This is a genomic window from Streptomyces sp. MA5143a (assembly GCF_900290235.1).
GTDB lineage: Bacteria > Actinomycetota > Actinomycetes > Streptomycetales > Streptomycetaceae > Streptomyces.
On the sequence record NZ_OLMK01000043.1, the window covers coordinates 1 to 55135 of the forward strand.

General features: G+C 71.6%; 55 protein-coding genes and 2 tRNA genes (1 of these 57 cut by a window edge). 34 read left to right on the forward strand and 23 right to left on the reverse strand.

Annotation, left to right across the window (positions count from 1 at the left end):
- Positions 1-55: 55 nt before the first annotated feature.
- Together SMA5143A_RS19920 and SMA5143A_RS19925 are read left to right on the forward strand one after the other, a co-directional pair.
- A complete protein-coding gene (locus SMA5143A_RS19920; protein ID WP_107464261.1) occupies positions 56-2389 on the forward strand; it encodes a xanthine dehydrogenase family protein molybdopterin-binding subunit in 2334 nt (777 codons plus the stop codon).
- Positions 2390-2648: 259 nt separating this feature from the next.
- Positions 2649-3212, forward strand: a complete 564-nt coding sequence (locus SMA5143A_RS19925) for an SUKH-4 family immunity protein (RefSeq protein WP_258193630.1) — start codon at positions 2649-2651, stop codon at positions 3210-3212.
- A gap of 79 nt (positions 3213-3291) precedes the next feature.
- On the opposite strand, the gene SMA5143A_RS19930 is transcribed toward SMA5143A_RS19925, so the two are convergent.
- Positions 3292-3363 (reverse strand) — tRNA-Cys (locus SMA5143A_RS19930).
- Positions 3364-3618: 255 nt separating this feature from the next.
- Here SMA5143A_RS19930 and SMA5143A_RS19935 point away from each other — a divergent pair.
- The 5 genes from SMA5143A_RS19935 (at position 3619) to SMA5143A_RS19950 (ending at position 9033) form a co-directional block, all read left to right on the forward strand.
- Positions 3619-5289, forward strand: a complete 1671-nt coding sequence (locus SMA5143A_RS19935) for an MFS transporter (protein WP_107464262.1) — start codon at positions 3619-3621, stop codon at positions 5287-5289.
- A 132-nt stretch (positions 5290-5421) separates the two neighbouring features.
- Positions 5422-5622, forward strand: a complete 201-nt coding sequence (locus SMA5143A_RS42595) for a hypothetical protein (protein WP_146193920.1) — start codon at positions 5422-5424, stop codon at positions 5620-5622.
- Positions 5619-5993, forward strand: a complete 375-nt coding sequence (locus SMA5143A_RS19940) for a type II toxin-antitoxin system death-on-curing family toxin (protein WP_107464263.1) — start codon at positions 5619-5621, stop codon at positions 5991-5993. Before SMA5143A_RS42595 ends, SMA5143A_RS19940 begins: the two co-directional genes overlap by 4 nt.
- Before the next feature lie 232 nt (positions 5994-6225).
- Entirely contained in the window at positions 6226-8010 is a 1785-nt protein-coding gene (locus SMA5143A_RS19945) for a DEAD/DEAH box helicase (RefSeq protein WP_055538603.1), read from the forward strand.
- Between the two features lie 381 nt (positions 8011-8391).
- Positions 8392-9033, forward strand: coding sequence for an IclR family transcriptional regulator (locus tag SMA5143A_RS19950; protein ID WP_055715537.1), 642 nt, complete (start codon positions 8392-8394; stop codon positions 9031-9033).
- Positions 9034-9209: 176 nt separating this feature from the next.
- On the opposite strand, the gene SMA5143A_RS19955 is transcribed toward SMA5143A_RS19950, so the two are convergent.
- A complete protein-coding gene (locus SMA5143A_RS19955) occupies positions 9210-10064 on the reverse strand; it encodes an alpha/beta fold hydrolase (RefSeq protein WP_107464264.1) in 855 nt (284 codons plus the stop codon).
- 57 nt (positions 10065-10121) lie between these two features.
- On the opposite strand from SMA5143A_RS19955, the gene SMA5143A_RS19960 reads away from it, so the two are divergent.
- Positions 10122-10640 (forward strand): MarR family winged helix-turn-helix transcriptional regulator, encoded by a 519-nt coding sequence (locus tag SMA5143A_RS19960; RefSeq protein ID WP_258193631.1) that lies wholly within the window; start codon positions 10122-10124, stop codon positions 10638-10640.
- 72 nt (positions 10641-10712) lie between these two features.
- Complete coding sequence (locus SMA5143A_RS19965; protein WP_107464266.1) at positions 10713-11513, forward strand: S16 family serine protease; 801 nt, start codon at positions 10713-10715, stop codon at positions 11511-11513.
- A 17-nt stretch (positions 11514-11530) separates the two neighbouring features.
- Here SMA5143A_RS19965 and SMA5143A_RS19970 read toward each other — a convergent pair whose 3' ends face one another.
- The 3 genes from SMA5143A_RS19970 to SMA5143A_RS19980 form a co-directional block, all read right to left on the reverse strand.
- Positions 11531-12670 (reverse strand): DUF4185 domain-containing protein, encoded by a 1140-nt coding sequence (locus tag SMA5143A_RS19970; RefSeq protein ID WP_107464267.1) that lies wholly within the window; start codon positions 12668-12670, stop codon positions 11531-11533.
- 105 nt (positions 12671-12775) lie between these two features.
- Complete coding sequence (locus SMA5143A_RS19975; RefSeq protein WP_107464268.1) at positions 12776-13687, reverse strand: hypothetical protein; 912 nt, start codon at positions 13685-13687, stop codon at positions 12776-12778.
- A 289-nt stretch (positions 13688-13976) separates the two neighbouring features.
- The gene (locus SMA5143A_RS19980) at positions 13977-14354 is read right to left on the reverse strand and encodes a peptidase inhibitor family I36 protein (RefSeq protein ID WP_181361940.1); all 378 of its coding nucleotides are present in this window, start codon (positions 14352-14354) and stop codon (positions 13977-13979) included.
- A 231-nt stretch (positions 14355-14585) separates the two neighbouring features.
- Between SMA5143A_RS19980 and SMA5143A_RS19985 the strand changes: the two genes are divergently transcribed.
- Complete coding sequence (locus SMA5143A_RS19985; RefSeq protein ID WP_107464270.1) at positions 14586-17531, forward strand: nSTAND1 domain-containing NTPase; 2946 nt, start codon at positions 14586-14588, stop codon at positions 17529-17531.
- On the opposite strand, the gene SMA5143A_RS19990 is transcribed toward SMA5143A_RS19985, so the two are convergent.
- Genes SMA5143A_RS19990 through SMA5143A_RS20010 form a run of 5 tightly spaced genes read right to left on the reverse strand, consistent with a single transcriptional unit; the run spans position 17461 to position 21976 of the window.
- Positions 17461-18498 carry a glycine betaine ABC transporter substrate-binding protein gene (locus tag SMA5143A_RS19990; protein ID WP_107464271.1) on the reverse strand — a complete coding sequence of 346 codons (1038 nt, stop codon included), beginning with the start codon at positions 18496-18498 and terminating at the stop codon, positions 17461-17463. The two genes, SMA5143A_RS19985 and SMA5143A_RS19990, sit on opposite strands and share 71 nt — an antisense overlap.
- The gene (locus SMA5143A_RS19995; protein WP_107464272.1) at positions 18495-19388 is read right to left on the reverse strand and encodes an ABC transporter permease; all 894 of its coding nucleotides are present in this window, start codon (positions 19386-19388) and stop codon (positions 18495-18497) included. Before SMA5143A_RS19995 ends, SMA5143A_RS19990 begins: the two co-directional genes overlap by 4 nt.
- The gene (locus tag SMA5143A_RS20000) at positions 19385-20833 is read right to left on the reverse strand and encodes an ABC transporter ATP-binding protein (RefSeq protein WP_107464273.1); all 1449 of its coding nucleotides are present in this window, start codon (positions 20831-20833) and stop codon (positions 19385-19387) included. The genes SMA5143A_RS19995 and SMA5143A_RS20000 overlap by 4 nt, the downstream gene beginning before the upstream one ends.
- Positions 20826-21473, reverse strand: coding sequence for an ABC transporter permease (locus SMA5143A_RS20005; RefSeq protein ID WP_107464427.1), 648 nt, complete (start codon positions 21471-21473; stop codon positions 20826-20828). Before SMA5143A_RS20005 ends, SMA5143A_RS20000 begins: the two co-directional genes overlap by 8 nt.
- A 20-nt stretch (positions 21474-21493) precedes the next feature.
- Positions 21494-21976: an Lrp/AsnC family transcriptional regulator gene (locus SMA5143A_RS20010; RefSeq protein WP_055520818.1), complete on the reverse strand. Its 483-nt coding sequence runs from the start codon at positions 21974-21976 to the stop codon at positions 21494-21496.
- Between the two features lie 123 nt (positions 21977-22099).
- Between SMA5143A_RS20010 and hppD the strand changes: the two genes are divergently transcribed.
- Positions 22100-23254, forward strand: coding sequence for a 4-hydroxyphenylpyruvate dioxygenase (gene hppD / locus SMA5143A_RS20015; RefSeq protein ID WP_107464274.1), 1155 nt, complete (start codon positions 22100-22102; stop codon positions 23252-23254).
- Positions 23255-23420: 166 nt separating this feature from the next.
- On the opposite strand, the gene SMA5143A_RS20025 is transcribed toward hppD, so the two are convergent.
- Complete coding sequence (locus tag SMA5143A_RS20025) at positions 23421-25016, reverse strand: tetratricopeptide repeat protein (RefSeq protein WP_107464428.1); 1596 nt, start codon at positions 25014-25016, stop codon at positions 23421-23423.
- A gap of 91 nt (positions 25017-25107) precedes the next feature.
- On the opposite strand from SMA5143A_RS20025, the gene SMA5143A_RS20030 reads away from it, so the two are divergent.
- On the forward strand, positions 25108-26514 hold the full coding sequence (locus SMA5143A_RS20030) for an FAD-binding oxidoreductase (RefSeq protein WP_107464275.1): 1407 nt from the start codon (positions 25108-25110) through the stop codon (positions 26512-26514).
- Between the two features lie 10 nt (positions 26515-26524).
- On the opposite strand, the gene SMA5143A_RS20035 is transcribed toward SMA5143A_RS20030, so the two are convergent.
- Complete coding sequence (locus SMA5143A_RS20035) at positions 26525-26938, reverse strand: SsgA family sporulation/cell division regulator (RefSeq protein ID WP_107464276.1); 414 nt, start codon at positions 26936-26938, stop codon at positions 26525-26527.
- A 279-nt stretch (positions 26939-27217) separates the two neighbouring features.
- On the opposite strand from SMA5143A_RS20035, the gene SMA5143A_RS20040 reads away from it, so the two are divergent.
- Positions 27218-28852 (forward strand): RDD family protein, encoded by a 1635-nt coding sequence (locus SMA5143A_RS20040; protein ID WP_107464277.1) that lies wholly within the window; start codon positions 27218-27220, stop codon positions 28850-28852.
- Positions 28853-28913: 61 nt separating this feature from the next.
- On the forward strand, positions 28914-29597 hold the full coding sequence (locus SMA5143A_RS20045; RefSeq protein WP_107464278.1) for an RDD family protein: 684 nt from the start codon (positions 28914-28916) through the stop codon (positions 29595-29597).
- Between the two features lie 88 nt (positions 29598-29685).
- On the opposite strand, the gene SMA5143A_RS20050 is transcribed toward SMA5143A_RS20045, so the two are convergent.
- Positions 29686-29985: a hypothetical protein gene (locus tag SMA5143A_RS20050; RefSeq protein ID WP_107464279.1), complete on the reverse strand. Its 300-nt coding sequence runs from the start codon at positions 29983-29985 to the stop codon at positions 29686-29688.
- Positions 29986-30437: 452 nt separating this feature from the next.
- On the opposite strand from SMA5143A_RS20050, the gene SMA5143A_RS20055 reads away from it, so the two are divergent.
- Together SMA5143A_RS20055 and SMA5143A_RS20060 are read left to right on the forward strand one after the other, a co-directional pair.
- Positions 30438-32792, forward strand: a complete 2355-nt coding sequence (locus SMA5143A_RS20055) for an immune inhibitor A domain-containing protein (protein ID WP_107464280.1) — start codon at positions 30438-30440, stop codon at positions 32790-32792.
- Between the two features lie 123 nt (positions 32793-32915).
- Positions 32916-33341, forward strand: a complete 426-nt coding sequence (locus SMA5143A_RS20060) for a hypothetical protein (protein WP_107464281.1) — start codon at positions 32916-32918, stop codon at positions 33339-33341.
- A gap of 5 nt (positions 33342-33346) precedes the next feature.
- Here the strand turns inward: SMA5143A_RS20060 and SMA5143A_RS20065 are convergent, their stop codons facing one another.
- The gene (locus tag SMA5143A_RS20065) at positions 33347-33934 is read right to left on the reverse strand and encodes an isochorismatase family protein (RefSeq protein ID WP_107464282.1); all 588 of its coding nucleotides are present in this window, start codon (positions 33932-33934) and stop codon (positions 33347-33349) included.
- A gap of 357 nt (positions 33935-34291) precedes the next feature.
- Positions 34292-35620 (reverse strand): nicotinate phosphoribosyltransferase, encoded by a 1329-nt coding sequence (locus SMA5143A_RS20070; protein ID WP_107464283.1) that lies wholly within the window; start codon positions 35618-35620, stop codon positions 34292-34294.
- A 112-nt stretch (positions 35621-35732) separates the two neighbouring features.
- Between SMA5143A_RS20070 and clpS the strand changes: the two genes are divergently transcribed.
- The 7 genes from clpS (at position 35733) to SMA5143A_RS20105 (ending at position 40702) form a co-directional block, all read left to right on the forward strand.
- Positions 35733-36050 carry an ATP-dependent Clp protease adapter ClpS gene (clpS, locus tag SMA5143A_RS20075; RefSeq protein ID WP_055520955.1) on the forward strand — a complete coding sequence of 106 codons (318 nt, stop codon included), beginning with the start codon at positions 35733-35735 and terminating at the stop codon, positions 36048-36050.
- A 69-nt stretch (positions 36051-36119) separates the two neighbouring features.
- Positions 36120-36722, forward strand: a complete 603-nt coding sequence (locus SMA5143A_RS20080; RefSeq protein WP_107464284.1) for a DUF2017 domain-containing protein — start codon at positions 36120-36122, stop codon at positions 36720-36722.
- 390 nt (positions 36723-37112) lie between these two features.
- A complete protein-coding gene (locus tag SMA5143A_RS20085) occupies positions 37113-38558 on the forward strand; it encodes an amino acid permease (protein ID WP_107464285.1) in 1446 nt (481 codons plus the stop codon).
- A 95-nt stretch (positions 38559-38653) separates the two neighbouring features.
- On the forward strand, positions 38654-39076 hold the full coding sequence (locus SMA5143A_RS20090) for a Mov34/MPN/PAD-1 family protein (protein WP_107464286.1): 423 nt from the start codon (positions 38654-38656) through the stop codon (positions 39074-39076).
- Between the two features lie 168 nt (positions 39077-39244).
- On the forward strand, positions 39245-39340 hold the full coding sequence (locus tag SMA5143A_RS44780) for a putative leader peptide (protein WP_309474684.1): 96 nt from the start codon (positions 39245-39247) through the stop codon (positions 39338-39340).
- Positions 39341-39456: 116 nt separating this feature from the next.
- Positions 39457-39735, forward strand: coding sequence for a MoaD/ThiS family protein (locus SMA5143A_RS20100; protein WP_055516984.1), 279 nt, complete (start codon positions 39457-39459; stop codon positions 39733-39735).
- A 16-nt stretch (positions 39736-39751) separates the two neighbouring features.
- Entirely contained in the window at positions 39752-40702 is a 951-nt protein-coding gene (locus SMA5143A_RS20105; RefSeq protein WP_055714573.1) for a PLP-dependent cysteine synthase family protein, read from the forward strand.
- Positions 40703-40805: 103 nt separating this feature from the next.
- On the opposite strand, the gene SMA5143A_RS20110 is transcribed toward SMA5143A_RS20105, so the two are convergent.
- The gene (locus SMA5143A_RS20110; RefSeq protein ID WP_107464287.1) at positions 40806-41291 is read right to left on the reverse strand and encodes a type II toxin-antitoxin system PemK/MazF family toxin; all 486 of its coding nucleotides are present in this window, start codon (positions 41289-41291) and stop codon (positions 40806-40808) included.
- Between the two features lie 350 nt (positions 41292-41641).
- Here SMA5143A_RS20110 and SMA5143A_RS20115 point away from each other — a divergent pair, with 350 nt between their 5' ends.
- Positions 41642-42394, forward strand: coding sequence for an MBL fold metallo-hydrolase (locus SMA5143A_RS20115; protein ID WP_099964788.1), 753 nt, complete (start codon positions 41642-41644; stop codon positions 42392-42394).
- Between the two features lie 83 nt (positions 42395-42477).
- Here the strand turns inward: SMA5143A_RS20115 and SMA5143A_RS20120 are convergent, their stop codons facing one another.
- Both SMA5143A_RS20120 and SMA5143A_RS42600 read right to left on the reverse strand, forming a co-directional pair.
- A complete protein-coding gene (locus tag SMA5143A_RS20120) occupies positions 42478-43755 on the reverse strand; it encodes a PTS transporter subunit EIIC (RefSeq protein WP_107464288.1) in 1278 nt (425 codons plus the stop codon).
- Positions 43756-43908: 153 nt separating this feature from the next.
- Positions 43909-44205 (reverse strand): hypothetical protein, encoded by a 297-nt coding sequence (locus SMA5143A_RS42600; RefSeq protein WP_146193921.1) that lies wholly within the window; start codon positions 44203-44205, stop codon positions 43909-43911.
- Here SMA5143A_RS42600 and SMA5143A_RS20125 point away from each other — a divergent pair.
- The 4 genes from SMA5143A_RS20125 (at position 44204) to rdgB (ending at position 46526) form a co-directional block, all read left to right on the forward strand.
- Complete coding sequence (locus tag SMA5143A_RS20125) at positions 44204-44437, forward strand: glucose PTS transporter subunit EIIB (protein WP_055521371.1); 234 nt, start codon at positions 44204-44206, stop codon at positions 44435-44437. The genes SMA5143A_RS42600 and SMA5143A_RS20125 overlap by 2 nt on opposite strands.
- A gap of 104 nt (positions 44438-44541) precedes the next feature.
- A complete protein-coding gene (rph, locus tag SMA5143A_RS20130; RefSeq protein ID WP_107464289.1) occupies positions 44542-45279 on the forward strand; it encodes a ribonuclease PH in 738 nt (245 codons plus the stop codon).
- Between the two features lie 169 nt (positions 45280-45448).
- Complete coding sequence (locus SMA5143A_RS20135; protein ID WP_107464290.1) at positions 45449-45847, forward strand: hypothetical protein; 399 nt, start codon at positions 45449-45451, stop codon at positions 45845-45847.
- Positions 45848-45923: 76 nt separating this feature from the next.
- The gene (rdgB, locus tag SMA5143A_RS20140) at positions 45924-46526 is read left to right on the forward strand and encodes an RdgB/HAM1 family non-canonical purine NTP pyrophosphatase (RefSeq protein WP_107464291.1); all 603 of its coding nucleotides are present in this window, start codon (positions 45924-45926) and stop codon (positions 46524-46526) included.
- Positions 46527-46582: 56 nt separating this feature from the next.
- On the opposite strand, the gene SMA5143A_RS20145 is transcribed toward rdgB, so the two are convergent.
- The 4 genes from SMA5143A_RS20145 to bcp form a co-directional block, all read right to left on the reverse strand.
- Positions 46583-46655: transfer RNA gene (locus SMA5143A_RS20145), tRNA-Leu, on the reverse strand.
- A gap of 25 nt (positions 46656-46680) precedes the next feature.
- Complete coding sequence (locus SMA5143A_RS20150; RefSeq protein WP_107464292.1) at positions 46681-47349, reverse strand: HNH endonuclease; 669 nt, start codon at positions 47347-47349, stop codon at positions 46681-46683.
- Entirely contained in the window at positions 47346-47987 is a 642-nt protein-coding gene (locus tag SMA5143A_RS20155; RefSeq protein WP_107464293.1) for an HNH endonuclease signature motif containing protein, read from the reverse strand. Before SMA5143A_RS20155 ends, SMA5143A_RS20150 begins: the two co-directional genes overlap by 4 nt.
- A gap of 171 nt (positions 47988-48158) precedes the next feature.
- Positions 48159-48626 (reverse strand): thioredoxin-dependent thiol peroxidase, encoded by a 468-nt coding sequence (gene bcp / locus SMA5143A_RS20160; RefSeq protein ID WP_055513298.1) that lies wholly within the window; start codon positions 48624-48626, stop codon positions 48159-48161.
- 96 nt (positions 48627-48722) lie between these two features.
- On the opposite strand from bcp, the gene SMA5143A_RS20165 reads away from it, so the two are divergent.
- Complete coding sequence (locus SMA5143A_RS20165; RefSeq protein ID WP_107464294.1) at positions 48723-49052, forward strand: DUF3618 domain-containing protein; 330 nt, start codon at positions 48723-48725, stop codon at positions 49050-49052.
- A 62-nt stretch (positions 49053-49114) separates the two neighbouring features.
- Entirely contained in the window at positions 49115-49417 is a 303-nt protein-coding gene (locus SMA5143A_RS20170; RefSeq protein WP_055513294.1) for a GroES family chaperonin, read from the forward strand.
- A gap of 99 nt (positions 49418-49516) precedes the next feature.
- On the opposite strand, the gene SMA5143A_RS20175 is transcribed toward SMA5143A_RS20170, so the two are convergent.
- Positions 49517-52189, reverse strand: a complete 2673-nt coding sequence (locus SMA5143A_RS20175) for a transglycosylase domain-containing protein (protein WP_375136524.1) — start codon at positions 52187-52189, stop codon at positions 49517-49519.
- Between SMA5143A_RS20175 and SMA5143A_RS43065 the strand changes: the two genes are divergently transcribed.
- From SMA5143A_RS43065 to SMA5143A_RS20190, 4 genes are all read left to right on the forward strand, one after another.
- Positions 52182-52451 (forward strand): hypothetical protein, encoded by a 270-nt coding sequence (locus SMA5143A_RS43065; protein WP_181361941.1) that lies wholly within the window; start codon positions 52182-52184, stop codon positions 52449-52451. The genes SMA5143A_RS20175 and SMA5143A_RS43065 overlap by 8 nt on opposite strands.
- Positions 52452-53399: 948 nt before the next feature.
- Positions 53400-54200 (forward strand): ABC transporter permease, encoded by an 801-nt coding sequence (locus tag SMA5143A_RS20180; protein WP_107464295.1) that lies wholly within the window; start codon positions 53400-53402, stop codon positions 54198-54200.
- Positions 54201-54216: 16 nt separating this feature from the next.
- The gene (locus tag SMA5143A_RS20185; RefSeq protein ID WP_258193646.1) at positions 54217-55071 is read left to right on the forward strand and encodes an ABC transporter permease; all 855 of its coding nucleotides are present in this window, start codon (positions 54217-54219) and stop codon (positions 55069-55071) included.
- Positions 55072-55077: 6 nt separating this feature from the next.
- On the forward strand, positions 55078-55135 hold the start of the coding sequence (locus tag SMA5143A_RS20190; protein ID WP_055711468.1) for an ABC transporter ATP-binding protein. The gene runs 935 nt beyond the window's last position; the window shows 58 of its 993 coding nt (coding positions 1-58); it begins with the start codon at positions 55078-55080; the stop codon falls past the right edge of the window.

The window sequence follows — 55135 nt, forward strand, 5'->3', positions numbered from 1 at the left end:
AGGGCCGGAACTTCGGCGATCACGACCAGTCGTTCGGCCAGGACGGAGGCCAGACGTGAGCAACGACGCAGCCACCGCGACGCCCGCGATCACCGGCACCGCCGGCACCGCCGGGGACGCCGCGCCCGCACCGGAGGCACCGCCGCACGGGCTCGGCGTGTCCCTGCCGTCCGCCGACGCCCGCGCCAAGTCCGAGGGCACCTTCCCGTACGCGGCCGACCTGTGGGCCGAGGGCCTGCTGTGGGCGGCCGTCCTGCGCTCACCGCACCCGCACGCGCGCATCGTGTCCATCGACACGTCCCACGCGCGCGAGATGCCCGGCGTCCGGGCCGTCGTCACCCACGAGGACGTGCCGGGCACCCCGCTGCACGGCCGCGGCAAGATCGACCGGCCGGTCTTCGCCTCCGAGGTCGTGCGCCACCACGGCGAGCCCATCGCGGCCGTCGCCGCCGACCACCCGGACACCGCGCGGATGGCCGCCGCCGCCGTCATCGTCGAGTACGAGGTGCTCGACCCGGTGATCGACCCCGAGCAGGCCTTCGAGGCCGAACCCCTGCACCCCGACGGGAACCTGATCCGTCACATCCCGCTGCGCCACGGCGACCCCGACGCCGCCGGCGAGATCGTCGTCGAGGGGCAGTACCGCATCGGCCGCCAGGACCCGGCCCCCATCGGCGCCGAGGCCGGCCTCGCCGTGCCCCGCCCCGACGGCGGTGTCGAGCTGTACCTCGGCTCCACCGACCCGCACACCGACCGCGACACCGCCGCCGCCGTGTACGGCCTGGCCCCCGACCGCGTGAAGATCGTCGTCACCGGGGTACCCGGCGCCACCGCCGACCGCGAGGACCAGGGCTTCCAGCTCCCCCTCGGGCTGCTGGCGCTGAAGACCGGCTGCCCGGTCAAACTGACCGCCACGCGCGAGGAGTCCTTCCTCGGCCACGCGCACCGGCACCCGACGCTCCTGCGCTACCGCCACCACGCGGACGCCGAGGGCAGACTCGTCAAGGTCGAGGCCCAGATCCTGCTGGACGCGGGCGCGTACGCCGACACCTCGTCCGAGGCCCTGGCGGCGGCCGTGTCGTTCGCCTGCGGCCCGTACATCGTCCCCAACGCCTTCATCGAGGGCTGGGTGGTCCGCACCAACAACCCGCCCTCCGGCCATGTCCGCGGCGAGGGCGCCATGCAGGTGTGCGCAGCGTACGAGGCGCAGATGGACAAGCTCGCCAAGAGACTGGGCCTCGACCCGGCCGAGCTGCGCATGCGCAACGTGATGTCCACGGGAGACGTGCTGCCGACCGGGCAGTCCGTCACCTGCCCGGCCCCGGTCGCCGAACTCCTCGAAGCGGTCCGGGAGTTCCCGCTCCCTGCGCTGCCGAAGGACACCCCCGAGGAGGAGTGGCTGCTGCCGGGCGGCCCCGAGGGCGCGGGCGAGCCGGGGGCGGTCCGGCGCGGCGTCGGCTACGGCCTCGGCATGGTCCACATGCTCGGCGCGGAGGGCGCCGACGAGGTCTCCACGGCCACCGTGAAGGTCCACGACGGCATCGCCACCGTGCTGTGCGCGGCCGTCGACACCGGCCAGGGCTTCTCCACCCTCGCCCGGCAGATCGTCCAGGAGACCCTCGGCATCGACGAGGTCCACATCGCCCAGGTCGACACCGACCAGCCCCCCGCGGGCGCCGGCTGCCGCGGCCGCCACACCTGGGTGTCGGGCGGAGCGGTGGAACGCGCGGCGAAGATGGTCCGCACCCAGCTGCTCCAGCCCCTGGCCCACAAGTTCGGCATGTCCACGGAGCTGCTCCAGATCACCGACGGCAAGATCACGTCATACGACGGTGTCCTGTCGACGACGGTCGCGGAGGCGCTCGACGGCAAGGAGCTGTGGGCCACCGCGCAGTGCCGCCCGCACCCCACCGAGCCGCTGGACGGCGCGGGCCAGGGCGACGCGTTCGTGGGCATGGCCTTCTGCGCGATCCGCGCGGTCGTGGACGTCGACATCGAACTCGGCTCCGTACGGGTCGTGGAGCTGGCGGTCGCCCAGGACGTGGGCCGGATCCTCAACCCCGCGCAGCTCGACGCCCGGATCGAGGCGGGTGTCACCCAGGGTGTCGGCATCGCGCTGACGGAGAATTTGCGCACCCCGCGCGGTCTGATCCGCCACCCCGACCTGACCGGCTACTCCCTGCCGACCGCGCTCGACGCCCCCGACATCCAGATCGTCAAGCTGGTGGAGGAGCGGGACGTGGTGGCCCCCTTCGGCGCGAAGGCGGCCAGCGCGGTGCCGGTGGTCACCTCACCGGCGGCCATCGCCTCCGCGGTCCGGGCCGCGACGGGCCGTCCCGTGAACCGCCTCCCGATCCGGCCGCAGGCGGCGGTGGTGACGGGGTCCTGACGGGTCCTGAGGGGTGCGTGGCCGGTCGGCGCGGACGAGATGCCGGCCGGTTGTGACAGGTGGCCTGCCGGTCCTGCCCCTTCCCGAGCGGCACCCGGCGAGAGCTCGTTGGCCGGTGTTCGCGTGTGCGGCGGGCGTTGTCAGTGGGGCGGCGTAAGGTTCTGGGAGTGGGACGACAACGGCCGCTGGGCGGCGCGGTGTTGTCCCCTGCCGGGGGGTAGCGCGCCGCGCACCATGTGCTGGGGGAGCCGAGAGCACGATGACGATGGGGACCATGGGCCTGACGGACCTGAACGACCTGACGGACCTGACCGTGACCGCCGGACCGGCGACACTGTCGGGACTGGCACTGGACCTGCCCGCCCTGCTGCTGGACGAGGAGTTCGGCCAGAGCAGGGTGTGGCGCTTCGAGGACTTCGACTTCCCGGCGACGCTCACGCACGAGCCGACCCGCCGCTTCCTGCGCGACATGGGTCTGCCCGAGGAGCACGCGCTCTTCCAGCTCGACACGGACATCCCGCTGCCGACCCTCGCCGAGTACTACGCGCACGAACGCCCCGGGTTCCCCGCCGAGCGACTTCCCGCCGAGGCGACCCGACTGATCAGACTCGGCCACTTCGTCGAGGGCAACAGCGTCGTCCTCGACGGCACGACGGGCGCCGCCCTCAACTGGAGCGAGCCCGAGTCCACGCTCTGCCCCCTCAACGCCGACATCTCCACCTTCGCCTTCACCCTCTGGCTCCTCCAGCGGGAGAAGCGTGAGAAGACGGCGACGGGCTGCTGGGTGGAAACCCTCCGCAACGAGGCCTGCGCGGACGGCTGAACGCTCCACTGCCCCGCCCTGCCGGGGGGAACACGACAACGGCCGACCGCTTCTCAGCGGTCGGCCGTCCCTCCTGCGGAGGCCGTGGCGGGATTCGAACCCACGTAACTCGCTTTGCAGGCGAGCCCCTGAACCACTCGGGCACACGGCCGGGTTGGGGCAATCATGGCGCTTCGGGTGATTGCTCCGTACTCGATGTGTAGACCGTAGGCGGGGGGAGGGGCGGGGCTCAAGGGATGGGTGGGGGCTGCAACGGGACTGCCATACGCCGTTCATGAAAGGGCGTGGCGTGTGGGGGTGCCCGGGGCTCGTGGGGGAGTAGGGGCTGGGACGTACGACCAAGGTCGCACGGGGGCGGGACTCCGGACAGGGGTCAATGTCGGGCATGCCCCTTACGCTGGCGGGCATGGGTGCTCTGAGGCCGCGTGGCACGGGCGTTGCGCGGGACGCTGATCCGGTTGTTGTCGGCGAGTGTACGGAGGGGGTGCTGGGGCGCTCCTACCGGGCGCTCAGCGTCGGCATCGTCTCCGTCGTGCTGCTGATCGCCTTCGAGGCGATGGCGGTCGGGACGGCCATGCCGGTCGCCGCACGGGAGTTGGACGGGGTCTCGGCGTACGGCTTCGTGTTCTCGGCGTACTTCACCACCAGCCTGTTCGGCATGGTGCTGTCCGGGCAGTGGTCGGACCTGCGGGGGCCGCTCGGGCCGCTGACCACGGGCATCGCCGCGTTCGCCGCCGGACTGCTCCTTTGCGGCACCGCCGGCGCGATGTGGCTGTTCATCCTCGGCCGGGCCGTCCAGGGACTCGGCGGCGGCCTGGTCATCGTCGCACTGTACGTGGTGGTCGGGCGGGCCTACCCGGAGCGGCTGCGGCCGTCCATCATGGCGGGGTTCGCCGCGAGCTGGGTCATCCCCTCCGTCGTCGGCCCCCTCGCCGCGGGCGCCGTCACCGAACAACTGGGCTGGCGCTGGGTCTTCGTGGGCATCCCGGTCCTGGTCGTGCTGCCGCTGGCGCTGGCCCTGCCCCAGATACGGCGCCGGGCGTCGGGACCGGTCGGAGGCGGCCCGGGGTCCGGCCCCGACACCCGGGCCGACGTCCCCTCTGCGGCGCCCCCCTCCGCGTCGTCGCCGTCCACAGCGTCCCTCTCCGCGTCGTCGCCCTCCACGGCGTCCCCTTCCGCGGACGGCGCCCCTTCCGGGGCCCACCCCGCCGCGTCGCCCCCCTCTCCTGCTTCTGCCTCAGCGCCGGCTCCTGTCCCTTCGTCGGCTGCCCCTTCCCCCTCTCCGTCCCCCTCCTTCGACCGCCGCCGTATCCGGCTCGCCCTCGGTATCTCGGTGGGGGCCGGGCTCCTGCAGTACGCGGCCCAGGATCTGCGGTGGCTGTCGGTCGTGCCGGCGGCCGTCGGGGTGGCGCTGCTGGTGCCGGCCGTGCTGGGGCTGTTGCCGAGGGGGGCGTACCGGGCGGTGCGGGGGCTGCCCTCCGTGGTGCTGCTGCGCGGGGTGGCGGCGGGGTCGTTCATCTCGGCCGAGTCGTTCGTGCCGCTGATGCTGGTCACCCAGCGGGGACTGTCACCGACGCTCGCCGGGTTCTCGCTCGCGGCGGGCGGCGGGGCCTGGGCGCTGGGGTCGTGGGTGCAGGCGCGGGCGCGTGTGGAGCCGTACCGGGAGCGGTTGATGACGACCGGCATGGTGGTGGTCGCGGCGGCGATCGTCACCGTGCCGAGCGTGCTGATCGAGACGGTGCCGGTGTGGACCGTGGCCGTCGCGTGGGCCTTCGGGTGCTTCGGGATGGGCCTCGTCATCTCCTCCACCAGCGTCCTACTGCTCAAGCTCTCCGCCCCGGAGGAGGCAGGCACCAACTCCGCCGCGCTCCAGATCTCCGACGGCCTCTCCAACGCGCTGCTGCTCGCGGCGGGCGGCGCCGCCTTCGCCGCGCTCGGCGGCGGCGCGGCCGGCCACACGGCCACCACGGCCTCCGGCAGCGGCTCCCACCCGGCCGCGTTCGTCGCCGTGTTCCTGCCGATGGCGGCGGTGGCGCTCCTGGGGGCCTGGGTGACGACACGGCTACGGGAGCGGTGAGGGGCGGAGCTTCGGCTCGGACGCGCGTGCGGGCGGCGGCGGTCTCCCCCATCGTTCCGTACGCGTCGTCCAGCGGGCCCAGCCCGCGTAAACCGGTGGGGCCACCGCCCGCTTCCCCTCTAACCTCGCCCCATGACCGAGATCACCCACCGCCTCGACCCCGCACTCCATCGGGCCCTCGCCGACCTCGCCGACGCGCAGGGGCGGGGGCCGGACGAGGTCGTGGGGGAGGCACTGGAGGCGTACGTGCGGGCGCAGGGGGCGCTCGTGCGGGAGCAGGCCGAGCGGCTCGCCTCGGCGCACGCCGAGCTGTTGCGGAGGTTGGGGGAGTGAGCCGTCATCTGACCGTCGCCGAGGTCACCGCCCTCGCCGAGGCCGCCTTCGGCGGGCGGGCGCCCGAGCAGCGGGAGCCCGGACTGCTGGAGTCGGCCGTGCACCGGCCGCGCGCCCGTATGTTCGGCACCGCCGCCTACCCGGACCTCCACGACCAGGCGGCCGCACTGCTGCACGCCCTCGCCACGAACCACCCGCTCGTCGACGGCAACAAGCGCACGGCCTGGCTCGCGGCGGCCACGTTCCTCGCCGTCAACGGGGTCGACCTCGCGGACGTGGACCAGGACCGGGCGTACGACCTGGTCATCGATGTCGCCTCCGGGGACGAGGGCGACGTCGCGGTGATCGCGGGGCGGCTGAGGTCGTTGTGAGGTGGATCCCATCGCCGGGGGGACGGGTGTCGTACGCGCGTTGACCCGGTCGCGCCGCCGGTAGGGTGGCCCGGTTGTCATACGTAGCCGAGCCGGCCGAGCCGCTGTGGCAGGGCCGCTCGCCGCTACCCCACCGAGCCGCCCGACCACAGATCACAGACCGGAGACCGTGACTACCTCCCGCCCGTCGCCCACCGCCACCCTCAACGGAGGGCCCTCCGGGCCCGCGCCCATGACCGCTTCCTCGAACCACCACCTCTCACCCGCCTTCCCCGGCCGCGCCCCCTGGGGTACCGCCAGCAAGCTGCGTGCCTGGCAGCAAGGGGCGATGGAGAAGTACATCCAGGAGCAGCCGCGGGACTTCCTCGCGGTCGCGACGCCCGGCGCCGGTAAGACCACCTTCGCGCTGACGCTCGCGTCCTGGCTGCTGCACCACCACGTCGTGCAGCAGGTGACCGTCGTGGCGCCGACCGAGCACCTGAAGAAGCAGTGGGCGGAGGCGGCGGCGAGGATAGGGATCAAGCTGGACCCCGAGTACAGCGCGGGGCCGCTCGGCCGCGAGTACGACGGGGTCGCCGTCACCTACGCCGGTGTCGGCGTGCGCCCCATGCTGCACCGCAACCGCAGCGAACAGCGCAAGACCCTCGTCATCCTCGACGAGATCCACCACGCCGGCGACAGCAAGTCCTGGGGCGAGGCCTGCCTGGAGGCGTTCGAACCGGCCACCCGGCGACTCGCCCTCACCGGTACGCCCTTCCGGTCCGACACCAACCCCATCCCGTTCGTGACGTACGAGGAGGGGCAGGACGGCATCCGGCGGTCCTCCGCCGACTACACCTACGGCTACGGCAACGCGCTCGCCGACAACGTCGTGCGGCCCGTCATCTTCCTCTCCTACAGCGGCAACATGCGCTGGCGTACCAAGGCCGGGGACGAGATCGCCGCGCGGCTCGGCGAGCCCATGACCAAGGACGCCATCAGCCAGGCCTGGCGTACCGCGCTCGATCCGCGCGGCGAGTGGATGCCGAGCGTGCTGCGCGCCGCCGACCAGCGGCTCACCGAGGTCAGGAAGGCCATCCCGGACGCGGGCGCCCTCGTCATCGCCTCCGACCAGGAGTCGGCGCGCGCCTACGCCAAGCTCATCCGGGAGATCACCGGCCACGGGGCGACCCTCGTCCTGTCCGACGACTCCGGCGCCTCCGACCGCATCGACGAGTTCAGCCACAACACCGACCGGTGGATGGTCGCGGTGCGGATGGTGTCCGAGGGCGTCGACGTGCCGCGGCTCGCGGTGGGGGTGTACGCCACCACCATCTCCACCCCTCTCTTCTTCGCGCAGGCCGTCGGGCGTTTCGTGCGGTCCCGGCGGCGCGGCGAGACCGCGTCCGTGTTCCTGCCCACGGTGCCCGACCTCCTCGGCTTCGCCAATGAGATGGAGCGCGAACGCGACCACGTCCTCGACAAGCCCAAGAAGGGCGGCGAGGAGGACCCGTACGCCGAGGAGGAGAAGCTCCTCGCGGAGGCGGAGCGGCAGCAGGACGAGGACACCGGCGAGCAGGACATGCTGCCGTTCGAGGCGCTGGAGTCCGACGCGGTCTTCGACCGGGTCATGTACAACGGCGCCGAGTTCGGTATGCAGGCCCACCCGGGAAGCGAGGAGGAGCAGGACTACCTAGGGATCCCGGGGCTCCTCGAACCCGACCAGGTGCAGCTGCTGCTCCAGAAGCGGCAGGCCCGGCAGATCGCGCACAGCCGCCGCAAACCGGACGCGGAGGCCGACCTCGTCGAGCTCCCCGCCGACCGCCGGCCCGTCGTCACCCACAAGGAACTCCTCGAACTGCGCAAGCAGCTCAACAGCATGGTCGGCGCCTACTCCCACCAGAGCGGCAAACCGCACGGCGTCATCCACACCGAGGTACGGCGGGTGTGCGGCGGACCGCCGAGCGCCGAGGCCACCGCGGGCCAACTGCGGCAGCGCATCGCCAAGGTGCAGGAGTGGGCCACCCGCATGAAGTGACAGCGACGCCTGGCGGGGCGTCGGTCGCGCGGGCGGATGACGGCTGATCGCACGGCGCGTGGGGAGGCCCGCGCGCCGTGCGGCGCGCTGTGTGTGCCCTGTGAGCCGCGCCTCTACATTTCGCGACAAACCCAAGTAGTCCGTACCGCTCCTTGACCGGATTCTGGACGGAGTCTTCCGCTCAGCGAACCGGCTCGTCTACTGTCCCGCTACGCAAACGCCCCGTGGCAGCGCCGCCGCGGAGCGCAGCCGTGAAGCGACTCCGCCCGGAAGCCAACCGGGTCCAGCCGATCGGCGGCCTCTGTAGCGCGTCGTCGACGGGACCGGTGACGCATCCCTCGCGAAGGGGGCCGCCGCCCTCACCACGAAGGAGTGGGCGTCGTGACCGCGGAGACCTCTCAGACGCTGGATCGGGGACTGCGTGTCCTCAAACTTCTCGCCGACACCGACCACGGGCTGACCGTCACCGAGCTGTCCAACAAGCTCGGGGTCAACCGGACCGTTGTGTACCGTCTGCTCGCCACGCTGGAGCAGCACTCCCTCGTACGACGTGACCTGGGCGGACGTGCCCGGGTCGGGCTCGGTGTGCTCCGCCTGGGCCGCCAGGTGCATCCGCTGGTACGGGAGGCCGCGCTGCCGGCGCTGCGGTCCTTGGCGGAGGACATAGGTGCCACCGCGCACCTCACCCTCGTCGACGGCACCGAAGCGTTGGCCGTGGCTGTCGTCGAGCCGACGTGGACGGATTATCACGTCGCCTACCGGGCCGGATTCCGTCATGCGCTGGACCGGGGGGCCGCCGGACGCGCGATCCTGTCGGCCCGCCAGCAGCCGGGGGACTGGCCCGGGTACGCGCTCACGCACGGTGAACTGGAGGCCGGGGCGAGCGGTGCCGCGGCGCCGCTGCTCGGTGTGACCGGTGTCGAGGGCAGCGTCGGTGTCGTCATGCTGGCGGACGCGGTGCCGGAGCGGGTGGGGCCGCGCGTGATGGACGCGGCCCGGGAGGTGGCCGACGCGCTCCGCTGACCCGGGCGGCGGACCGAGCCGAGGCACCCCCGTGACCCCGGCTCCCCGTAACCCCGGCTCCCCGTAACCCCGGCTCCCCGTAACCCCGGCTCCCCGTGACCCGGAGATCCGTGCCCCCTCCCGTGATCCGGTCTCCGCCCGCCGGTTCTGTGGCCGCCGGTCTCCGCGCACCTGCCCTACGGCCTGCGCGCGTCCTGCGGCGCGTCCAGGGTGTCCAGGGTCTTCAGCCACTCCAGGACCAGCTTCGCGAAGGTCTCCGGCTGTTCCATGTTGGCGTAGTGGCCCGTGCCCTCGATGGACACGGCGCGTCCGGGGCCCGCGACCGTGGTGGTGAGGCGTTCGGCCATGGCGATGAGGTCGGGGGCGTCGAGGGCGCCGTTGACCGCGAGGACCGGGACCTTGATGGTGGCGGCCCGCGCCCAGGTGTCCGTCACCGGCACGTGCCAGTCCGTCTCGCCGAGGGTGTGTTTGGAGACGGTGTCGCGGTTCATCTCCCGCACGCGGCGCACGAGCTCGGCGTCCACGTCGTCCGCCGTGCGGTACGGGCCGACGACCGCCTCGGCGGCGACGTCGAGCCAAGTCTCGATGTCCCCGGCCATCAGCGCGCCGTAGTAGCGGGCGACCGAGTCCTTCGTCCACGGCTCCGTGAACTCGGGCTCGCTGGTGCCGACGTTGCTGACGACGAGGCCCCGTACGAGATCCGGGTACTCCAGCGCGGTGTCGACCGCGATGCCCCCGCCCATCGACATGCCGATCAGCACGGCCGGACCGGCGTCGAGATGCCGCAGCAGCGCGGCCAGGTCGTCGGCGAACCGGAACGGCTTGCTCGCGTTGGCCGAGGCGCCGTGGCCGCGCGCGTCCGGTGTGATCACCCGGTGGTGGGCCGAGAGCGGCGGGACGAGATCGCGCCACATCCGGCGATCGGTGAAGCCGCCGTGCAGCAGGACCAGAGGGAGGCCCGTGCCGGTGTCGCCGTAGGCGAGCGGGCCGTCGTCGGATGCGAACGTGAACACCTGAGAGGCATCAGTCATGACAACTAAGGTGTCATCTTGCGGATGGAATGGCAACCCAGGTGTCACCCTGGTCGGGTGACGCAGAACGACAGCGACAACGAGACCGGTCGAGCCGCCCACGACACCGACGGGGACCTGCCGCTCCCGCCCGAGGTCCTCGCCGGACGGCTGTACGAGGTGTTCGCCGTCCTCGGCCCCCTGTACCGCCGGGTCACCAAGGCCGTGGAGCTGAAGGCGCCGATCGTCGGGCTCTCCATCGGCGTACGGGCCGTACTGGAGCTGCTGCGGGCCAGGGGCCCGCTGACCGTGCCGCAGATGGGGCGGGCCCTGGCGGTGAGCCGGCAGTTCGTGCAGCGGATGGTCAACGAGGCGGCGGACGGCGACCTCGTCGAGGCCGTCCCCAACCCGGCCCACCAGCGGTCGTCCCTGATCCGGCTGACGGACGCCGGGCGCACCGCCATCGACGACCTCATCGCCCGTGAGAGCCGGCTGATGGAACAGGTCGGGGGCGACATCACCGGCGCGGACATCGACACCTGTGTGCATGTGCTCACCCAGCTGCTCGCGGTCTTCGAGGACGCCGACGGGAAGTGAGTTCCGGCACCCTGGCCGGGCCCGCGCCCACCGCCCCCTGGCCGGAACCGCGCGTCGCGTTAGATTGACTCCGTGCTCTCTCGCCTCTCCCGTCTTTCGCGTCCCGCCGCCGTAGCCGTCTGTGCCGTGCCCGTCGTGGGGCTGCTCGCGACGGTCGCGTTCGCACCGTTGCCGTTCACCATCGCGCAGCCCGGTATGACGGCGAACGTCCTCGGCGAGAACAAGGGCGAGCCGGTGATCACCATCTCCGGTGCGCAGACCCGGCGGACCACCGGCGAACTGCGTATGACGACCATCGTGGCGACGGGCCCCGACGCCGACGTCGACCTCGGAGACGTGCTCGACAACTGGTTCCGCACCGACCGGGCCGTCATGCCGCGCGACGCGGTCTACCCCAGCGGCGACTCCGTGAAGGAGATCGAGGAGCACAACGCGGCCGAGATGAAGGAGTCCCAGGACACGGCCACCGAGGCGGCCCTCGCGTACCTCGGTGAGGACGCCGACGACGTCAAGGTCACCCTGCGGCTCGCCGACGTCGGCGGCCCCAGCGCCGGCCTGCTGTTCTCCCTCGGCATCGTCGACAAGCTCGACGGCGACGGCAGCGGCGGCGACCTCACCGGCGGCCGGGTCATCGCCGGTACGGGGACCATCGACGGCTCCGGCAAGGTCGGCGCCGTCGGCGGGGTGCCCCTCAAGACCCAGGCCGCCCGCCGTGACGGCGCCACGATCTTCCTGGTCCCCAAGGCCGAGTGCGCCGACGCGAAGGCCGAGCTGCCGAAGGGGCTCAGGCTCATCCCGGTGACCACGCTGAAGAACGCGGTCAGCTCCCTGGTGGCCCTGGAGACGGGCAAGGGGTCCGTCCCGAGCTGCTGACCCCGGCCGCCCGCCGTTCATGAGGCGAGGCCGCGCACCCGGAACTGCATGACGCGGTACGGCCAGCCCGCCTCGGTGTTCCACTGGCTCACCGACAGGTGCAGGTCGTCGAGTGTCGACCCGGGAATGACGTAGCCGCCGTACAGCTGCGCCACATGGCCGTCGTCCTCGCTGCCCCAGGCGGTGCCCCGCAGCAGGGTGCGACGGTGGGCGGTGCGCAGGTCCGCCGTGGGGTGGGCCGCGACCAGGCCCTCGATCCGGTAGTCGCCCTGGTTGAACCAGGTCAGCAGCCACCGGCCGTCGACCATCCGCAGGCACAGCTCGCCGAACGTGCCGTCCAGGACGGGAGTGGGCCGGTTTCCCCAGGCCCAGCGGCCGTCGGGGGCCCGTCCCCACGGCTCGTAGGCGCCGGGGTCCGTCAGCTGGTCGGGCCGCACCCGGTGCAGGATGACCGGCTTGTCCCGCTGGAAGCCGGTGGACAGGACGTAGACGTGGCCGTCGTCTCCGAGGGCCCAGGTGAGCAGCTGGAACATGCCGTCGTGCAGGTCCGGGGCGAACACGGCACCGGTGGGGACCCAGGTCATGCCCGAGTCGTCCGACCGCCGGATCTCGGTGCGCACCACGTTGCCGAGCCCCTTGTTCACCATGACGTGCAGATACATGGTGTCGCCGAGGGTGATCACGTCTGACGGCAGCACGGTGGAGTACTCCGGGTTGTCATGGCCGTACGGCCACAGCTGCCGGGCGTGCCGGCCGCCCACCGCGCCGGTCCAGACGACCGGCCGGTTGGGCCCGCCGAAGCGCCCGTACAGCGCCACGGGTGAACGCCACCAGCCGCCGCCGACCCTGGCCTCCTCGAAGGTGTCGCCGAAGACGAACAGCAGCCGGCCGTCCGGCGTCCGCACCGGCACGCCCAGGTCGGTGGCCTCCATCCGGAAGCGGGTGGTGAGACCGGGGCCGGTGAGGTCGGCGACCTTGGACACCCGCAGGGGCCCGACCGCCGCGTGGGCCGGGCCGCGAAGCAGCGAACCGCCTGTCAGGGCCGCCGCGGCGGTCGCCCGAAGGAACCCGGCCCGACTGAGGTGGACCGGGCGGACGGGGGCCCGGGGCGGACGTGGGGCGCTGCCGGGGGTGCCGGCGGGGGCGCTGTCGTGCATGAACGCTCCTTGGTGCAGGTGGAGTGGGACGAGGGGGCATCGGGGACGGGGGTGGCGGTGTGCCCCGCTCTCCGGTGGGGCACACACTGCCGCTCGGCCGCGGGTTCAGTTGCCGTACTGGAGGGGGCGGTAGGCCTTGTACTCGCTGCCGGCCGCCAGCCCGTAGGTCACGGAGCGGTAGCTGGTGCCGTAGGTGCCGCGCTGTTCGTAGGCCGTGTAGGAGCGGTGGGCGTCGTCGTTCCACTTCTCGAAGATGACCACGTGGCGGGTGTTCCTGTCGCCGAGGGCGTCGATGACGAGGTCACCGGGCTGGAGCTCGCTCATGGGGATGGGGCGGGTGACCCTCCCGCCGGCCAGCCCCACGGTGGTCAGGCCGGGCGCGGGCAGGCCGAGTGCCATGGAGGTGTAGCCGGAGCAGTCCTGCCGGTAACCGTCCCGCCAGTGGGAGACCTGGCTGTAGGGCACCGGGCGTCCGTTGTTCGCGGTGAGCCAGACCGCGGCCCGCTGGAGGGTCCCCTGCCGTGAGCCGGGCTGAGGACCGGGCGGCGGGGTCGGGCCGGGCCGCACCGGGACGCCCGGCAGCCGGTCCTCGGGAATGTCCACCGCGACCACGGTCAGGAAGCCGGTGACGGGCTGCGTGATGTGGGCCATGAAGGTGGAGCAGGCGCTGCCCTCGCACACCCTGCGGCCGGTGTCGACCTGGTAGTCGGCCGTGATGCGGTCCTGTCCGGGGGAGGTCCGGTTGATCATGCCCACGGAGGGTGAGCCGATGTCCGGCGTGGCATGGACGACCCAGCGTGTTCCCCAGGTGGGGAAGGAAGCGGCGGCCTGCCGGGCGGCGGTCTCCAGGGCCACGGTGCCGGGGGCGGGAGCCGCAGCGCCGGTCGTGCCGTGGGCCGGTACGGCGACGCCGCCTGCGGCCAGGCAGGTCAAGGCGAGCGCCGGCAGGAAACGGCGCACGCCGCCGGGGTGCCGGGCGGGGAGCGGACGGGTGCCGTGACGGCGGGTGGTGGACATGGGGTCCTCTTTCTTCGGGATGGGATGGGATGGGGTGGGGTGTCCTGATGGGCCGACGGGGCGGCGGGCCGACGGGAACGTGCAAGGAGTGCGTGGGAAGCGCCTGGCAGTGCGCGGGGGGCGGCGCGGCCGCGTGGCCGCCGGCCGCCGGTGGCCTCCCCGGAGAAAGGGAGGCCACCGGCGAAGGGAAGGTCAGACCACCGGCAGCGCCGGGCACTCGACGGTCGGTCCACGGGTCCGTCCATGGGTCCGTCCGGGACCGGCACACGCCGTGGTCCGCGTTCCCGCGTCAGCAGCCCGGCTTGATCCGGTCCACTCGCCGGCCGAACTCGTAGTCGGCCGACCAGTCGTTCGGCACGAACCTGCGCCACTGGCCCGGGCCCGGCGGCGGCGAGTCCTGGAAGCAGCCGTCGACCGTGGCGACGAACGAGGCGACCTTGTCGGCGAGCCCGTGGTCGCCGAGGAAGACGTTGCCCTCGTCCGGGCTCCAGTCGTAGCGGTCGCCCTGGAAGTGGGGCGCGCTCCACATGCAGACCTTGCCGCCCGGGCAGTGGGGGTAGGGCGCGGCCTGCGCGGCACCCGCGGACGAACCCGCCGTGGCCAGGGTGGTGATGGCCAGAGCCACGGAGGCCGCCATTGCCCCGATCATGTGCTTCCGCTTCTTCATGGGATTCCTCATTTCGCTTCGTCTCGATTCGTCGTCCGGTTCTCTGTGCGGGACCTGACGCACCGTTTGTAGCCGCTAATCTGTTGTTCGAGGCCGGTCGGCCGATGCTGAACAAACGGATGCCGAACAATCGGTGTGAGCTGGAGGAAAGGCGGGAGCGTGCCACGGGGGGAAAGTCCTCTGGACCCGGAGGGCGGTCCTCTGTTCGAATTCGCCGCGCGTTTACGGAAAGTGCGGGAACAGGCAGGCCGCCCCACCTACCGGGACCTCGCGCGGGCCACCCACTACGGCATCGCGACGCTGTCCTCGGCCGCGGCGGGACGTCAACTCCCCAGCCTGGCCGTCACCCTCGCCTACGTCCGGGCCTGCGGCGGTGACGAGCGGGAATGGAAACAGATCTGGCAGCGCACGGCTGACGCGTGTTCCGGAAGGGACGCGTCGGCCGAGGCCGGCGAGAAGAACGCGCAAAGGGGCGGCCCCAAGGCGCCCTATGTCGGTCTGGCCGCATTCGGGGAGGCGGACTCCGGCTATTTCTTCGGTCGTGAGAAGCTCACCGGCGCACTCGTCGAACACCTGAAGGAAAAACGGCTTCTCGTCCTGTTCGGAGCGTCGGGATCCGGTAAATCATCGGTACTGCGGGCGGGCGTACTCCCCGCCTTTCCGGATGTTCCCTCGCTGCTTCTCACCCCCGGCCCGCATCCGCTGGAGGAATGCGCCGTACGGCTGGCCGCGCGCGCCGGCGTGGATTCCGGCCCGGTGCACACCGACCTCACGGCCGAGCCGGGCACTCTGCACCGGATGGTGCGGCAGATCCTCGCCCAGCGACAGGAGGACGGCTCGGCGGACGGCTCGGCGGCGGACGAACTGCTGATCGTCGTGGACCAGTTCGAGGAAGTGTTCACCGTCTGCCGCGACGCGCGGGAACGGGAGCGGTTCGTCGCCGCGCTCCTGCACGCCGTACAGGTCCCCGACAGCCGCACACGGATCGCCGTCGCCGTACGGTCCGACTTCTACACCCACTGCACGCGACTGGCCGGTCTCGTCGACGCGCTGCCCCACGCCCACCATCCCGTCGGCCCGATGAACGCCGAGGAGTTGAGGGCGGCGATCGTCCAGCCCGCCACCCGCTCCCGGCTCACCGTCGAGAGCGCCCTGCTGACCACCCTCACGGCCGACGCCCACGGCCGGCCGGGCGCCCTGCCCCTGCTGTCGCACGCTCTGCTGGAGACCTGGAAGCGACGCCGGGGCAACGCCCTCACGCTGGCCGGCTACCACGCGGCCGGCGGCATCGAGGGCGCGCTCACCCAGACCGCCGAGAGGTTCCACGACGCCCTGAACGAGACCCGGCAGACGGCCGCGCGGCGGCTGTTCCTGCGCCTCGTCGCGCTGGGCGAGGGCACCGAGGACACCAAACGCCGGGTGCCGCTCCAGGAACTCGACAGTGGTCCGGACACCGCGTTCGTCCTCGAACAGGCGACCAGGGCCAGACTGCTGACCGCCGACGCCGGCCATGTGGAGATCGCCCACGAGGCGCTCATCCGCTGCTGGCCCCGGCTCGGCGTGTGGCTGGAGGAGGACCGCGGCCAGGAGCGCCTGCAACGCGCGCTCACCGAGGCCACCACCCTGTGGGAGTCCCTGGACCACGACCCCGACACCCTGTACCGCGGCGCGCGCCTCACCGCCGCGAAGGACCTGCCGCGCGGGGCACTGACCGCCCGTGAACGCGCCTTCCTCGAAGCCGGCGAGGCTGCCGAGCACCACGCGCGACAGCGCGACCGCCGCCGTCTGCGCCGCCTGCGTCGCCAGGTGGGGGCCCTGGTCGTCCTGCTGGTGTGCGCCGTGGCCGCCGCCGGTCTCGCCGTACGTGCCCAGAGCACCGTCGCCCGGCAGCGCAACGAGGCCGTCGCCCTGCGGGCCGCCGACGAGGCCGTACGGCTCAGCCCGCACCGTCCGTCCCTCGCCGTCCAAGTGGCGCTGGCCGCCTACCGGGAGGCCCCGCAGGTCCGCACACGCGACGGTCTGCTCAGCACACTGTCCGTCGCGTCGTCCGGCCCCAGATCGACCGGACCCACGTCGACCGGTCCCCGGTCAAGCGGTCCTGGATCGACCGGCCCTCGTTCGGCAGGCCCGCAAGCCGCCGGGCACTCGCCCCTCAAGGACACCCCCGTCGGGCACGCGCCCGCCGTGACGGCCGACGGCCGCACCCTGGCCATGGCCGACCGTACGCGGATCGACCTGTGGGACCTGAGGGATCCACGGCAGCCCCGCCGGCTCGGCACCACCGACACTGGTGGAGTCGCCCTGGGCACGATCCAGTTCACCTCGGACAGCGACACCCTGGTCGGGGTGGGCGGCGACCGTGTGCTCCGGCTGTGGGACGTGAGCGACCCGCGGAAACCGAGGCTGGTGTCGAAGCGGCCCACGGGACACACCGAGGCCGTGTACTCCGTCGCGGTGCGCGGCGACGGCGTGGCCGCGACCAGCAGCTACGACGACACCGTCCGCCTGTGGGACCTCTCCGACCCGGCACGCCCCCGCGCACTCGACACGCTCACCGGGCACGACGCCAATGTGAAGGCCGTCGCCTTCAGCCCCGACGGGAAGACCCTCGCCACGGGCTCCGACGACCGCGACGTCCGCGTCTGGGACGTGGCCGACCCCCACCACGCCACCACCGTCGCCGTCCTCGAAGGACACCGGCACTTCGTCGACGCCGTCGCCTACAGCCCGGACGGCCGCACCCTGCTGAGCGGCAGCGACGACCACACGGCGAAGCTCTGGGACATCGGCGACCTTCCCCGCCACCGTGAGCTGGGCGAGCTGGCGAGGCACGCCGACATCGTCACCGGCGTCGCCTTCGCCTCCCACGGCCGTACGGCGGCGACGGTCGGTGTGGACGGCACGGTGGACGTGTGGAACGTGACCGACCCCGAGCGCCCCACCCCCGTGGCCCACCTCACCAATCCCCGAGGGACGGTCAAGGAGGTGCGCCACCTCACGACGGACGACACGTTCCTCACGGTGACCGCCCACTACAGCGTGCAGATCTGGTACACCGACCTCGACCGGGCGCTCGCCGACGCCTGCGACTCCGCCCACGGCACCATCAGCCGCGCCCAGTGGGCCCGCCACTTCCCCCGCCTCGACTACGACCCGCCCTGCCCGCGCCGGGGGTGACGACGAAATCCTCCGCCACCATCCACTCCAACGCCACCTGGTGCGGATCCTCCCCGTCCACATCGACCCTCGCGTTGAGCTCGCGGGCCACGTCGTTGTTCAGTTTCGCCGTGACGGGAGCCAGGACGTCGGCGATCCGCGGCCACTTCCTCAGGGTCGCGGAGTTGATCTCGGGGGCCGCGTTGTAGTGCGGGAAGAACCGCCGGTCGTCCTCCATCACCGTGAGCCGCATCGACGCGATGCGCCCGTCGGTGGTGAAGACCTCCCCGTACACACAACTCCCCTTCGCCGCCTGCGTGTAGATGATCCCGGTGTCCATCTGTGTGATGTTCCCGGCGGGCAGGCTCATGCCGTACGCCTTCAGCAGCCCCGGCAGCCCGTCCGCGCGGTTGGCGAACTCGCCCTCCACGCACAGGGTGACGGCGTCGGGGTCCCGACCCGCGAGAACGGCCACCTCGGAGAGGTTCCTCGTGCGGTACCGGTCGGCGTTGGCGCGGTTGAGGGCGAGGGCGTACGTGTTGTCCAGGGCCGACGGCGGCAGCCAGGTCACCCCGTTGCTCAGGTCGGCGTCACGCACCGCCTCCCACTGCCGGCGAGCGTCGGCGATGGGGGCGCTGTTGCCCTGGTACGTGATCCAGGCGGTGCCCGTGTACTCGTACATGGCGTCCGCCTCCCCGCTCCTGACCGCCTCCCGGGCGCCGAAGGACCCCTGGACGCCGGTCCGGTCGAGCACCTCCGCGCCGGCCGCCTGGAAGGCGATGCCCATGATCGCGCCGAGGATCAGGTTCTCCGTGAAGTCCTTCGACGTCACGGTCAGCTCGGCGCCCTCCAGGGGCCGGCCCCGTCCGACGGAGCCCGGCCGCACCTCGTCCGTCATCGGGGAGCCGCTGGTCAGTCCGCACCCGGTGACGGCCAGCAGCCCGCAGAGCAGGACGGCCGTACGCGGTGCCGACCCGACCGGGCTCATGGGCCCTCCTCCAGGCCCCGCGGCCGCAGCAGCACCTCCGCGAGCGAGGCCAGCCAGTCCACCAGCAGGGCCAGCGCCACCGTGAGGATCGAGCCGAGGACCAGGACGGGCATGCGCTGGTTGGTGATGCCGGTGGTGATCAGTACGCCGAGGCCGCCGCCCCCGCCGAAGGCGGCGAGGGTGGCCGTGCCGACGTTCAGGACGAGGGCCGTGCGGACACCCGCGAGGATCAGCGGCACGGCCAGCGGGAGTTCGACACGGGTGAGCACCTCCGCCGGTGACATGCCGATGCCCCGGGCGGCTTCGAGGAGCGTCGGGTCGTTCGCCCTGAGACCGGCCATCGTGTTCGACAGGACCGGCAGGACGGCGTAGGCGATCATGCCGATCAGGGCCGCCGTCCGTCCGATGCCGAGCCAGATCACCAGCAGCGCCAGCAGACCGATCGCGGGGGTGGCCTGCCCCGCGTTGGCGACGGCCCGGACGAAGGGCGTCGCCGCGCGGAACCTCCGCCGGGTCAGCAGGACGCCCAGCGGAACCGCGATGACCAGCACGAAGAAGGTGGAGACGGCGGTCAGCGCGATGTGCTGCCGCAGGGCCAGCCACACCTGCCCGTTCGCCAGGGCGTTCGCGGAGATCGCGTCCAGCTCGGCGTGCCGGAACCAGAACCAGGTGCTGAGGAGGACGACCACGAGGAGGCTCGGCAGCAGGGTGAGCTTCCGCCAGGTGATCCTGAGGGGGCGGGCCTCGTAGGGGGGAGGGGCTTCGCCGCGCGACCCGTCCGGGGGCCCGGACGAGGGCTCGCACGAGTGGGGCGACTCGGGTGCGACGCCGGTGCCAGGGGCAGTGGACGTGGCGTCCGACTCCGGGGCCGTGTCCGGCGGCGCGCTCACCCCGCACTCCCCACGGCGTCACCCTCCGGTTCCTCGGGGGTGTCAGCCTCCGGGAGTTCGGTGGCCTCACCCCCTGCCGGACCCTCGGTGACCTCACCCGTCGGCCGGCCCGTGGCCACGGCCTGCGGCCGCCCCGCGGCGTCGGCATCCGCCCTCTCGGCGGCCTCGCCCTCCGGCCGCCCCGCCGTGCCGGACTTCCCGCTCTCCGCCCTGCCGCCCACCGCCTTCCCCGCCGTGACCCCCTCCGGTTCCCGCAGCGTGGGCCCGGTTCGGGTCGCCTCCAGTTCCCGCTGGTGCTCCCGCGCGTCCCTGCGGTCGGCGGCCAGCAGCCCGCGCACGGCGTCGAGTAAACCCTCCAGGTGGACGGCGCCCGCGTACACGCCGTTCCGGCCGGTGACCGCGGCCCGGCCCGCGCTGTCGGTCAGTACCGCCTCCAGGGCCTCCCGGAGCGTGGCGTCCCTGGTCACCGTCCCGTCGACCGGGGCCCCGGCCTCGGCGAGCGGCCCCTCGGGGTGCGTCAGGTCCTCGCGCCGCAGCCATCTGATGGGCCGTCCGCGCCGGTCCAGCAGCAGCATCTCGTCGGTGGCGCTCGCCCGCAGCCGGCCCCTGACCTGCTGGACCGGCTCCCCCTGATGTGCCGTCGGGCAGCCGGTGACGCCCACGTCCCTCAGGCGGGTGAGGTCGAGCCGCCTCAGGGCGGCGCCGGTGCCGACGAACCCGGAGACGAAGTCGTCGGCGGGGTGGGCGAGGATCGCCTCCGGGGTGTCGAACTGGGCGATCCGCGAACGCTCCCCGAGGACCGCGATCCGGTCGCCGAGCTTGATCGCCTCGTCGACGTCATGCGTGACGAACACGATGGTCTTGCGCAGCTCGCGCTGGAGCCGGAGCAGTTCGTCCTGGAGGTGCCCCCGGGTGATCGGGTCCACCGCGCCGAACGGCTCGTCCATCAACAGCACCGGCGGGTCGGCGGCCAGCGCCCGCGCCACGCCCACCCGCTGCTGCTGGCCCCCGGAGAGCCGGTGCGGATACCGGTCGCTGAACTCGCCGGGATCGAGCCCCACCAGCTCCAGCATCTCCGTGACCCGCGCCCTGACCCGGCGCCCGGACCAGCCGGCCAGACGCGGTACCAGGGCGATGTTCTGGGCGACCGTCATATGCGGGAAGAGACCGGACGACTGGATGGCGTAGCCGATCTCGCGGCGCAGCTTGACCGGATCAAGTCCGGTGACGTCCGCCCCGTTGATCCGGACGGATCCACTGGACGGCTCGATCAACCTGTTGATCATCTTGAGTGTCGTCGACTTGCCGCATCCCGAGGGCCCCACGAACACGACCGTCTCGCCGGCATGGACGCGCAGCGTGACGCCGTCGACGGACGGTCGAGGGTTGCCCGGATAGTGCTTGGTGAGGTCGACCAGCTCGATGGCCGCGCCGGTGTCAGCCACGGATCCCCCTCGGAATCGTCAGCCGCCCCAGCAGAACGTACCCGGCATCGAACAGCAGCGCGAGAACGACGATGCCGAGCGTGCCCGCGAGCACCTGGTTGAGCGCGTTGGCGCTGCCCAGGGAGGCGATCCCGCGGAAGATCTCGTTGCCGAGGCCCGGCCCGGAGGCGTGCGCGGCGATCGCGGCGATACCCATCAGCATCTGCGTGGCGACCCGGACGCCGGTGAGGATCGGCGGCCAGGCCAGCGGCAGCTCCACCCGCAGCAGGCGGCGCGCCCGGGACATGCCGATGCCCTTCGCCGCGTCGACCAGCGCCGGATCGACCCCGCGCAGCCCCACGATCGCGTTCCGCACGACCGGCAGCAGCCCGTACAGCGTCAGCGCGATCACCGTGGGGGCCACGCCCAGCCCCACCACCGGGACCAGCAGGCCGATCAGCGCGAGGGAGGGAACGGTGAGCACGGCCGAGGTCGTGGCGGTGGCGAGACCGGCGGCCCACTCCCGCCGGTAGGTGACGACGCCGATCGCCACCCCGGCGACCGTCGCCACGACCACGCATTGCAGGACGGCACTGGCGTGCTGGTACGCGTCGAACAGCAGCCGCTCGCGGTAGTCGCCCACGTAGTCCCAGAAACCCACCGCACGCACCCCCAGATCGGCTACGTCGTCGTCTCCCGGTCCTCCGCCGCCTGCTCCACCAGCGGGATGATCCGCAGCGGAACGGGGTTCTCCATGACGATCGCCGTGGCGGCCCGGACGATGCCATCAAAACCGACGACCCGGTCGATCACCCGCTGGAGATCGGCGTTCGAACGCGCCACCAGCCGGCACAGCATGTCGCCGCTGCCGGTCGTCGTGTGCAGCTCCAGCACCTCCGGCACGGTCGCCAAGTGCGCCCGTACGTCCGCGCCTTGACCCTGCCGGATCTGAAGCGTCGCGAACGCCGTCACCGGGTAGCCGAGCGCCGCCGGATCCACCTGGGGGCCGAAGCCGCGGATGACTCCATTCGACTGAAGGCGGTCCAGCCGCGCCTGCACCGTGCCCCGCGCGACCCCCAGCCGCCGCGACATCTCCAGCACCCCGATGCGCGGCTCGCGCGCCAGCAGCACGATCAGCCGCCCGTCCAGATGATCGATCGCCATGAGCCCTCCCGAGGTGAGCATCCTGTACAGAACCCGCCCGAGTATGGGGCTACGACTGTGCAGATTGTCCAGCCAGAACGCGAACTATTGCGCACCTTGCGGGAGCGGGGGGAGCCTGCGGCCATGGCAGCCACCTCTGCGCACACGCACCCCGTCCCTGACACCGCTCGGCAGGCCGACCCCTTCCCGGTCAAGGGAATGGACGCTGTGGTCTTCGCCGTGGGCAACGCCAAACAGGCCGCCCACTACTACTCCACCGCCTTCGGTATGCGGCTCGTCGCCTACTCCGGCCCCGAGACCGGCAACCGAGAGACGGCGAGCTACGTCCTGGAGAACGGCTCGGCCCGGTTCGTCCTCACCTCGGTCGTCAAGGCCACCACCACCTGGGGCCACTTCCTGGCCGAGCACGTCGCCGAGCACGGCGACGGCGTCATCGACCTCGCCATCGAGGTCCCCGACGCCCGCCGCGCCTACGAGTACGCCATCGAGCACGGCGCCCGCTCCGTCGCCGAGCCCTACGAGGTGAAGGACGAGCACGGCACGGTCGTCCTCGCCGCGATCGCCACGTACGGCACGACCCGGCACACCCTCGTCGAGCGCAGCGGCTACGACGGCCCGTACCTCCCCGGCTACGTCGCCGCCGACCCCATGGTCGAGCCGCCCGCCCAGCGCACGTTCCAGGCCATCGACCACTGCGTGGGCAACGTCGAACTCGGCCGGATGAACGAGTGGGTGGAGTTCTACAACCGGGTCATGGGCTTCACGAACATGAAGGAGTTCGTGGGCGACGACATCGCCACCGAGTACAGCGCGCTGATGTCGAAGGTGGTGGCGGACGGCACCCTCAAGGTCAAGTTCCCCATCAACGAGCCCGCCATCGCCAAGAAGAAGTCCCAGATCGACGAGTACCTGGAGTTCTACGGCGGCGCGGGCGTCCAGCACATCGCCCTCAACACGAACGACATCGTGCGGACGGTACGGACGATGCGGGCGGCCGGGGTGGAGTTCCTCAACACGCCGGACTCGTACTACGACACGCTCGGCGAGTGGGTCGGCGACACCCGGGTCCCCATCGAGACCCTGCGCGAACTGAAGATCCTCGCGGACCGGGACGAGGACGGGTACCTGCTGCAGATCTTCACGAAGCCGGTGCAGGACCGGCCGACGGTGTTCTTCGAGATCATCGAGCGGCACGGGTCGATGGGCTTCGGGAAGGGCAACTTCAAGGCGCTGTTCGAGGCGATCGAGAGGGAGCAGGAGAAGCGGGGCAATCTGTAGACCGGGCGCCCAATAGCTCGGGGGCGCGTGGTTCGTTGGCGGGTGCGGGTGCGGGTGCGGGTGCGGGTGCGGGTGCGGGTGCGGGTGCGGGTGCAGGGGCGCGGGGAACTGCGCGAGAAACCACGAACCACCCGCACCCGCCGACGCACCCACTCCCCCCGAGCCCTCACGCGGACCCACCCCCTTCCCCCAAGGGAAGAAACGGATTGATCCGCCGCGCCTCCTCCCCGTGCCGCCGCGCCGACGCAGTCAAGCCCAGCGCCCGCTCGATCTCCGCCCGGTGGTGCGCGTACACCGCCGACCGCACCTCACCGCCCCGCGCCGGATCCGTCGCCCGTCTCGCGTACTCCAGCGCCTCCTTGTGCGACCCGGCCCGGTGCAGCGCCCACCCCAGCGCGTCGGCGACCTTCAGTCCGGGCTGTCGCCGCCACTCCGCGCGCAGCACCCGCACCGCCTTCGCGGGATCGCCGTGGTCCGCCTCCAGCGCGCCGAGGACGAGCGCCTCGTTCACCCCGGCCGCGGCGGACCGCCGGACCAGCTTCCGCACCATCCCGTACTGCTGCGCCGCCGCCCCGACCCGCCCCAGCGACTCGTACAGCTCGCCCAGCTCCAGGGCCACCCGGGCCGACGGCCGCCGCGCGAGTGCCGCCCGGTACGCCCGTACCCCCTCGGCCGTCCTGCCCGTCGCCGCCAGCATCCGCCCGCGTCCGGCGAGCGCGTCCGCCGCGTCCGGGTCGGCCCGGGTCGCCGCCGTGAAGTAGCGGGACGCCTCGGCCGGCTCCCCCCGCTCCCAGGCCAGCTCCCCGGCCCGGACGCACAGCGCCGCCTCCTCGGCCGGCGTTCCCGCGGCCGCCGCCGCGTCCGCGAGCGTGGCGGCCGCGTCCTCGCGCCGGCCCTGGTCCCAGTAGACGCGGGCGGCCCACGCCTGTGCCGCCGGACCGGAGCCGGCGTCGAGGAGCCGCTCCAGGGTGTCGCGCACGGCCCTGTAGCGGCCGAGCCCGTCGTACGCGTCGAGAAGCAGCGCGTACGACGTCCAGCGGTCCGGTGACTCCGCCACCGCCCGTTCGCCCCACCGCAGCGCCGCCGGGAAGTCGCGCCGGGTGTTCGCGAGCGCGGTCATGCCGTCGAGCGCGTCGGCGTTGCCCTGCGGGCGCAGCCGCAGCGAGGCGCGCAGGGCCTTCTCGGCCCTCGGGAGGTCCGAGACGCGGCCGGTCCGCCGCGCCCGCTCCACGTACGCCGCGCCCAGCACCGCCCACGCCGCGCTGTCCCGGGGCCGCGTCCGCACCCGCTTCTCCCGGTCGGCGACGAGCACCGCCACGTCGTCCGACCCGACCGAAACCCCGGCGGCCAGCACCCCCGCCCCCGCTCGGGCCCGCACCTCCGCCACCTCCGGCCCACGCGCCGGGGCGCCCGGCGCGCCCGGCACGCCCGCGACCCGCCCCGCACCGGCGTCGTCCCGCCCCGCCGCCCCGTCACCCCCGTCCGGCGCGACCACCCGCACCCCGCCCCCGAGCACGACACACCCCACGAGCACCCCGGCCACCGCCCGCCCCCGCCACCAGGGCGCCCCGCCGCGCCACCACGTCACCCGGCCGGCCCTCCCGTCCCGCCGCCGTGCCGCCCAGCGGGCGTCGCCGGCCCGCCACCGCGCGGCCCGGGCCGCCGTGTCGCCCCGCCAGCGCCCGGTACCGCCCTGCTCGCCGTTCCCCCGGCCGCCGTCCGCCCCCGGCGTCGCCGACTCCTCGTTCCTCACACCGCTCATGTCGATCACTGTGCGTCCCCGTGACGATCACATCCCGTACCCGGCGGCTCGCGGCGGCGGCCTTCACACCGATGGCCGTGAGTGCGAACCTGTGATCATGAGCCGTATCGAAGCCCCGCGCGACGAAGCGACCGGCAACCTCGTCGACCTGCTGCTCAGCGGCCTGCCGCCGGAGGCCGTGCTCACCGACCCGGACGTCACGGCGTCGTACGCGAACGACATGGCGAGTTTCTGCGAGGCCGGCGCCCCGGCGGTCGTGGTGCTGCCGCGGACGGTCGAGCAGGTGCAGCACGTGATGCGCACCGCCACCGAGCTGCGCGTCCCGGTGGTCCCGCAGGGCGCCCGTACGGGACTGTCGGGCGGGGCCAACGCCTCCGAGGGCTGCGTCGTGCTGTCCCTCACCAAGATGGACCGGATCCTCGAGGTCAACCCCGTGGACCGGATCGCGGTCGTCGAGCCGGGCGTCGTCAACGCCGCGCTCTCCCGCGCCGTCGGCGAACACGGACTCGCCTACCCGCCGGACCCCTCCAGCTGGGAGATGTGCACCATCGGCGGCAACATCGGCACGGCCTCCGGCGGCCTGTGCTGCGTCAAGTACGGGGTGACCGCCGAGTACGTCCTCGGCCTGGACGTCGTGCTGGCCGACGGGCGGCTGATGTCGACGGGCAGGCGCACCGCCAAGGGCGTCGCCGGGTACGACCTCACCCGGCTGTTCGTCGGCTCGGAGGGCTCGCTCGGCATCGTCGTCCGCGCGGTCCTCGCCCTCAGGCCGCGGCCGCCCCAGCAGCTGGTGCTGGCGGCGGAGTTCGCGTCGGCGGCCGCCGCGTGCGACGCGGTGTGCCGGATCATGGCCGGCGGGCACGTCCCCTCGCTGCTCGAACTGATGGACCGCACGACGGTGAAGGCCGTCAACGACCTCGGCAACATGGGCCTGCCGGAGACCACCGAGGCGCTGCTGCTCGCCGCCTTCGACACCCCCGACCCCACGGCCGACCTCGCGGCGGTGGCGGAGCTGTGCGAGGCCGCGGGCGCCACCCAGGTCGTCCCCGCGGACGACGCGGCCGAGTCCGAACTGCTGCTCCAGGCACGGCGGATGTCGCTGACCGCGCTGGAGGCCGTCAAGGGCACGACGATGATCGACGACGTGTGCGTGCCCCGCTCCCGGCTCGGCGACATGCTCGACGGCGTGGAACGCATCGCCGAGAAGTACGACCTGACCATCGGGGTCTGCGCGCACGCCGGCGACGGCAACACGCACCCCACCGTCTGCTTCGACGCGACAGACCCCGACGAGTCCCGGCGCGCCCGCGAGTCCTTCGACGAGATCATGGCCCTCGGCCTGGAGCTCGGCGGCACCATCACCGGCGAACACGGCGTGGGCATCCTGAAGAAGGAGTGGCTGGCGCGGGAGATCGGCCCGGTGGGCATGGAGATGCAGCGGGCGGTGAAGGCCGTCTTCGACCCGCTGGGCATCCTCAACCCGGGCAAGCTGTTCTGAGGCAGCCGCCTCACTGGGCGAGCAGTTCGGCCAGACCGTCGTCGATGCGCAGCATCTCGAACTCCGCGCCCGGCGGCACGATCCGCAGCGTGCGCTCCAGCCAGGCGGACACGGCGGCGGCCGGCGCCTCCAGGAGTGCGTCCCCGTCCGGCGCGCTGAGCGCCATCAGCACCACACCGCGGCCCGACACCTTCGCCGGCCACACTCTGACGTCCCCGCCCCCGCACGGCCGGAACACCCCCTCCACCAGCAGCTCCCGAGCGAACGTCCAGTGCACGGGCCGGTCGGAGTTGATGTGGAAGGTGATGTGGACGGCGTACGGGTCGTCGCTGCGGTAGCCCAGCTTGGCCGGTACGGGGATGCTCTGCTCGGGCGACAGGACGAGCCGCAGCTCCAACTCGCGTTCCACGACGGTGTGCCTCATGGTGGTGATTCCTCTCCGGTGCGGGGCCCGGATGCGGGCCCGTACGAGTGAGAGGGGAGCGGGGCCTCCTTCATTACGCGGGTCCGCGGAACTTTTTCCGACGAACGCGCCGACGACCGAGCCGAGGGGCGCGCGGGAGTCCCCGCGCGCGGGTCCGGCCCGTAGCAGATCCCGTGCTCGAAAGGGGCGGGTCCGGCGGCAGCGGTCATGGGGCTTGCCCCCGTCTGGTAGATGTGGATGCCCCCTCTTCCACCCCCGAGCAGATACGGGACGACGGACATGAGCGCCCCAACCCCGGCCCCCGGCGACGACAGGCCCCGCGAAGGGTATTACCCGGACCCCTCCATTCCTGGATATGTCCGGTACTGGAACGGTGCCGCCTGGGTGCCCGGTACGAGCCGTCCGGCGCCCACCGACGGCGAACCGCTCGCCCCGCCCTCCGGCTCCCCGGCCGTGGAGGAGACGGGCCCGCACTTCTTCGACGAGGACCCCGAGCCGGGCGGACCCGCCGGCCGTCCCTCCGCCGACTCCCTGCACGGCAACCGCCCCGAACCCGCCTCCGCGTGGGGCGCCGACCGCTCCCGGCAGACCGGCTTCGGCGGCGACAAGGACCGCCGCGTCTCCTGGGGTTCACCCCGGCCGGCCGGCCAGGGCCCCGACCCGCGGGTCCCGCTCGCGGCGGACGCGGGCGACCCGGCCGCCGAGTCGGGCCCCACGGCCAGCACGGACGGCACGGCGACGATCCCGCCGGCGGACGACGACACCGGCGTACCCGAGGGCACGGTGGTCTTCCGCCGCCCCACCACCGGCGCGGGCGGGGGAGCGGAGGCGTCACGGGCCGACGGCACCATGGTGTTCCGTACGAACTCCCCGGCCGTGGGACCACAGGGCGGGGGGCCACAGGCCGTGGGACCACAGGGCGCGGGCCCGGCCCCGGGTGTCTTCGGCGCGCCGCTGACCAGCGCGCAGGCCGCCGCCCAGCAGGCGTTGGGGCTCGGCCCGCAGGCGTCGTCCGCGACGGCACCGGCCGCACCGCCGGTCCCCGACCCGATCCCGACCGCCGTGCCCTCCGGACCGCAGCAGGGCCCGCAGGCCGCGCCCGCCCCGCAGTCGCCCTCAGCGTCTCCGGCCACCCCCCTCACCCCGACCGCCCCGTCCCCGCGGCAGCCGGAACAACCGGCGGTGGGCGGCTCCTTCGCGCAGACGCCGCAGGCCCCGCCGACCGGGCAGCCCGCCCCGGGCCTGCCCCAGCAGCCCACCGCTTCCCGGCAGTCGGCCGACACGCCCATGGCCGTCGGGTCCGGCGGTGGTCAGCCCTCATGGGCCCAGCAGGTGCACCGGCTGGCGGGCGGGGACGGCGAACAGCCGGTCGCCCCCTGGAAGCCGGTGGTGGAGGACCCGTTCCAGGCGGTCGCCCGACGGCAGGCGGAGGCCCGACCCGCCGCGCTCGGCCGACGCCTGGTGGCCCGCCTCGTGGACAGCGCGATCGTCGGTTCCGTCACCGCCGTGGCCGCCGTCCCGTTCGGCACCAAGGCGCTCGACCACATCGACGGGAAGATCGACGCGGCCAGGCTCTCCGGCGAGAAGGTCACGGTCTGGCTGCTCGACGGCACGACCTCGGTGTACCTGGGCATCATCCTGGGCGTCCTGTTCGTGGTGAGCGCCCTCTACGAGGTGCTGCCCACCGCCAAGTGGGGCCGCACCCTCGGCAAGAAGCTGCTGCGCCTGGAGGTCCGGGACATCGAGGGCCATGAGCCCCCGTCGTTCGGCGGGTCCCTGCGCCGCTGGCTCGCCCACACCGTCCCCGGTCTGCTCGGCATCGGTGTCGTCGGCGTCCTGTGGTGTGTGATCGACAAGCCGTGGCGCCAGTGCTGGCACGACAAGGCGGCCCACACCTTCGTCGCCGGCGAGTAGCCGTACTCCGTACGGCCCCGTGCCGGATGCGGAGCCGGGGGGTTCGCGGTCGACTCGGGCCATGAGCAGTGAACCGCCGCCCTTCGGCTCCGGTCGGTCCCCGGACGACGACCCGTTCAGGAAGCAGCCCCCGCCGGACCAGGGCGGCGGTACCCCGCACGGCACCCCGCCCGGAGGACCGCCGTACGGCAGCCGGCCGCCCCCGTACGGCAACGAACCGCCGCCCCACGGCGGTGGCGGACCCTACGGCGGCGACCCCTATGGCGGCGGTTCCTTCCCCAACGACCCGCTCCTCGGGATGCCGCCGCTCGCCGACAGCGGCAAGCGGGTGCTCGCCCGCCTCATGGACATGATCCTCGTGGGCATCGTCGTGGGGCTGCTGGCCTGGGCGTTCAGAGTCAGCCAGTACACCGTGGACACCAACGACATCGAGTTCAGCAAGTCGGTGGGGCAGGAAGTGCTGGCCGCGGTTCTCTACATCGCGTACGACACGTTCTTCACGGTCAGGAACGGCCAGACCCTCGGCAAGCGGGTGATGAAGCTCCGGGTGGCGAACCTCAGCGACGGCAACACGCCCTCGACGCAGACCTCGCTGCTGCGCGCGGCGGTGCTGTGGATCCCGTTCGCCTTCTGCTGCGCCTGCGTCTGGACGGCGATCGCGGGAGGCTGGAGCTTCTTCGACAAGCCGTTCAAGCAGGGTCTGCACGACAAGGCGGCCAAGACGGTGGTGGTCAGCACGGAGTGAGCGGACTCACACGCAGAACGGCGGGTCCGTGGAGCACGGGCCCGCCGTCACGTTTCTGCGCGGCGTCCCGGTGGGGCGCCGAAGAGGTTCAGGAAGCCGTCGGCCAGTGCACCGGTTCCCGCTCGCGGACCGGCTCGGGCGCCGGGCCCGCCGGAACGGTGGCCGGGGCCTTGACCCGGTTCCCGGCGGTGACGGTGGAGGCCCTCGCCGAGGCCGGCCTGGGCAGCGGCACGGTCAGGGAGACGAGCAGGCCCAGGGCGAGGGCGGAGAGGGCGATCACCGCGATCCCCACGCCGGAACTCGTCTGTGACAGCAGCAGCATGGCGAGGGTGGACAGGATCACGGTGCAGGAGCCGTAGGCGAGCTGTGCGGTCGTCGGACGAGGCATGGCAATCGTGTCCTCGGGTGGGGTCTCCCCGTGCCTCTCGCGCTGAGGGGAGGTTGCGGATACGAATCAAAGGTGAAGCAGTGCCGTCGGCTTGGCTTCCGCCGACGTCCGGCGCTCCGCCAATCGACTCTATTCGCCAGGGTGCCCGAGGGGAACGACGGGTAAGCGTGACCTGACCCACGGGCATGGGGGCACAGGGGGCGCACCGAGTCATGGAGTCCAGGAAGTGGACGTACGTGCGCGCCGGTTGGCGGCGTACATAACGTCCGCATAACGAACAAGCGCTTCCCGTAGACGGCATTAGCGCCTTGACCTGTGCAAGTCAAGATCTGTTTTTTCTCTCGAAACTCCAGTCGAATGTCGTCACTTGACTACACGCGTATACCGCCCGCGGACTTCCTCCACGACCAGGACATCCCCTCCGCGCGGACGGACGCGGGGGAGGACCTCAAGTGACCAGTAGACCCTGGACGTTCAGGGCGGCGGCCATCAGCGTCGCCATGGCGACGGCCGCGGCCACCTTCTCGACCTACGCTGTGGCGCAGGACGGGGACGGCAAGTCGGCAGCCGCCGCGAACCGCCACGACCCGGCGGACCACGCCGCGCACGGCGAGCACGACCTCGAAGGCCCCATGAGCAAGACTCAGGAGGCCCAGCGCGAGGAAGCTCTCAAGCAGGTCATATCCGGCGACGCCACGGTCAAGGACCGTGGTGGCTCAAAGGTCGTGAAGCTCAAGAGCAAGAAGGGCCAGAGCAAGTACGTCGAGCTCGGCCGCGAGAAGACCGACAAGATCTTCACGATCCTCGTCGAGTTCGGCGACCAGATCGACAGCCAGTACGGCGGCACTCCCGGCCCGCTGCACAACAAGATCGCCAAGCCGAACCGCAAGAAGGACAACTCCACGGCTTGGAAGGCGGACTACAACCGCAAGCACTTCCAGGACATGTACTTCGGCACCGGCAAGAACACCGAGTCGATGAAGAAGTACTACGAGAAGCAGTCCTCGGGCCGCTACTCGGTCGAAGGCACGGTCTCGGACTGGGTCAAGGTGCCCTACAACGAGGCCCGCTACGGCAACAACAAGTGCGGTCAGACGAACTGCACCAGTGTGTGGAACGTCGTCAGCGACGGTCTGACCTCCTGGGTCGCCCAGCAGAAGGCGGCCGGGCGCACCGACGCGCAGATCAAGGCCGAGGTCGCCAAGTACGACCAGTGGGACCGTTACGACTTCGACGCCGACGGCAACTTCAACGAGCCCGACGGCTACATCGACCACTTCCAGATCGTGCACGCCGGTGAGGACGAGTCCGCCGGCGGCGGCGCGCAGGGCACGGACGCCATCTGGGCGCACCGCTGGTACGCGTTCGGCACCGACGCCGGTGTGAGCGGCCCCGAGGGCAACAAGCTCGGTGGCGCCAAGATCGGTGACACGGGCATCTGGGTCGGCGACTACACCATCCAGCCGGAGAACGGCGGCCTCGGTGTCTTCGCCCACGAGTACGGCCACGACCTCGGTCTGCCGGACCACTACGACACCGCCGGCGGCGACAACTCCACGGGTTTCTGGACCCTGATGTCGTCCGGCTCCTGGCTCGGCACCGGCAAGAACGAGATCGGTGACCTGCCCGGTGACATGACCGCCTGGGACAAGCTCCAGCTGGGCTGGCTCAACTTCGACACCGCCAAGGCCGGCAAGCAGTCCACGCACAAGCTGGGCCTCGCCGCGTACAACACCTGGGACAAGCAGGCCCTCGTGGTCGAGCTGCCCAAGAAGAAGGTCACCACCGAGATCGTCGAGCCCGCCGAGGGCTCGGGCCAGTGGTGGAGCGGCAGCGGTGACAACCTCTCCAACACCCTGACCCGTTCCGTGGACCTCACGGGCAAGTCGTCGGGCGCGCTCACCCTCGACGGCTGGTACGACATCGAGGCCGAGTACGACTACCTCTACACCGAGGTGTCGACGGACGGCGGCGCCAACTGGACCGCGATCGACGGCACGGTGGACGGCGCGGCGATCCCGAAGGACGCCAGCGGCAAGTCGGCCCTGACCGGTTCCTCCGGCACGTACAAGAAGCTGTCGTACTCGCTGGACGCCTACGCGGGCAAGAAGTTCGACCTGCGCTTCCGCTACCAGACGGACGGCGGCGTCGCCCCCAAGGGCTTCGCGGCCGACCGCATCTCCGTGGTCGCCGACGGCAGCGCCCTGTTCACCGACAACGCGGAGAGCACGGACGCGGCCTGGACGACGAAGGGCTTCTCCCGCATCGGCTCGTCCATCACGGACGACTACGACCAGTACTACATCGCGGAGAACCGCCAGTACGTCTCGTACGACAAGACCCTCAAGGTCGGCCCGTACAACTTCGGCTTCTCGACCACGCGTCCGGACTGGGTGGAGCACTACCCGTACCAGAACGGTCTGCTGATCTGGAAGTGGGACACCTCGCAGGCGGACAACAACACCAGCACCCACCCGGGTGTCGGTCTGGTCCTCCCGATCGACTCCCACCCGAAGGCGCTCAAGTGGGCCGACGGGACGCTGATGCGCAACCGCATCCAGTCCTACGACTCGCCGTTCAGCCTGTACGGCACCGACGGCCTGAAGCTGCACAAGGCCGACGTGCTCACCAAGATCCCGTCGTCGAAGGGTGTGTCGACGTTCAACGACCACACCAACACCTACTACGACGAGACCAACCCGACGGGCGGTGTCAAGATCACTGACACCAACACCAAGATCAAGATCGTCAAGGAGGCCAAGGACGGCTCCACGATCTCGCTCCTGGTCGGCCCCGCGGTGAAGTAACCAGCATTTCCGCAGGTCAGACCATGTTCGGCCGCGACCCCCTTGGCGGGTCGCGGCCGGACGTGTTTAGGTGCGTGCTGTGGCCTTCTTATTGACACTGACGCGCACGGGGGTGTGACCTGCATGGCCGCAGGAGGTTTCTGCAAACTGCCGGACGGCAATGTCGTCGTCGCCCTGAACCTGCCGGCGCCGGCGCCCCGGGACCCCGTCCCGGCCGGTCCGACCACCCGGGTCGAGGCGCCCGCGCGGGCCCTGCCGACCCAGGCCGGGGGGCTCCCCGGGGTGTCCCCGGCGGACGACGGCTCGGTCCGGGTGCTGGTGCTGGCCGCGAACCGGGCCCGCGCCCTCACGCGGCTGCGCAACCTGGGGCTGCGCGCGATCTACCTCCGCGGCAACGCGGCGCCCCCGACACCGGACGAGATCACGGCGGTGCTGCACCACCCCGACGGGTTGATATGGCGCACGTCGGCGGTCTGCCCCACGTCCACGACCCCGGAACTCTGGCACCCCATCCGAGCCCTCCTGAGGAGGCCCCGAACTCACGCCTAGCGTGGTCAGACCACCGGCTTGCCCGTGAGTTCCACTCCCGCCTCGCGCAGCTCCCCCAGGGCGCGCTCCGTCGTCTCCTCGGCGACGCCCGCGGTCAGGTCCAGCAGGACCTGGGTGCGGAAGCCCGCTTTCGCGGCGTCCAGGGCGGTGGCGCGCACGCAGTGGTCCGTGGCGATGCCGACGACGTCGACCTCGTCGATGTCGCGGGCGCGCAGCCAGTCCGCCAGAAAGACGCCGTTCTCGTCGGCGCCCTCGAAACCGCTGTACGCGGCGGCGTACGCGCCCTTGTCGAAGACGGCGTCGACCGCGCCGGAGGCGATCGCGGGGGCGAAGTTCGGGTGGAAGCCGACGCCCTCGGTGCCGGCGACGCAGTGCGCGGGCCAGGAGTGGACGTAGTCCGGGTTGTCGGCGAAGTGACCGCCGGGAGCGATGTGGTGGTCACGGGTGGCCACCACATGCCGGTAGCCGGGGCCGGCCGCCTGGCCGATCAGCTCGGTGATGGCGGCGGCCACATCGGCACCGCCGGCCACCGCGAGGCTGCCCCCCTCGCAGAAGTCGTTCTGCACGTCAACGACGATCAAGGCGCGGCGCATGGTGTCGGTGTCCTTCGACTCTTCGACTCTGGGTCGGTATGGGGTGGGTTTCCTGACGCGGGGAGCGGGCTGGCCCGGCCGATCTGCGGGACTACGAACTTCCGAGCCTAGAGACTTCCGGAGGTGTTCGGGAGGGGGCGTCCGGCGCTCGCCCGAGGCGCGGACCGGGGCACAGGCCGAGCACGCGGGCGCTGACCGGCTCACACCAGGGCACATCGGGCGCCCCCGCACCCGTCCGCTCCCTGTGTGCGCCGGGAGCCCCCGCTCCCCGCATGCCCGCACCCCGATCCGCTCCCCGCGTGCGCCCGCGCATGCTCGCCCTCGCGTGGCCCGGCACGGACTCCCGGCGTGCGCCTGTCAGACGTACTCCGTGGGGAGGACCGGCTCCCCGCGCGACAGCTGGGTCGCGGACAGCGGCAGCCTCGCGCGGGCGGTCGCGTGGCGGTCCCGTACGACGTCGAGGGGCTCGCGGGCGAGGACCCGGCCCTCCCTGACCAGCGGGACCAGGAGCTGGTGCTCCTCCAGCTCCGCCGGGACGGGCCCGGTGCCAATGACCTCGGCCTCGGCGACCCCGTGCTCGTCCAGCCGTCGGGCCGCCCACTTGCGGCCCCCGACGGACGTCTTGCCGCCGGTGGACTTCTTCGCCACCGGCACCAGCGGCGCCGTGGGGTCGGCGGACTCCGCCCGCGCCACCAGCTTGTAGACCATGGAGGCGGTCGGATGCCCGGAGCCGGTCACCAGCTGGGTGCCCACCCCGTACGCGTCCACGGGCGCCGCCGCCAGCGAGGCGATCGCGTACTCGTCGAGGTCGGAGGTCACGATGATGCGGGTGCCCCTCGCCCCCAGCTCGTCCAGCTGCTGGCGCACCCGGTGGGCCACCAGCAGCAGGTCACCGGAGTCGATGCGGACCGCGCCCAGCTCGGGCCCGGCGACCTCCACGGCCGTCCGCACGGCCTCGGTGACGTCGTAGGTGTCGACGAGCAGCGTGGTGTCGCGGCCGAGGGAGTCCACCTGGGCCTGGAAGGCGTCCCGCTCGCGGTCGTGCAGCAGGGTGAAGGCGTGGGCGGAGGTGCCCACGGTCGGGATGCCGTAGCGGAAGCCCGCCGCCAGGTCGGAGGTGGAGGTGAAGCCGCCGACGTACGCGGCGCGCGAGGCGGCCACTGCGGCCAGCTCGTGCGTGCGCCGGGCGCCCATCTCGATCAGCGGGCGCTCCCCGGCGGCGCTGGACATCCGGGAGGCGGCGGCCGCGATCGCCGAGTCGTGGTTCAGGATGGAAAGGATCACGGTCTCCAGGAGCACGCACTCCGCGAAGGTGCCCTCGACCCGCATGATCGGCGAGCCGGGGAAGTACACCTCGCCCTCCTGGTAGCCCCAGACGTCGCCGCTGAAGCGGTAGCCCGCCAGCCAGTCGAGGGTCTCCGCGTTGACGACGGAGCGCTCGCGCAGGAAGCCGAGGACACCGGGGTCGAAGCGGAAGTTCTCCACCGCGTCCAGCACCCGGCCCGTTCCGGCCACCACGCCGTACCGCCGCCCCTCCGGCAGCCGCCGCGTGAAGACCTCGAACACCGACCGCCGCTCGGCCGTACCCGCCTTCAGGGCGGCCTGGAGCATCGTGAGTTCGTAGTGGTCCGTGAAGAGCGCGGTCGAGGGGACATCCACCGGCAAACCAAGGTCCGCTGTGTTCATGGCAGGGATCGTACCCCCATCTCGTCAATCTGACGATTTCTGGGTCCGATTTCTGTCGGACCCGCCCTCGGGCGGGTCCCCGTTTGTGCGGGGACCCCCCTGTGGTGGCAGCATGGGCCGTGTGACGGCAGCCGCACCCATGGAGATCGAGAAGACCGAATCGGCGGAGGAGGTCTTCGCCGTACCCGAGCCCGATGTGCCGTGGGTGACGATCGTCCACAACGACCCGGTGAACCTCATGAGCTATGTGACCTATGTCTTCCAGGCCTATTTCGGGTACTCGAAGGACAAGGCCACCAAGCTCATGCTCGACGTCCACCACAAGGGTCGCGCGGTCGTCTCCAGCGGAACACGCGAGGAGATGGAGCGCGACGTCCAGGCCATGCACGGCTACGGTCTGTGGGCCACGCTCCAGCAGGACCGGAAGTAACCACGGGCGGCAGCCGCGGGCCGGACGACCCGGCCTGACACGACACGACCGGAGTGAACGACCAACCCGATGCCAGGAACCTTCGAACCGCTTCCCGGCGGCGGCGCGGCCGTCGCGCTCGACGAGGTCGAGATCTCCATCATCCGTTCGCTCGCGGTCCAGCTGCTGGAGCTGATCGGTCCGGGCCCCGCCGAGGACGCCCCCGACGACCCGCTCGCCGAGCTGTTCGCCGAGGGCCCGAGCGAGCCCCCCAAGGACCCCGTGCTCAGGCGTCTCTTCCCCGACGCCTACAGCGACCCCGAGGGCACCCCGACGGCCGAACAGGCCGAGGAGCAGCGGGCGTACTCCTCCGAGTTCCGCCGCTTCACCGAGAACGACCTGCGGGCCGGCAAGCGCGACAACGCCCTCGCGGTGATCCACTCCCTGGACGGGCTGTCGGCGGCCGGTGAGGGCGGGGCCGTGCTCAAGCTGTCCGCGGACGAGTCCCGGCGGTGGCTCGGCTGCCTCAACGACCTGCGCCTCGCCATCGGGTCCCGGCTCGACGTCGTCGACGAGGAGGACACCGACCTCCTCTACCGGCTCCCCGACGAGGACCCGCGCAAGCCGATGGTGATGGCGTACCTGTGGCTGGGCGGGCTCCAGGAGACGCTGATCACCACACTGATGCCCTGAGCGCCCCGCCGCCCAGGGCGCCGGTGGCGGAACTCACGGTTCCCTCCGAAGCCCTTCCGGGTCTGCTTCGTGTTCGCTCAGAGGACACTCAAATCCGGATAACGATCGTGTCACCACGGCGGTGAGGGATGCCCTCAGGGGGGTTCTTTGTCCGCTTCTTCCTGTGTTGTACGCCACAAAACACCTCGCCGATCAAGATTGCGGCCGTGATAAATCTTCACGACCGCCCGGCGGACACCACCCTTGTCCACCGGGTGCGCCACCAGCCGACGACCGTCGGCCAGGCACGAGCGAACCAGCTCAGCTCCATCACATCCGGGGGGATCGGAACCCGATCCGGGGTCGACGAACGACTCGGATCGGCCCAGCGTGGAGAAAGGCGCACAACACATGACCTCCGCTCAGGTCGACAACAACGGCAATGACGCCGTGCGCGGCGAGGCCTCCGAAGAGGGCTACGAGCGCGGGCTCGGCAGCCGCCAGGTCCAGATGATCGCGATCGGCGGCGCCATCGGCGTCGGGCTCTTCCTCAACGCCGGTGCGAACATCGCCAAGGCCGGACCGAGCCTCATCCTGATGTACGCCGTCGCCGGCGTCATCATCTTCTTCATCATGCGGGCGCTCGGCGAGCTGCTCCTGTACCGCCCGGTCTCGGGCTCCTTCGCGGAGTACTCCCGCGAGTTCCTCGGCCCGTTCTTCGGCTACTTCACCGGCTGGACGTACTGGCTCCTGTGGGTCGTCACCGGTATGGCGGAACTGACCGCCGCCGCGATCTACATCAACTACTGGTTCCCGCAAGTCCCGCAATGGGTCTCGGCGCTGGTCTTCCTGGTCGTCCTGTTCGTGGCCAACCTGATCTCGGTGAAGCTGTTCGGCGAGATCGAGTTCTGGTTCTCGATGATCAAGGTCACCGCCATCATCGGCATGATCGTGATCGGCCTCGGCGTCCTCACCTTCGGCTTCAGCGCCGCAGGCGACACCGCCGCCGTCTCCAACCTGTGGGCCTTCGACGGCTTCTTCCCCAAGGGCATCGGCTCGTCCCTGATGACCCTCCAGGGCGTGATGTTCGCCTACCTCGCCGTCGAGCTGGTCGGTGTCACCGCGGGTGAGTCCGAGAACCCGGAGAAGACCCTCCCCAAGGCGATCAACACCCTGCCCTGGCGTATCGCGCTGTTCTACGTCGGCGCCCTCACCGTCATCCTCTGCGTGGTGAAGTGGACCGAGTTCGCGCCGGGCGTGAGCCCGTTCGTGAAGGCCTTCGCGGTGATCGGCATCCCCGCCGGCGCCGGCATCGTCAACTTCGTCGTGCTGACGGCGGCCCTGTCCTCCTGCAACTCCGGCATGTACTCCACGGGCCGCATGCTGCGCACCCTGGCCGACAGCGGTGAGGCCCCCAAGGCCTTCAACAAGCTGTCCGTCACCAAGACGCCCGCGCTCGCCATCGGGGTCTCGGTGCTCTTCATGGGCATCGGCGTGGTCCTCAACTACGTCGTCCCCGACAAGGCCTTCGAGTACGTCGTCTCCGTCGCCACCGGCGCCGGCATCTGGACCTGGCTGATGATCCTGGTCAGCCACGTCCGCTACCGCCGCGCGGTCGACGCGGGCCGCCTGCCCGCCTCCTCCTTCCCCGCCCCCGGCGGCGCGACGGGCAGCTGGATCGCCATCGTCTTCCTCCTCTTCGTCACCGGCCTCATCGCCTACGACCACGAGGCCCGGGTCAGCCTCTACGTCATGGCCGGCTGGGCCGCCGCCCTCGGTGTCGGCTGGCTGGTGCTGAAGTCCCGCAACCCCGAGGTCACGGGCCGCCGCGACCCGGACCTGGAGAAGGTCGGCTGACCGATCCACCGGGGCCCACCGGCCTCCCGCCCGGCATGTGGGCCGCCGCGTACCAGCCTTCGGTACGCGGCGGCCCTCTGCTTATCCTGACGAGCATGCTGACCATCACCCAGGCCCTCGTCGACCAGATCGTCGCCCACGCGCGCAAGGACCACCCGGACGAGGCGTGCGGCGTCGTCGCGGGCCCGGCCGGATCGGACCGCCCCGAGCGCTTCATCCCGATGCTGAACGCGGCCATGTCGCCCACGTTCTACGAGTTCGACTCGGGCGACCTGCTCAAGCTCTACCGCGAGATGGACGACCGCGACGAGGAGCCGGTGGTCATCTACCACTCCCACACGGCGACCGAGGCCTACCCCTCCCGCACCGACATCTCCTACGCGGGCGAGCCGGGCGCCCACTACGTCCTCGTCTCCACCGCGGACACCGACGGGCTCGGCGACTTCCAGTTCCGCTCGTACCGCATCGTCGAGGGCGAGGTGACGGAGGAGGAAGTCCAGATCGTGGAGGCGTACTGAAAACCTTCGGTCTCCAAATCCCCACGGACGATCCAGCCGCGCCCGGGTCGGCTCGGCAGGGGTCGCGCCGGTCCGGCTGAGCTGTGCGGTCTCACTCACCGGCCCGAATTCGTCCGGCATGTGGGATCGCCTTCCGGGACCCGGACCGGGAATCGATACGATGAGCCCATGGTTCTTGACGACGTGAGCGAGAAGACGCCGGGCGCACTGCTCGTGGCGCGGCTGCACGTCGACCTGTGCAGGCTTGCCAGCGCCATCTGTTGACGCCGACCCCTGCCGCCGTACGGCCGTGAGCCGCGGCGCCCTCACCCGTGTGACCCCGCACTCCGCGCTGCCGCGCGCCCAATCGACCTGACTACTCCCGACAGGAGCCGCACCCCATGGCCATCGAGGTCCGCATCCCCACCATCCTCCGCCAGTACACCGACGGTCAGAAGGCGGTGGAGGGAGCAGGCACCACCCTCGCCGACCTGTTCGCCGACCTCGAGACCCGCCACACGGGCATCCAGGCCCGCATCGTGGACGGCGGTGAGCTGCGCCGCTTCGTCAACGTCTACCTCAACGACGAGGACGTGCGCTTCCTGGAGGGCATCAACACCAAGCTCTCCGACGGCGACAACGTGACGATCCTGCCGGCCGTGGCCGGCGGCATGGCCTGAGGCCCGCTGACCACCCATGCGCTACGACTCCCCGCTGGCCGCGGTGGGCAACACCCCTCTGGTGCGCCTGCCGCGGCTCTCGCCGTCCGAGGACGTCCGGATCTGGGCCAAGCTGGAGGACCGCAACCCCACCGGCTCGGTCAAGGACCGCCCCGCCCTGCACATGATCGAACAGGCGGAGAAGGACGGCCGCCTGACCCCGGGCTGCACGATCCTGGAGCCCACCTCGGGCAACACGGGCATCTCCCTGGCCATGGCGGCCAAGCTCAAGGGCTACCGCATCGTCTGCGTCATGCCCGAGAACACCTCCCAGGAACGGCGTGACCTGCTCGCCATGTGGGGCGCGGAGATCATCTCCTCCCCGGCGGCGGGCGGCTCCAACACGGCCGTACGCGTCGCCAAGGAGCTCTCCGCCGAGCACCCCGACTGGGTGATGCTCTACCAGTACGGCAACCCCGACAACGCGGGCGCGCACTACGCCACGACGGGGCCGGAGATCCTCGCCGACCTCCCCTCCGTCACCCACTTCGTCGCGGGCCTCGGCACCACGGGCACGCTGATGGGCGTGGGCCGCTACCTGCGCGAGCACAAGCCGGACGTCAAGATCGTCGCCGCCGAGCCGCGCTACGACGACCTCGTCTACGGCCTGCGCAACCTCGACGAGGGGTTCGTGCCGGAGCTGTACGACGCGTCCGTCCTCACCACCCGTTTCTCCGTCGGCTCCGCCGACGCGGTGACCCGCACGCGTGAGCTGCTCCAGCAGGAGGGCATCTTCGCCGGCGTCTCCACGGGAGCGGCGCTGCACGCGGCGATCGGGGTCGGCCGGAAGGCGGTGAAGGCGGGGGAGACCGCGGACATCGTGTTCGTGGTGGCCGACGGAGGGTGGAAGTACCTGTCGACGGGCGTCTACACGGCGGCGACGACGGAGGAGGCCATCGAGACGTTGCAGGGGCAGCTCTGGGCTTAGCGCCGGGCGCCCAGTGGGGTGGGGGGTGCGGGTTCGTCGGCGGGTGCGGGTGGTTCGTGGTTGCTCGCGCAGTTCCCCGCGCCCCTGAAAAGCGACCGGCGCGTCAGCCGGAAAGATGCCGTACCTGGTCCCACAGGGCCGGGTCCACCACCCCCGCCTTCCGGCGGAAGTCCCGTACCGGTACGTCCCTCAGCTCCTCCGTCTCCAGGTAGCTGGGGCGGCCCCGCGCGTCGCCGACGGCACCCGGGGGCAGCGGGATCACCCCGACCCGGGCGTCGTGGTACTTGCTGGTGATCTTGACGACCCGGGCCCGGTCCCCCCGCACCGCCAGCACCAGACAGGGCCGGTCCTTGCCCCCGGGCCCGTCCTCGAGGGGCACGCTCGCCCACCAGATCTCCGACGGGCGCGGCCGCGGCAGCCCCGCCCGCGCGCCGGCCCGGTCACCCGGCCGTCCGGGCGGACGTGTACGCCCCCTCGGACCGCTCGTCCGCCGACCCGGCCGGCGCGACCGGCCCCACCCGTCGACCAGCGTCGCGACGAGCGCGAGCGCCGCCACCGCCGCGAGCGCCAACCACCAGGACATGTCCATGGGGACGACCGTACCGGCGCACCCCCGCCGACGCCCGCCCTGTCGCACGCCCCCGCGCCCCTCGGCGCCCCCTCACCCCGGCTCACGCGCGGCCCAACGGCCCTACCACCAGCCGAACCGGTGACACCACAGGTGAGTTCGCCCACAACGGCCCCTGGCGGAGGAGCGACCCGTCCTTTTGCGCCTTACGCTCGACGGACCGCACCACTCGTTGCACCCCCGACCGTTCTTCGCAAGCCCGCTGACTGCAAAACGTGGTCGGCGCGACCCGTTCGTACGTCACGACCGACAGACACGACCGACCAACACGACTGTCACGACTTCACGCCAGCGCGGAGGTTCCAGCTCTCATGAAGCTCACCGTCGTCGGCTGCTCGGGGTCGTTCCCCTCCGCGGAATCGGCCTGTTCGAGCTACCTCGTAGAGGCCGACGGCTTCCGGCTGCTTCTCGACATGGGCAATGGTGCCCTCGGCGAGTTGCAGCGCCACTGCGGTCTCTACGACCTCGACGCGATCTTTCTCAGCCATCTGCACGCCGACCACTGCATCGACATGTGCGCGTACTTCGTCGCACGCTACTACCGGCACGACGGCGGCCGCTGCGACCCCATCCCGGTCTACGGCCCCGAGGGCACCGAGCAGCGCCTGACCACGGCGTACGCCGACACCCCGTCCGCCTCCTCCATGAGCGAGGTCTTCGACTTCCACACGGTCAAGCCGAGCACCTTCGACATCGGCCCCTTCACCGTCCACACCGAACGGGTCGCCCACCCCGTGGAGGCCTACGGCATCCGCATCGAACACGACGGGCGGATCCTGACGTACTCCGGGGACACCGGTGTCACCGACACCCTGGACGAACTGGCCCGCGACGCCGATCTCTTCCTGTGCGAGGCCGCGTTCACCCACGGCAAGGAGAACATCCCGGACCTGCACCTCAACGGCCGCGAGGCCGGTGAGACGGCGGCCCGCGCCGGCGCCCGCCGCCTCGTGCTCACCCACATCCCGCCGTGGACGGACCCCCGGGTCAACCTCGACGACGCCCGCGCCGTGTACGACGGCCCCGTGGAGCTGGCCGTGCCCCGGACGTCGTACGAGATCTGACACCGCACGTACGCACGAGAAGGCCCCCGGAGGATCGCGATGATCCCCGGGGGCCCTTCCGTGCAGCCGTTATCCGGCCGCCGTCACTTGGCCTCCGCCTTCTGGAGCTCGGCCAGCTCCTCGTCGGACTCCCGGCCGGGCGTCGGCAGGTTGAAGCGGATGATCGCGAACCGGAAGACCACGTAGTAGACGACGCCGAAGCACAGGCCCAACAGGAGCAGGGCCCAGGGCTTGGTGGCGATGCCGAGGTTGAGGGCGAAGTCGAACGCGCCGGCCGAGAAGCCGAAGCCGTCCTTCATCCCGAGTGCCCAGGTCAGGGCCATGGAGACACCGGTGAGCACGGCGTGGATGGCGTACAGGACCGGGGCGATGAACATGAACGTGAACTCGATCGGCTCGGTGACACCGGTGAGGAACGAGGTCAGCGCGAGGCCGAACATCATGCCGCCGACGACCTTGCGGCGCTCGGGGCGGGCCGTGTGGTAGATCGCGAGACAGACGGCCGGCAGACCGAACATCATGATCGGGAAGAAGCCGGTCATGAACTGCCCGGCGGTCGGGTCACCGGCGAGGAAGCGCGCGATGTCACCGCTCTTGCCCTCGTACGAACCGGCCTGCAGCCACGGGAAGGAGTTGAGCAGGTGGTGCATGCCGACCGGGATCAGCGCGCGGTTGGCGACACCGAAGATGCCCGCGCCGACGGCGCCCGAACCGACCAGCCACTCACCGAAGTGGTGCAGACCCGCGCCGAGGACCGGCCAGATGTAGCCGAACACGATGCCGATGAACAGTCCCGCGAAGGCGGACAGGATGGGCACCAGGCGACGGCCGCCGAAGAAGCCGGCCCAGTCGGCCAGCTTGGTCCGGTGGAAGCGCTGATAGAGCAGGGCGACGACCAGACCCATCACCACACCGCCGAGGACACCGGCGTTGACCGCCTTGTCCACCATCACGACCTTGCCGTCGACGGCGGTGGCCACCTGGGGGAGGTTGGGGTCGGTGAACGTGCCGAGGACCTTCTGGAAGACGAGGTAGCCGACGACCGCGGCGAGCGCGGTCGAGCCGTCCGACTTCTTGGCGAAGCCGATCGCGATACCGACGGCGAACAGCAGCGGCATGTTGTCGAGGATGGCGCCGCCGCCGGCCGCCATGAAGCTCGCGAACTTGGTGATGAAGCCGGGGAGCGACTCGCTGCCCAGCATGTCCGTGTTGCCGAGCCGCACGAGCAGCGCGGCGGCCGGCAGGACGGCGACCGGCAGCATCAGGCTGCGGCCGATGCGCTGTAGCACAGCCATGGTGCGGGAGCCCCAGGTCGGGCCCTTGTTGTCTGCGGCCGCGGGAGCGGCGCTGGCCGTGGTCACAACTTCCTCCAGTAGGCAGGGCGCCGCCCAGGGACGGGAGTGTGGGGGAGGGCAGCACGGGAGAGGTCTACACCAGTGAGTGGTGTAGACCTGTTGTAGCACGCTGGGGGTGGGCCTAGGAACCCGCGATTCCCGTTTTACGCCTTCGTGATGTCACGCGGCCTTCGTCCGGCCTTCGTCCGGCCTTCGTCCGGCCTTCGTCCGGCCTTCGTCCGGCCTTCGTCCGGCCTTCGTCCGGCCTTCGTCCGGCCTTCGTCCGGCCTTCGTCCGGCCTTCGTCCGGCCTTCGTCCGGCCTTCGTCGGACCTTCATCCAGGCGTCGGGCGGCCTTCGCCGCGCCGTTGTCCGCCGTCGTCCGCTTGGCGGGGACCCGTTCGGTGGTGTAGACCAGTCGCGAACGATCCCGCACGGCAAAGCGGATCAGATCAGGTATATCAGGGAGAATCGCCATGGCCAGTAAGGCTGAGAAGATCGTCGCCGGGCTCGGCGGCCTCGACAACATCGACGAGATCGAGGGCTGCATCACCCGGCTGCGCACCGAGGTCAACGACCCCTCCCTCGTGGACGAGGCCGCCCTCAAGGCCGCCGGCGCCCACGGCGTCGTCAAGATGGGCACCGCCGTGCAGGTCGTCATCGGCACCGACGCCGACCCGATCGCCGCGGAGATCGAGGACATGATGTGATCCACCGCTGATCCGGGACCCGCACCGGTCCCCGTCAGCCCACGCGCAGGGGCCCTCCGCATGCGGGAGCGGCCCCTTCCGTCACTGCGGCTAGGCTCGTCGCCATGTCTCGAATCGACGGCCGCACGCCCGAACAGCTCCGCCCTGTCACCATCGAACGCGGCTGGAGCAAGCACGCCGAGGGCTCCGTCCTCATCTCCTTCGGCGACACCAAGGTCTTCTGCACCGCCTCCGTCGCCGAAGGCGTCCCGCGCTGGCGCAAGGGCAGCGGCGAGGGCTGGGTCACCGCCGAGTACTCCATGCTCCCCCGCTCCACCAACACCCGCGGCGACCGCGAGTCCGTACGCGGCAAGATCGGCGGCCGTACCCACGAGATCTCCCGCCTCATCGGCCGCTCCCTGCGCGCCGTCATCGACTACAAGGCGCTCGGCGAGAACACCATCGTCCTCGACTGCGACGTGCTCCAGGCCGACGGCGGCACGCGTACGGCGGCGATCACCGGCGCGTACGTGGCGCTGGCCGACGCCGTCGCCTGGGCCCAGCGCAGGAAGCTCGTCAAGGCCGGCCGCCGGCCGCTGACCGGCACCGTCAGCGCCGTCTCCGTGGGCATCGTCGGTGGCGTCCCGCTGCTCGACCTCTGCTACGAGGAAGACGTCAGGGCGGACACCGACATGAACGTCGTCTGCACCGGCGACGGCCGCTTCGTCGAGGTCCAGGGCACCGCCGAGGCCGAGCCCTTCGCCCGCGACGAGCTCAACGCCCTGCTGGACCTGGCCGTCGCCGGCTGCACCGACCTGGCCGCCCTCCAGGTCAAGGCGCTCGACACGGTCCTCGAAAGGTAAAGGGCACCCCAAGAAGACCGGCCGTCGGTCGCAACCACGGCGCACCCGGCGGCGTCCCTAGGAGTACGGGCGCACGGCACACCACCGTGCGCCCGGCCACACCGGCGCAAGCCGTACCCGCACCACCCCCGGAGGCCGTCAGGCCTGCAACCAGTAGGAGGACCGTTCCATGGCCGCGAGCCGCCGACGTCGTATGACCGCCATCGCCGGAGCCGTTGCAGCCGTCGCGCTGACCGCCGGCCTCACCACCGGCTGCGACGCCGTGAACAAGGCCCTGGACTGCGTCCAGACCGCCGAGGCCATCGCCAACAGCGTGTCCGACCTCCAGCAGGCCGTCGAGAACGCGTCCAACGACCCGTCGCAGCTGGAGGAGTCGCTCAACTCCATCGACGACAACCTCAAGGAGATCGGCGACAAGACCGACAACGCCGACGTCAACAAGGCCGTCGACGACCTCCAGAAGGCCGTGGAGAACGTCCAGACGTCCGTCAACAACGGCGACGCGACCCCCGACATCAGCGGAATCACGGACGCGGCCAAGGAACTGACGAACGTCTGCACGTCGTAGAACCGGCACCGGCGGTCGCCTTCGGTGACGGGCGGCCGGTGACCGACGACGGGCGGGGCGCCGGGATACTGAGGGCATGACCCGCCTGATCCTCGCCACCCGCAACACCGGAAAGATCACCGAGCTGAAGGCGATCCTCGCCGACGCAGGTCTGCCCCATGACCTCGTCGGCGCGGACGCCTACCCGGACATCCCCGACGTCAAGGAGACCGGCGTCACCTTCGCCGAGAACGCCCTGCTGAAGGCGCACGCCCTCGCGCGGGCCACCGGTCTCCCGGCCGTCGCCGACGACTCCGGACTCTGCGTGGACGTCCTCCACGGCGCCCCCGGCATCTTCTCCGCCCGCTGGGCCGGCCGGCACGGCGACGACCGCGCCAACCTCGAACTCCTCCTCGCCCAGCTCTCGGACATCGCCGAGGAGCACCGCGGCGCCCACTTCGCCTGCGCCGCCGCCCTCGCCCTGCCGGACGGCACGGAACGCGTCGTGGAGGGCCAACTGAGGGGCGTACTGCGCCACACCCCCACCGGCACGAACGGCTTCGGCTACGACCCGATCCTCCAGCCGGAGGGCGACACCCGCACCTGCGCCGAACTGACCGCCGACGAAAAGAACGCGATCAGCCACCGCGGCAAGGCGTTCAGGGCACTGGTACCGGTGGTGAGGGAGCTGCTGGGCTGATGACACGGAAGAGGCCCCGCACCTTGGAATTGAAGGTGCGGGGCCCGTTCTGTCTGTGCGCCCGGTCGGATTCGAACCGACAAACACGACCACCTAAAGATCGCCGCTCGGCCGTTGGCGTACGGGCGCCTATGCCGGGGCCTACTCTACTGGGCTACGGCTTCTGCCGTCGGCCCCCTCTGCACCAGGTGTTCGTCACCGCATGGCAGTTGGGGCACAACAACCGAAGGTTTTCGCGCCGGTCATCGCTCCAGTCCCCGTTGATGTGATCGACCTCCAAGGTCATGGCTTGGCCGAGCCACTCGGGGCCGATGCCGCACTCCGCGCACTCCTGGGGTTCGCCCACCTCTGCGAGTGCCCTGCGGAGGAGGTGCGTTCTCGTCCGGCGGATGCCGTCGTGCTGGACCAGGATGTCTCCGGCGTGCCTGCGGGGTGTGGTGCCCGGTCCGCCGCGTTGATGTGCCCGTCCCAGGAAGTGGGAGGTGTCGACAGCCTCCTCGGCCACCCAGTAGCGGAACTGCTTGCGCGACCTGGTGTCGTACGGCTCCCTCCCCAGGGCGCGCAGCGCGTCCGCAATGGAGGACGCGCCCTCGACCGCACGGCGCAATTCATCGGCAGTCGGCCTGCTGGGCACTGCCCCGGCCCGTCTGGGACGTTGCATGTGCGACACGTCGATCCCGAAGTGGTCGAAGCGCCGAAAGAGATGGCGGCGCAGTTGGCCGTATGGCCGAGTACCGAAGAAGGCGATGACTTCCTCGATGTCGGAGCACTGCGCTGCTGCTTCCGCCAGCCGCTCCCGGGTGTACCGCACGCTGCCGCTCATGAGGCGCGCCCCTTGCCGCGTCCCCGGTAAGTGTCCGTCGTCGAGTGGCAGTTCGGACACAGGAGCCGTAGGTTTTCGATGCGGTTGTCACGCCAGTTGCCGTCGATGTGGTCGACCTCCAGGGGAAGCGGATGCCCTCTCCACAGCGCCTCCGTCCCGCACATGGCGCACCGCTCCGGTACGCCCATGGCCGTCATCGCCCACTTGAGCCGTTCGCTCGGGATGCGTCGAGCATGGCCGCTCTGTTGCTCGACGAGCAGGCCGTCTGGCGTTCGAGGTCGCCGTGCCTTGCCTTGCTGGGTCGGCACCTGGAAGTGCGAGATGTCGATGCCGTACGCCTTGATGCGGCGGCTGATGTGCGTGTGATGCCCACCGACGACCTCAAGACCGAGACGCCGGAGAACGTCGCACATGTTCGTGGAAGCCGACACGGCGGCTTGCAGGACCTCCTTGGTCCACCGGACTCCTTCCGGCTCGAAATGCGACGTGTCGACCCCCAGTCTCTTCATCCGCTCCCGGATGTACTTCCGCCGTGGACTCCTCGGTTCCACCCCCAGCCTCGCCAATGCCTCTGACAAGGTCTGCGCTCCCCGAGCCGCCTCCTCCAGTCGCTCCTTCGGGTACGCACTGGCCCCCATCGATCCCCTCCGTCCCGACCGCGTGTTCGTGGTCTCGTACGGAGTAACGAATCGCTGGGCGGGCGGTCACGGCGGGTGATGTGCGGAACGGCTCGTGCCGGGGTGTTCCGGGGCGAGCCGTTCGCGGGTGGTGGGGTGGGGCGGATCGGATGCCCCGGTCCTGGGGTGGGGTCAGATGCCCAGGTCCTTGATGATCTTTGCTACGTGGCCGGTCGCCTTCACGTTGTAGAGGGCTCGTTCGACCTTGCCCTCCTCGTCGACGACGATCGTCGAGCGGATGACGCCCGTGACGACCTTGCCGTAGAGCTTCTTCTCGCCGAAGGCGCCGTACGCCTCCAGGACCGCCTTGTCGGGGTCGCCGACGAGGGTGACCTTCAGGGACTCCTTCTCACGGAACTTGGCCAGCTTCTCCGGCTTGTCGGGGGAGACGCCGATGACGTCGTACCCGGCGCCGGCCAGCAGGTCCAGGTTGTCGGTGAAGTCGCAGGCCTGCTTCGTGCAGCCGGGAGTCAGGGCGGCCGGGTAGAAGTAGACGATGACCTTGCGGCCCTTGTGGTCGGACAGGGACACCTCGTTGCCGTCGGCGTCCGGAAGGGTGAAGGCGGGGGCCACGTCCCCGGGCTGGAGTCGCTCGCTCATCGGACCAGCGTAACTGCGGGCCCTGACGCCGCGGTCCTCGGTCGAGCTGACAGACTGTCCGCAAACAGTCAATGACGGACAGCGGGAGGCAGCGCGGTGGCGGACACCTCGGACACCAGAACCCCGGCCGAGATCGAGGCGGACATCAAGCGCCGCCGCGACACCCTCGCGGAGACGCTCGACGAGATCGGCGTCCGGGTGCACCCGAAGACCATTGTCGGTGACGCCCGGGCGAAGGTCGTCTCCAACATCGACCACACCCTCGGCAAGGCCTACGTCTCGGTCAACCGGGTGGTCAGCGAAGCGAAGGGCCGGCTCGTCGACGAGGACGGGGCGCCCCGGCTGGAGCGCATCGTCCCGGTGGCGCTCGTCGTCGTCGGTGTCGTGGGGCTGCTCGCCCTCGGCACTCGACGCCGCAGGGGCTGACGAAGACAGGTAGGTTCGGGGGCGTGAGCGAGAAGAGCCAACACGACAAGTTGCCCATCAGGATGCTGCACGACCGGGTGCTCGTGCGGCAGGACACCGCCGAGGGCGAGCGGCGTTCGGGCGGCGGCATCCTGATCCCCGCGACGGCGGCGGTCGGCCGGCGGCTCGCCTGGGCCGAGGTCGTCGCGGTCGGGCAGAACGTCCGGACGGTCGAGCCGGGCGACCGTGTCCTCTTCGACCCGGAGGACCGGGCCGAGGTCGAGGTCAGGGGCGTCGCGTACGTGCTGATGCGTGAGCGCGACCTGCACGCCGTGGCCGCGGACCGGTTCGAGGGCTCGGAGGACTCCACGGGCCTGTACCTGTAGCGCGACCTGGAGCGCACCGAGGCGGGTACCCCGCCACACACGGGAGGGGGCTGGTGACCACGTCACCAGCCCCCTCCCGGCTTCACTCACGGCCCGGCGTCAGGGGAACGTCCCCTCCGTCGTCCCGCCTCCGATGTCTCCGCCGCCGCCCCCGCCGTCGGCCGTTCCACCGCTGTCCGTCCCGCCACCGGTGGCCGCCCCGCCGTCCGCGGTGCCTCCGCCACCGGTGGCCGCGCCGCCGTCGGCGGTCCCGCCCCCGGTCGTGGGTCCGCCGCCGGTGGTCTCTCCGCCGCCGCCGGTCGTCGTCGTGTCGCCGCCCGTGGTGGCGCCCCCGTCGGTGGGGTCGCCCGTGGTGCCGCCGTCCGTCTGGCCCGCGGTCTCCTCGCCGCCCGTGGTGCCGCCGTCGTCCTCGTCACCGGTGGCGCCGGGCTCGTCCGGCGGGGTGCTCGGGGGCACCACGACCACGTCCGCGCCCTCCTGGAGCTCCAGGTCGAAGTCCTTGACCTTCTTGCCCTTCAGGGCCGTCTTGGTGAACTGCGCCCAGATCTCCGTGGGCGCCCCACCGCCGTTGATGCGCTGGAGGCCCATCGCGCCGTACAGCGGCTTGTGGACGCCCGTCTTGGGGTCCTGGCCCATCACGGAGACGACGGTGGCGAGGTCCGGGGTGTAGCCGGCGAACCAGGCCGCCTTGTCCTCCTCGGCCGTACCGGTCTTGCCGGCGGCCGGGTGGCCGGACGCCTGCGCGGCGGTGGCCGTACCGCCCTGGACCACGCTCCGCAGGACGGAGGTGGTCGTGTCGGCGGCCTGACGGCTGACGGCCTGCTGGGGGTCCGTCGAGGGGAGCTTGATCTCCGAGCCGTCCTTGGTGATCCGCTCGATCATCGTGTACGTGCCGTGCCGGCCGTGGTTGGCGAGGGTGGCGTACGCCTCCGCCATGTCGAGCACGCTCGCGGTCGCCGTGCCCAGCGCGATCGACGGGTACGGGTTCATGTCCGGGGTGTTCTTCGGGATGCCCAGGTCGATCGCGGTCTTCTCGACCTTCGCGGGGCCGACGTCGACGGCCATCTGCGCGTACACCGAGTTCACGGACTTGTCGGTGGCCTGGCGGACCGTGATGTTGCCGTAGTCGACGTAGTCCTCGTTCTCCGGGGCGTACTGCTCGCCCGGCCAGCCGACGACGGGGCGCTCGCTGGCGCCGTCGTAGATGGTGTTCGGGGTGATCGCCTGGCCGGACTGGTTGTTGGAGTTGTTCTCCACGGCCGCGGTGAACACGAACGGCTTGAACGTCGAACCGACCTGGTAGTCACGCCGGGTGGCGTTGTTGACGTACTGCTTGAGGTAGTCGATGCCGCCGTACATCGCGATGACCTTGCCGGTCTTCGGGTCGATGGAGACACCGCCGGCGCGGACGTAGTTGTCGACCTTGCGGTTCTTCTTGTCGAGCTTGTCCATCAGGTTGTCGTCGACGGCCTTGATGAACGCGTCCTGCATCTTGGGCTGGATGGTGGTGGTGATGCGGTAGCCACCGCCGTTCTCCAGCGCCTCCTCGTCGATGATCTTGTGCTCGACGAGGTACGACTTGATGGCCTCGACCAGGTAGCCGCGCTGCCCGGAGAAGGCGGTGGACGTGGTGGTCTGCTTCGGCATGTCGAACTTCATGCCGGTGCGCTCGGACTGCTTGAGCCAGCCCTCCTTCACCATGCCGTCGAGGACGTAGTTCCAGCGGGCGACGGCCGCGCCCTTGTTCTCCGGGTGGGCGACGACGTCGTACATGCTCGGCGCGTTGACCAGCGCGGCGAGGTAGGCGCCCTGCTGGGGGGTGAGTTCGTCGGCGTCGACGCCGTAGTACGCCTGGGCGGCGGCCTGGATGCCGTAGGCGTTGCGGCCGAAGAAGCTGGTGTTGAGGTAGCCCTCGAGGATCTCGTCCTTGGTGACCTCGCGGTCCAGCTTGATCGCGATGAAGAACTCCTTCACCTTGCGGGTGACGGTCTGGTCCTGGGCCAGGTAGTAGTTCTTCACGTACTGCTGGGTGATCGTCGAGCCGGACTGCTTGCCCTTGCCGCTCGCGGTGTTCCAGGCGGCGCGGATCATCGCCTTGGGGTCGATGGCCGGCTCGGAGTAGAAGTCGCGGTCCTCGGCGGCCAGTACGGCGTGCTGGGCGGCCTTGGAGACCTTCGACAGGGGGACGTTCTCGCGGTTGACCTGGCCGTCGCGGGCGATCTGGGTGCCGTCCGCGTACAGGTAGACGTTGCTCTGCTTGGTGGCGAGTTCCTGCGGCTTCGGGATGTGGACCAGGTTGTAGCCCAGCACGAAGGCGCCGATGATCAGCATGGTCACGATCACGAAGCTGCCGAGCACCATGCGCCAGGTCGGGAACAGCCGCCGCCACCCGGTCCGCTTGCGCCGCTTCGGCTTCTTGCCCTTGCCGCCGCCGGCGGCCGGGGTGACATCGGGCACGTCGGCGGGTGCGACAGCGGGAACGCCGGCGGTCGCCGCGCCCCCACCGGCCCCCGCGCCTGCCGCGCCGGCGACTCCGGCCGTGGCCCCGGCTGCCGCGAGGCCGCTCGTGACACCGGCCTTACCGGCACGCGTCCCGCCGGCCGCCGCGGCGGCCGTGCCACCGGCGGCCGAAGCCGTGCCACCGGCTGCCGCCGCCCCGGCCGCGCCCGCCGCCCCGGCCGCGCCCGCCGCCCCGGCCGCGCCCGCCGCGCCGCCGGGCCGCTTGCCGCCGGGCTTCGCGCCCGCGCGCGTGACACCCAGGGTCATGGTCATCTCGGCGTCACCGGCCGCCGCCGGGCCCGACGCGCCGCCGCCCGTGGAGCCGGGCTTGCCGCCGGGCTTCGCCGAGCCGGGCCTCGCCGAACCGGACTTCTCGGGACGGGTGACGCTCAGCGGCATGGTCAGCTCGGCGTCGCTCTCCGGAGCACCCGCCCCGCCGGAGGTCCGCGCGACCGCACCACCGGACGCCGTCCCGGCGCTCGGCGAGAGCGACTTGCCCCCGCCGGACGTGCCGCCCCGCTGCCCGGCCCCGTGACCCTGGGCCCCCGAACCGGAGCCCCCGTCGGAGGACCGCCCCGAGGGACCGCCCTTCGCGGGCCCGGACGGCCCACCGGTCCGCCGACCGGTCCCGTCACCCGCGGCCGGGGACGGACGGCCGGACGCCGCACCGGTCGTCGCCGAACGCTCGCCGCCGGACCCGGAGGTCGACCGACCCCCGGTACCGGTACCGGGCCTGCCGGCGGCCGGAGCCTCCGAGCCCGCGCCGGACCTGTCGCCGCTCGCCGCAGCACCGTCGTCGCCGGTCGCCGCGCCAGACCGTCCGCCCGAAGCCGAGCCCGAGGCCGAACCCGGCCGTCCGCCGGAACCTGAGGCCGAACCCGGCCGTCCGCCCGAAACCGCACCCGGTTCGCGCCGTCCGCCGGACGTCCCGCCGGACTCGCCGCCGGACGGCCGGTCGGCCGCACCGTCGGTCGGCTGGTTCGGCCGTCCCCCCGAGGGTCGGTCCGGGCCGTCGCCCGGGGGCGGGCCCTGCCGACGGCCGGGGGACGAGCCGGGCCCGGTGCCGGTCGTCGGGGGCTCCGGGGGCGTGCCCGGGCGCGGCTCGGCGGGGTTCCGGGGCGTGCCCGGGGTCCGGCGCTCCGGTTCTCCCGGTGTCCGGCCCGGGCCGTTCCGCTTCGGCTGCGGCTCGTCGCTCATCGTGCTGCCGTGCTCCTGTTTCCGCGTCGTACGTTCATTTCCGTACGGCCTCGTACGCTTTGCGCCCGCTCCGGGCAAGTTCTGCACCCCTGAGTGAAGACACCCGAACCGGCTGATCCGTTCCCGGATACCGGCACGCGCCTCGCACGCCCCGGGAGCACCACCGCCCGGCCCGAAAACGCCTGGCACACCGATCCGGCCGCGGACTAGGCTTTCGCGCTTCGGCCCGGATCGGCCTCGGCCTCGGTCTTTCGCCAGACTCTTCGCAGCGGATGGGAGTTTCCTCGTGGGCACTGGGCGGTTGTACGCCGCCGTCGCCGCCGGTGGCTTCAGGCGGTACGCGACGTATCGGGTGGCCACCGCGGCGGGGGTGTTCACCAACACCGTCTTCGGCTTCATCCTCGCATACACCTACATCGCCCTCTGGCAGGAGAAGCCCCACCTCGGTGGCTACGACCAGGCGCAGGCGCTCACCTATGTGTGGGTGGGCCAGGCGATGTTCGCGGTCATGGTGCTGGGAAGCGCCGGCTTCGAGGAGGAGCTCATCGAGCGGATCCGCACGGGTGACATCGCGGTCGACCTGTACCGGCCCGCCGACCTCCAGTTGTGGTGGCTCGCCGCGGACCTGGGTCGGGCCTTGTTCCAGCTGCTCGGACGCGGTGTCCTTCCCATGCTGTGCGGTGCCCTGTTCTTCGATCTCGCGCTGCCGTCCAGTGCCCTGCCGTGGCTCGCCTGCCTCGTCGCGGTCGCCCTCGGGGCCCTCGTGAGCTTCGCGATCCGATACATCGTCGCCCTGTGGGCATTCTGGCTCCTCGACGGCGCCGGAGCGATGCAGATCACCTGGCTCACGGGGGTCTTCTTCTCCGGCATGCTGCTGCCGTTGAACGTCTTCCCCGGCGCCCTCGGCGACCTCGCCCGCCTCCTGCCGTGGTCCGCGCTGCTCCAGGCGCCCGCCGACGTGCTGCTGGGCGAGGCCGACGTGTGGGGCACGTTCGCGTTCCAGGCGGGCTGGGCGGTCGTGCTGCTGGCGGTGGGGCGGCTGATCCAGTCGGCGGCGACACGGAAGGTGGTGGTCCAGGGTGGCTGACGTCGACGAGCGCCCGGTGACGCGGGTCACGGAGGAGCCGTTCGGTGCGTACGGCCCGTACAGCCGGCTCCGGGACGGGTTGCGCGCCTACCGCATGATCGCCGCGATGTGGATCCGCTCCACCATGGCGTACCGCGCCTCCTTCGTGATGACGGCCTTCGGCAACTTCGCCGCCACCGCCTTCGACTTCGTCGCGATCCTGCTGATGTTCTCCCAGGTCGACGAGTTGGGCGGCTTCACCCTGTCCGAGATCGCCCTGCTGTACGGCACGTCCGCGATGGCGTTCGGTCTCGCCGACCTGATGATCGGCTCCATGGACCGGCTCGGGCGCCGGGTCCGCGACGGCACGCTGGACACCCTGCTCGTCCGGCCCGCTCCGGTGCTCGCGCAGGTCGCCGCCGACAAGTTCGCGCTGCGGCGCCTCGGCCGGATCACCCAGGGCGCCTTCATCCTCGGCTACGCGCTGGCCACGCTGGACATCGCCTGGACGCCGCTGAAGGTGCTGATGCTCCCGATGATGGTGGTCAGCGGCGGCGTCATCTTCGGGGCGGTGTTCGTCGGGGGCGCGGCCTTCCAGTTCGTCGCGCAGGACGCCTCCGAGGTGCAGAACGCCTTCACGTACGGCGGTGCCACGCTTTTGCAGTACCCGCCGGCCCTCTTCGCCAAGGACCTGCTGCGCGGGGTGACGTTCGTCCTGCCGCTGGCCTTCGTCAACTGGCTGCCCGGGCTGTACGTCCTGGGCCGCCCCTACCCGCTCGACGTGCCCCAGTGGCTGGCGTTCGCGCCGCCGCTGGTGGCGGCGGCCTGCTGCGCGCTCGCCGGCGCGGCATGGCGGGCGGGGCTGCGTTCGTACCGGAGCACGGGGAGTTAGGGACACATGGACGAGCGGTTCATCGAACTCGACCGGGTCGAGAAGGTCTTCGACGTCCGGCGGA

What these genes read in the sequence shown, in the direction of transcription:
- SMA5143A_RS19925 (WP_258193630.1), top strand. Translation starts at nt 2,649, where the DNA reads ATGACGATGGGGACCATGGGCCTGACGGACCTGAACGACCTGACGGAC.
- SMA5143A_RS19935 (WP_107464262.1), top strand. Translation starts at nt 3,619, where the DNA reads ATGGGTGCTCTGAGGCCGCGTGGCACGGGCGTTGCGCGGGACGCTGAT.
- SMA5143A_RS42595 (WP_146193920.1), top strand. Translation starts at nt 5,422, where the DNA reads ATGACCGAGATCACCCACCGCCTCGACCCCGCACTCCATCGGGCCCTC.
- SMA5143A_RS19945 (WP_055538603.1), top strand. Translation starts at nt 6,226, where the DNA reads ATGACCGCTTCCTCGAACCACCACCTCTCACCCGCCTTCCCCGGCCGC.
- SMA5143A_RS19955 (WP_107464264.1), bottom strand. Translation starts at nt 10,064, where the DNA reads ATGACTGATGCCTCTCAGGTGTTCACGTTCGCATCCGACGACGGCCCG.
- SMA5143A_RS19970 (WP_107464267.1), bottom strand. Translation starts at nt 12,670, where the DNA reads ATGCACGACAGCGCCCCCGCCGGCACCCCCGGCAGCGCCCCACGTCCG.
- SMA5143A_RS19975 (WP_107464268.1), bottom strand. Translation starts at nt 13,687, where the DNA reads ATGTCCACCACCCGCCGTCACGGCACCCGTCCGCTCCCCGCCCGGCAC.
- SMA5143A_RS19980 (WP_181361940.1), bottom strand. Translation starts at nt 14,354, where the DNA reads ATGAAGAAGCGGAAGCACATGATCGGGGCAATGGCGGCCTCCGTGGCT.
- SMA5143A_RS19990 (WP_107464271.1), bottom strand. Translation starts at nt 18,498, where the DNA reads ATGAGCCCGGTCGGGTCGGCACCGCGTACGGCCGTCCTGCTCTGCGGG.
- SMA5143A_RS20010 (WP_055520818.1), bottom strand. Translation starts at nt 21,976, where the DNA reads ATGGCGATCGATCATCTGGACGGGCGGCTGATCGTGCTGCTGGCGCGC.
- hppD (WP_107464274.1), top strand. Translation starts at nt 22,100, where the DNA reads ATGGCAGCCACCTCTGCGCACACGCACCCCGTCCCTGACACCGCTCGG.
- SMA5143A_RS20025 (WP_107464428.1), bottom strand. Translation starts at nt 25,016, where the DNA reads ATGAGCGGTGTGAGGAACGAGGAGTCGGCGACGCCGGGGGCGGACGGC.
- SMA5143A_RS20035 (WP_107464276.1), bottom strand. Translation starts at nt 26,938, where the DNA reads ATGAGGCACACCGTCGTGGAACGCGAGTTGGAGCTGCGGCTCGTCCTG.
- SMA5143A_RS20040 (WP_107464277.1), top strand. Translation starts at nt 27,218, where the DNA reads ATGAGCGCCCCAACCCCGGCCCCCGGCGACGACAGGCCCCGCGAAGGG.
- SMA5143A_RS20045 (WP_107464278.1), top strand. Translation starts at nt 28,914, where the DNA reads ATGAGCAGTGAACCGCCGCCCTTCGGCTCCGGTCGGTCCCCGGACGAC.
- SMA5143A_RS20050 (WP_107464279.1), bottom strand. Translation starts at nt 29,985, where the DNA reads ATGCCTCGTCCGACGACCGCACAGCTCGCCTACGGCTCCTGCACCGTG.
- SMA5143A_RS20060 (WP_107464281.1), top strand. Translation starts at nt 32,916, where the DNA reads ATGGCCGCAGGAGGTTTCTGCAAACTGCCGGACGGCAATGTCGTCGTC.
- SMA5143A_RS20065 (WP_107464282.1), bottom strand. Translation starts at nt 33,934, where the DNA reads ATGCGCCGCGCCTTGATCGTCGTTGACGTGCAGAACGACTTCTGCGAG.
- SMA5143A_RS20070 (WP_107464283.1), bottom strand. Translation starts at nt 35,620, where the DNA reads ATGAACACAGCGGACCTTGGTTTGCCGGTGGATGTCCCCTCGACCGCG.
- clpS (WP_055520955.1), top strand. Translation starts at nt 35,733, where the DNA reads ATGGGCCGTGTGACGGCAGCCGCACCCATGGAGATCGAGAAGACCGAA.
- SMA5143A_RS20080 (WP_107464284.1), top strand. Translation starts at nt 36,120, where the DNA reads ATGCCAGGAACCTTCGAACCGCTTCCCGGCGGCGGCGCGGCCGTCGCG.
- SMA5143A_RS20085 (WP_107464285.1), top strand. Translation starts at nt 37,113, where the DNA reads ATGACCTCCGCTCAGGTCGACAACAACGGCAATGACGCCGTGCGCGGC.
- SMA5143A_RS20090 (WP_107464286.1), top strand. Translation starts at nt 38,654, where the DNA reads ATGCTGACCATCACCCAGGCCCTCGTCGACCAGATCGTCGCCCACGCG.
- SMA5143A_RS44780 (WP_309474684.1), top strand. Translation starts at nt 39,245, where the DNA reads ATGGTTCTTGACGACGTGAGCGAGAAGACGCCGGGCGCACTGCTCGTG.
- SMA5143A_RS20100 (WP_055516984.1), top strand. Translation starts at nt 39,457, where the DNA reads ATGGCCATCGAGGTCCGCATCCCCACCATCCTCCGCCAGTACACCGAC.
- SMA5143A_RS20105 (WP_055714573.1), top strand. Translation starts at nt 39,752, where the DNA reads ATGCGCTACGACTCCCCGCTGGCCGCGGTGGGCAACACCCCTCTGGTG.
- SMA5143A_RS20110 (WP_107464287.1), bottom strand. Translation starts at nt 41,291, where the DNA reads ATGGACATGTCCTGGTGGTTGGCGCTCGCGGCGGTGGCGGCGCTCGCG.
- SMA5143A_RS20115 (WP_099964788.1), top strand. Translation starts at nt 41,642, where the DNA reads ATGAAGCTCACCGTCGTCGGCTGCTCGGGGTCGTTCCCCTCCGCGGAA.
- SMA5143A_RS20125 (WP_055521371.1), top strand. Translation starts at nt 44,204, where the DNA reads ATGGCCAGTAAGGCTGAGAAGATCGTCGCCGGGCTCGGCGGCCTCGAC.
- SMA5143A_RS42600 (WP_146193921.1), bottom strand. Translation starts at nt 44,205, where the DNA reads ATGGCGATTCTCCCTGATATACCTGATCTGATCCGCTTTGCCGTGCGG.
- rph (WP_107464289.1), top strand. Translation starts at nt 44,542, where the DNA reads ATGTCTCGAATCGACGGCCGCACGCCCGAACAGCTCCGCCCTGTCACC.
- SMA5143A_RS20135 (WP_107464290.1), top strand. Translation starts at nt 45,449, where the DNA reads ATGGCCGCGAGCCGCCGACGTCGTATGACCGCCATCGCCGGAGCCGTT.
- rdgB (WP_107464291.1), top strand. Translation starts at nt 45,924, where the DNA reads ATGACCCGCCTGATCCTCGCCACCCGCAACACCGGAAAGATCACCGAG.
- SMA5143A_RS20150 (WP_107464292.1), bottom strand. Translation starts at nt 47,349, where the DNA reads ATGAGCGGCAGCGTGCGGTACACCCGGGAGCGGCTGGCGGAAGCAGCA.
- SMA5143A_RS20155 (WP_107464293.1), bottom strand. Translation starts at nt 47,987, where the DNA reads ATGGGGGCCAGTGCGTACCCGAAGGAGCGACTGGAGGAGGCGGCTCGG.
- bcp (WP_055513298.1), bottom strand. Translation starts at nt 48,626, where the DNA reads ATGAGCGAGCGACTCCAGCCCGGGGACGTGGCCCCCGCCTTCACCCTT.
- SMA5143A_RS20170 (WP_055513294.1), top strand. Translation starts at nt 49,115, where the DNA reads ATGCTGCACGACCGGGTGCTCGTGCGGCAGGACACCGCCGAGGGCGAG.
- SMA5143A_RS43065 (WP_181361941.1), top strand. Translation starts at nt 52,182, where the DNA reads ATGGTCATCTCGGCGTCACCGGCCGCCGCCGGGCCCGACGCGCCGCCG.
- SMA5143A_RS20175 (WP_375136524.1), bottom strand. Translation starts at nt 52,189, where the DNA reads ATGACCATGACCCTGGGTGTCACGCGCGCGGGCGCGAAGCCCGGCGGC.